The organism is Syntrophomonas curvata, from assembly GCF_052976825.1.
In genome coordinates this window covers 2,595,215-2,652,885 of record NZ_CM129641.1, presented here as the reverse complement: position 1 = coordinate 2,652,885, position 57,671 = coordinate 2,595,215, and the positions used below count along the sequence as shown (strand labels likewise).

Genomic DNA, 57,671 nt, shown 5'->3' with positions numbered 1-57,671 from the left:
GTGTCAAATGTATCCAAGCTGATCATCATTTCTATACCTGACCATAAGTTACGCTTTGCGGTAATAAGATTGCTTTCGCAAAGAGGATATCGTTTTATCTGTGCAAAGAACCTGCCTAGACTCTGTCATGAAATAACAAACCTTGAGGAAGAATGCCTGCTCATCATTGACATTTTTGCGTATTCTTCACCGATATTTAAGGTAATTAACGTATTAGGTGCGGACAAAAAACTGAAATCTGTTTTTTTAATGGATGAGGAAGGGATGCGTCACAGTCAGCGTTTTAGAAACGATGGAACGTGGTTTGGCGTAGAGAAGAAATACTTAAATGAGCAACTCTGGCTTGTTATGGATCAGATACATGGAAAGCAGACGGCACAAAAAGAAGAATCTCAGAACAATAAAAGGGAGGTTTATTCGATGCCCGAAAAAGGAGAGAATCTTTTCAGCAAGGCATTTGGCAGAAGAAGTTTTCTTAAAGGAACAGCAGCTGCTGCTGTGACCGGAGTTACGGTAGCCAATCCGGGAAACATGGTTATGAAGGCACTGGCAGTAGAAAGTGAGGAATCCTCAAAAGCAAGTGAAGATAAGCTTTTTTCGGGAGTTTGTCGCGGCAATTGTATCGGAGGATGTCGACTGAAAATCACTGTCAGAAATGGGAAAGTCGTGAAAACAACCCTGGGAGAAATGCCCGATCCTCGTTATAACAGGATTTGCCAAAAAGGTATTACCCATTTGCAGCGGATTTATAATGCGAACCGAATCAAATATCCGATGAAGCGTGTGGGTGAGCGCGGCAGCGGCCAGTGGCAGCAGCTGACCTGGGATGAAGCGATTGAAGAAATTTGCACGAACTGGAAAAATATCCAGCAGACACACGGCAAGAACGCAATTGCCTTCTCACAAGGCAGCGGCAATATCGGCCTATATCTGGATAATTATCCCGCAAAGCTGCAAAGACTCATGGGAGCGGCGAATATTGACCCATCCTATGATACGCATGGGCTGGTAAGTATCGCTCAAATGACGGGATCGTCCTTATGCACCAATGGCAATGAGCCTGCCGATTTGCTTAATGCCCGTTGCATTCTCATCTGGGGAGCGAATCCTTCCGAGGCTCAAGTCCAGTCATGGCATTTTATCGTGGAGGCCAAAAAGGCCGGTGCCAAGATCGTAGTCATAGACCCGAATTTTACGGTTGCAGCCGGTAAGGCGGATCTTCATCTTCCAATCCGGCCTGGGACCGATGCTGCTTTAGCCATGGGAATGATTAATATTGTACTGGAACAGGGCTGGGAAGACACCTCTTTTCTAAAAAAATCTACTGTTGCACCTTTCCTTGTGAAATCTTCAGACGGTAAGTTCTTGCGATCCAGTGACTTAGGCCCGTTGGCGGCAGATGCCCAGGATGGCTATATTGTCATGGATAAAAACGGTGCAGCAGGTTTGGAAGTTGACGTCGCCGACCCGGTCATCCACGGCTCCTTTACGGTCAACGGTGTGCAGGTTACTACGGCTTATGATTTATTGCTGGCAAGATGTGCCCAATGGACGCCGGAAAAAGTGGCGGAGCTTTGCAATATTTCGGTGGAGGATCTGAGGGAAGTTGTCCGCTTATATGCGAAGAACGCCCCCTCTACAATTTTTACTGCTTTTGGAATAGATCATTACACGAACGGACTCTTTGGGTATTATGGCTGCGCCGCTTTGGCAGCAGTGACCGGGAATATGGGGAAAGCCGGTGCATTTTGCGGTGCAACGATGCCTCAACCCGGCGTGATTATGAACTTTGCCGCTTTGGCCACGCCTGAAGCCGCGCCTGGGCCGACTATTCCAGCACCGATGCTGCTTGATGTTATGAACGAGAAGCAATATTTCGGTACTCCCATTGAGCTTAAGAGCTTATATGTTTTTGCACATAATCCGTTGGCCAATCAGACAGAAAGAAAGGCGTGGCTGGAGGCGCTCAGGAAGATGGATTTAGTCGTGGTTGCCGATATTCAGGAGACCGACACGACCCGCTATGCCGACATCATTTTGCCTGTGACGCACTGGTTTGAAACACAGTTCGTGTATGGAGCAAACTCACCTTATATGATATACCAGGAACAAGCCATTGATCCACTCTATGAAGCGAAGGATGATTACGCGATTGTAGATTTGCTGGCAAAAGGCATGGGATTGGAGTCTCACTTTACCGAGACCCGGGAGGAGCATTTTAAAACCATGCTGGATACAGACGGAGCGAGAGCTTTTGGAGTCACCTGGGAAAAGCTGAAACAAGAGAAAGTACTTCGCGGGATGCCTGAGGACTATGTCTATGGGGCAGATGGTATGTTTAATACGCCTTCCCGCCGCATCGAATTTTACCTTGAATCTCCGGCTCCCCTTAACGGCGTGGTCTGGGACGACAAGTTCGACATCGATAAAATCAGGATGGCCTATTTTGAGCCGCCTCATGAAGCCTGGCCGGAAACGGTTGCCGGATATGAGAAAAATTCTCTGGCAGACAAATACCCCCTGATTTACACCACCGAACGTAATAAGATGAAGGTTCACACCCAATTTGGCCATAATCCCTGGCTTTTGGAATTATATCCTGAACCCATTGTCAAAATAAACCCTCAGGATGCGGCAGTTCGTGGAGTTAGCGAAGGGGATTATGTCAGGGTTTATAACGATCGCGGCTATGTAGTGTTAAAAGCAGTGATTCATGCCGGCGCTCGCCCGGGAGTTTTGATTGTTCCGAAAGGCTGGGAATGGGATCAATTCAAAGATGGACATTATTCCGATTTAACATCAAGAGTCATGAATATGGCAATTCCCAACAACAGTTTTTTTGATTGTCTTGTTGAACTGAAAAAGGCGTAGGGGAGGATGGAACATGCGTTACGGAATGGCGATAGATTTAGAGAATTGTATGGGTTGTCATACCTGCTCAGTTGCCTGTAAACAGGCGAATAATCTGCCGAATAAGATCTGGTGGAACAAGGTAATGACAATAGGCGGAGAGAGCATGGATACTGCTTCAGGGACATATCCGAATAACAAAATGCAGCATTTGCCGATGAATTGCCAGCATTGTGAGAATCCGCCCTGCACCAAAGCTTGTCCGGTGGGTGCCACTTATAAAAGAGAAGAAGACGGAATCGTTATTCAGGACTACGATAAGTGCATCGGCTGCCGAATGTGTATGGTGGCTTGCCCCTATAACGCCCGAAGTTTTAATTGGAACAAGCCCGAATATTATGTGGACCATGCTGTCGGAGATATTGACGCGCCTGTCCATCAATATAATGTAGTGGAGAAATGCACTTTCTGTGTTAACCGGATTGCCAGAAATGAAAAGCCTGCCTGTATGGAGCTTTGTCCCGGTCGCGCCCGTTACTGGGGAGATTTGGATGATCCGAACAGTGAAGTGAGTCGGGCTATTAAAGGCCGCAACTATGTCAAAATGCTCGAAGAGAAGGGCACCAAACCTTCTATCTTCTATTTGACATAGGAAAGGGGTGGAATTATATGAGTGAAAAAGCACAAAAGCAAGTATTTACCCAACCAGCGTTTATTGTTTTCGCCCTGCTGACTGTGGTTGGCCTCGTCTGCTGGTTTCTGCAGCTCACCCAAGGCCTGCAGCTGACGAACCTCAATAACTATAACACCTGGGGACTCTACATTATCGGTTTTATGATCTTTACCGGCATCGCTGCCGGATCTCTGATCTTTGCTTCCTCAGCTTATCTCTTCCAAGCAATGGCGGATTATAAACCCTATACCAGGATCGTCGCCTTTGTCGGAGCCATCGGCAGTGTAGTCGCCGCAGGACTCTTCATCATCGTGGACATCGGTAACCCGGAAAGAGCCTGGTATATCATCACCAGAGCAAATATATCCTCACCAATGTTCTGGGACACTTTAATTCTTGGAGCCTACGTCATCATCGGAATTCTCTTCACACGTCAACTTATGGCGGTACATGCTGGGCAAAAAGAAGAGAAATCCTTACAGGTGATCTCGGTCGTATCTTTTGTTGCCGGACTCCTGGTGATGGTGACATCCTTTGTCTTCGCCCTGCAGGTAGCAAGACCCTTATGGAACAACCCGGTCGAACCTGTCTCCTTCCTGGCAGCTGCTTTGGTTGCTGCATTATCACTCTTAGTTATCATTTTTGCTGTGCTGAACAAAAGCGGATATATCCACATCAGCGCGGATAAACTCAGTAAGCTCGGTAAGCTGGCTGCTGTCTTTCTTTTCTTCGAATTATTCGTTGTCCCCGGAGAGGCTGCCATCGGGCTGTATGCCGGCAGTGGGGAAGAAGCGGAGATCATCAATTGGCTGGTTAGCGGAAAAGGAGCGCCATTCTTCTGGGTAGAGATAGTTGCTATCGTAGTGGGACTGGTCTTACTATTCAGCAAAAAGACAAGTGGTTTAGTCTTAGGTTCAGCGATATCCATTTTCGCTATCTTTATGATCAAATACAACCTTCTGCAGGCTCAGCTCTTAAATCCGCTGATTACTTATGCGGGACCTCCCGGATACAGTGGTGGCGAAGGAATATACTTACCATCCCTGATAGAGATTGGCGTAGCTGTAGGCATTATTTCTTTGGGTGCTCTGCTGGTGATGATCGGGTTGGATAAACTCAGTCTTGGGATAAAGTCCGGTCAAAACATCGGTGAGCAGAATAGCGGCTTTAGAGCAAAAGTTGAACAAGCGTAACATTAAATAATTCGGATACTTTCCAACCGGCAGGCCAGATTATGGTCTGTCGGTCGTATATTTATATAATTAAAATTTGAATTTGTCATGATTTTCCACGACAGAACCTTGACGGAATTAGTAGTATAATAATTTAAAACCGCAGATTAACAATTTTGGAGGAAACAATGCAAAATACGACTGAACAGAGAATTCAAACAGCAATCGCAGCATCGGACCTGTATCAGCTGTTGGCTATTTCGCTGCAGCTGCCGACCAGGGAAATTACTGCAGGTTTGCTGGATGGAAGTTTGGCCGAGGATGTTCTGGCCATTTTTGATGAGCTGGGATTTCCTGCTCACTTGCAGGAAGATTTGAAAACAGAATTTTCTCAAATTCAACAGGAGAGTAAAAACCAGGAAGAACTTTTGTCTGATTTACGGAAAGAGTATACTCGTTTGTTCACGCACCCTCAGAAATCCCAGATCGATATTTATGAATCGTTATTTCTTTTTAACCCACAAGAGTTAGGCGAAAAACCATTGCTATTTATTAGCCCTGCGGCCATGGATGCGGAACGCTGTTATAAAAAAGCAGGAGTGATTCGCTCCAAAGAAGTCAATGAGCCCGGCGACCATATGGCGACAGAGATGGAGTTTATGATGTTTCTTTATCTGCAGAAAGCCAAAGCGTTACAGGAAGGCAACCAGACTGGGGCAGAGCGAAGAGAGGAGGAAATAAGAGAGTTTTACGATGTACATTTGCAAAAATGGGCAATAGATTTTTTCGGTCGCTGCACCATTTTGAGCAAGCATCCGTTTTTTAGGGCCGTGGGTAAAACCGGAAGTATCTTTATGGAAGAAATGCTGCCGACTTATAAGTAAAATATTTTAACCTGAAGAGCAAAGCACTATAGCTGCCTACAATATAACCGTTGTTGGACGATGTTTCTTAGTCTGCCAACAGAAATGGCTACAAATGGACAAATCAAGGTGTTCTCAAGAATTTATCTGTAAAGACATGCCGATGAACTAATTTCATGACTTCAATTAAAATCCACAGACTTGAAGAGGAGGCAGGACATGATATTTTCTAAAGGCTCTTACGTAGAGATTGAAGAGAAGAGATGTTTAAACCTGATGCACCAAGGGGTTGAGTGCAGCCATTGTCTGGGACATTGTCCGGCGGCTGCCATTGTCTATCATAACGGTGGTATTTATTTGAATAAAGACAAATGCATCGGCTGCGGGTTATGTTTCAGTGATTGCCCTACCGAGGTCTTTCGCTCCAAACAGTGGGATGAAAGCACGATCATCCGGGATATTGAAGACGAAGAATGGAAAATTACCGAGTTTTTCTGTGGTAGGCATACCTCACCGTACAAAATGGATAAAAATAAGAACAGGGGAGCCGTCCAACTGCCCGCTTGCCTCAGCGCCGTTTCCAAAGGGGCCTGGTATGAAGCGGGCTTGAAAACTGAAATAGAAATTCATCTGGATCAATGTAAAGACTGTCCCATGGCCCAAACCATCCCGCGTCTGGAATACAATGTCAGTATAGCTGCAGAATGGCTGGACGCCTCAGGCCATAGCCCTTCCTTCAGCTATATCCATCAAAGCGGTCAGGGCAAAACCAAAAAAAGCCTGTTGGCTATCGAAACAGGCTTAAAAGTCACATCCCGGCGTGATTTGTTCGTATCGTTAATCAATAAAGGACAACAGCTGGGTAGTAAAGCTCCGGTCGGGACAAACGTATTCCCGGAGGAACCCGACAAAAAAATGCGTAATAGCTGTCTGCCGGGCTGGCAGCGGCGTTTTGGTGAAGTGTTTCAACAAAACACGAGCAGTAAAGACAGCGCCAATCCAGCCTACTGGCCGACCATCAAAATTAGTGATAAATGTGTGAACTGTGGGATGTGCAGTCGCTTCTGTCCTTCCGGAACCCTGCAGATCACAGTCAAAGAGGGAACCTGCAATCATCATTTTACCAGCGGGTTCTGCCTGGACTGCCGGATTTGTCAGTTGTTTTGTCCCCGGGAGGCCATAAGCAGGGACAGGGAAAAGGTAAGAAGACCCTTTGAAGTCTTGAACATTTACAATAACCCAACCACGACCTGTCAGACTTGTGGGTGTAACACGGCCCATCATAGCAAAAATTTATGTTACTGGTGCGAGCAGGCGGCAACAAGCGATCAGGAACTAAAGAATTCTTTCCGGAAAATATTCTTAAGGATGAACAATTAAGTGAGTAAAACTAAACAAACACAAAGAATCATCATAGCCATAGGATTCATGCTGCTTTTTGGTGCGTTTATTTATCAGCATGTTGCCGACAAGCAGGATACATTAAACCTTATCAAAAAGGGAGAGCCTTTGGCAGTCCAAGTAGAAAATTTAAGCGGGGACTACCCGAGTTATAAATTGTGGGATGCAGGGGGAAATTTCATAGGCTATGGGGTAATCGGCGATGCCTCAGGCTATGGCGGAAATATGAACGTGACCATTATTCAGGAAAACGGCCGGATCAAAAGTGTTAACATCATACAGCATTACGAAACACCCTTGTATATAAATAAAGTATTAGAGACAGGCATACTGGATACCATTGCCCAAAAAAACATCAGCGATGGTATAGCGGATGTTGACGCAGTCAGTGGAGCATCAATAACAAGAAAAGCGATTATTACTGCCGTGCAAAAGGGTACGGGCCCAGATAGGCAACGAACAACTGGGAATGACGATTCTGCTCCGTCATAATATTAATTTTAATTGGAAGGATATTGTAGTACTTGGTCTGGTTGCGTCAGCCATTTTTTGTGCAGCCCGTAATCTTAGAAAATTGCGTCCCTGGGTTCTTGTTTTATCCGTTTCGATAGCCTTTATATTTTATAATTATTCACTAACCTACAGTAACTTCGTCAATCTTCTGACAGGACAACTGCCGATATTTATTGAGCGGCCGATCTGGTATGTTCTGGTTCTCGGGATTGTCGTCATTACCTCGATTTGGGGAAGAAACTTTTACTGCAGTTGGTTATGCCCTTTCGGGGCAGTTCAGGAGGGAGCGTATAAAAGCCTGAATTTATATAATTTCTCTCCATCTCATGGAATCAGGAATAAAGCAGCTAAACTTCGTTGGCCCATGCTCTGGCTGGCTGCCATGCTGGCTTTAATTGCCAATAACGCTGGAATTACTGGTTATGAACCATTTTCTGTTTTCTTTGACGGTAATGGCAATAGAGCGCAATGGATCATTATGATTAGCGTGTTGGTGGTCTCTATGGCTCAGCTTCGTTTCTGGTGCAATTATTTTTGTCCGGTGGGAACAATTCTTAACTTCCTTGCTCAAATCAAGCGGAGGTTTAGAAAGAACCGGATTGAATCAAATCCCCAAGCATTATCAGGATACTCTTTATGTTTGACGCTATAAGGAGCGATGCTAAGCTAATAATCCTCGATGACCCAATATCTTCGTTCGACAGCAATAAGAAGTACGCTATCATAAACAGGCTCTTCAAAACCGGAGAACGTGGCAACAGCCTCTATGAGAGAACTGTCTTGATGCTTACGCATGACTTTGAGCCGGTTATCGACTATATCCAGACGAATTCTGGCAGACAAACCCCGACATCGGTCTGTGCCACCTATTTTGAAAACGTAGGTGGACAACTCCAATGCACACCAATTCAAAAAGGTGACGACTTGATGTCCTCCGTAGTTCTTTTCAAAGAATTGGCAATGGATGGCAATATCGATATTGCTGCAAGAATCGGTTGCCTGAGGAAGTTTATTGAGCATCAATTTAAGAATCCGCAAACGGAGTCAAACGCATATAACATCCTATCAAGTTTGATTCATGGTCGTAAGCAACCAACTTCAGATGCAGACGGTAACATCAAACTGATGGATGAACAAGTTAATGAGGGTGTCGAATACATCAAAGGCTTTATCACAGAATTTAACTATGCGACGGTGCTTGAACAATGCTCTGCTCAAAATCTGTTGAGCAGATACGGCAGGGAAGCATCAGCCTATATCAAAATGCTGATACTCCGCGCTTATACCGAGCAGAGCAAGGATGCAAGGGAGCGTTTGCGGAAAAAGAATGATGTCCTGCGAAATATATTGACGAGACATATCACATCGAGAACGATTATATCTATTTCCTTGATGTGAGGCGCTTCAACATTGTTCCCGAGAATTATATCACAGACGCAGATATGTTTGTTAGGGATGAACTAGCGCAAAGTGACTTCGCTGATACGAATTGAAATTTGGACTAGAAAGGAGACCAACTATGGAGTATCTTTTTGATAGCAAAGGTAATCATATCGCAAATTTAGTTAATGGGCATCTCCATGATCCGTCTGGGCAGAACATCGGACATTTCCTCTCAAACGAGAAGATTCTGATTGATATGCACGGACAGTATCTGGGAGAAATTGTCCAAGGCAATAGGCTCTTGTTCAACAAGACCTCGCCATATCTGAATGTAAATTTTGGATCATGCGGTAATTATGGCAACGTAGGCAATTACGGCAATCCGGGAAATTACGGCTCAATCGGAATTATAGGCGGCTATCGTGATGTTTCATTATAAAGCCGACCACCCTCCCTTAAGCTTGTGCTACCAACTGAATATAGAGAAGCTGTCTTTTAACAATCATATGGAGGATTGAACATGTCAAATTTGAATGCCGAGGAATATAAATCATTTGAAAGTATTAAGCACATTCGTGAAAACGGAACGGAATTTTGGTATGATCGTGAGCTTGCTGAAGTATTGCAGTATAGCAAATGGGAAAATTTCCAAAAGGTAATTGATCGCGCAATTCTGGCATGTAAGAACAGTGGATTTTCAGTCTCTGATCATTTTCCTGACGTCAGGAAAACGATAATGATGCCTAAAAATGCTAAAAAACAAATCGTCGATTTTAAACTCACAAGATATGCTTGTTATTGATTGTTCAAAGCGGCGGTCCGCGAAAAGAAATCATCGCTCTAGGTCAAACTTATTTTGCCATACAGACACGGCGCCAGGAGGTCCAAGATGCCTTTAATCAGCTTGACGAAAACAACAAGCGGTTAGTTGTTCGCGGCAATATAAAACAATGGAATCAGCTTCTTGCTGAAGCAGCGCATAATGCTGGAGTACTTACCGATGAGGAATTTGCAATCTTCCAAAATGCCGGATATATGGGACTGTACGGAGGCATGACTGTTTCAGACATTCATACGAAAAAAGGCTTGAAGAAAAACGATAAAATCCTTGATTATATGGGCAGCACAGAGCTGATTGCTAATCTGTTCAGAATTTCGCAGACCGAAGAAAAGCTGAAGCGGGATGAGGTTTCTATGGTGGAAGCTGCAAATAATACCCATTACGAGGTCGGTGAAAAAATTCGTAAAGCGATTATTGAAATGGGTGCCACACTTCCGGAAGATTTGCCTGTGCCCGAAAAAAGTATTCAGACTATTGAACGAGAGGAAATCCGCAAGCTCAGAAATTCAAAGAAGAAGCTGATGCTGGACGAATAGAGGTGTGCGAAAAACTCGGAATAGAGGAGTTTTTCTGATAGCATTTTGATAACAGAAAATCGGCAAGCGCCGGATAATATGGAAAAAAGGTGCATAAATCATAGGAAAAAACATGGAAAAACTAAACGAATATGTTTAGCAAAAGTTAAGGCTTGCTGAGTGGGAGTAAGAAACAAAAAACCTGTAACCTAGTATTCAATAGGGTTACAGATTTTCTGTTTCCAAAAGCGTACCAAGGACGTACCGTTTATTGAATTTAAAAAATTGTTATAGTAATTGGATAGATTGGCCGAACGGGAGCAGAAAGTAAAAGCCGGGAACCTGTAATCATACGGGGGCCCGGCTTTGGTATTTTTGAGTATTCTTGAGAGCCGTACCCCAAAATGATTTAAATGGAATAAATCAGGAAATATGCTGATAGATAATTGATACTTATTGCTACTGCTGGAGGAGCGTTATATGAATGCCTAAATTATTTACCGCTAATTTCTCTGCTATTCTATGCTGTATTTTGCGAAGTGAAGAGGGCTTAAATATTGCCAAGGCGCGGGAATTGCGGGTTTAAAATTATTTTGGTATCCTTTATTTAAAGGAACGGAGTGAAACGTCTGTGGAACGGATGTATACTATTGATGAAATTAAAAAAGTTGCGGGTGAAATTGCAGAGCGCCACGGCGTTGAGCGGATGTTCCTGTTCGGCTCCTATGCCAGAGGGGACGCGGGGCCGGGCAGCGATTTGGATTTTCGCATTGACAAGGGCCGTATTCGCGGACTGTTTGCCCTTGGCGGATTATATGCCGATTTGGAAGAAGCTTTCGAGGTGCCTATTGATTTGCTCACAACAGAGAGCCTTGATGAAGCTTTCCAGAGGGAAATAGCATCCGAGGAGGTGCAGATTTACGGAAAAGGCTGACAGAGACCTCGCATATCCTTGCGTACTGCCTTGAGATCGAACAGACGGTTGCCCGCTTTGGAAATACCTATGAAAATTTTGCATCGGACAAGATTTACCGCAACGCTGCCACGATGTGCATTCTGCAAATCGGAGGGTTGGCCGGTCGACTGTCGCAAGAGTTCATTGTGGAAATCGCCGGAATTTAAGGAGGCGGTCAGGCTGAGTTTTCAGATTATCAAAGGAGATATCACGACCTGGGCGGCGGATGCCATTGTGAACGCCGCCAACACCTCGCTGCTGGGCGGGGGCGGTGTGGACGGCGCCATCCACCGGGCGGCGGGACCGGAGCTGCTTAAGGAGTGCCGGACGCTGCACGGCTGTGAAACCGGCCGGGCGAAGATCACCGCCGGGTACAATCTGCCGGCCAGGCATGTGATTCACACGCCCGGCCCCATTTGGCGGGGCGGTCATCAGAACGAGCCTGCGCTGCTTGCCTCCTGCTACCGCAGCTGTCTGCGGCTGGCGGAGGAAAACCGCTGCCGCACCGTGGCCTTTCCCTCCATCAGCACCGGTGTGTATCGATTCCCGCTGGAGCGGGCCGCCGCCATTGCTGTGGAAGAAATACTGGCATTTCTGGAGCGTTCCAAGGTTGTCTGCGAGGTCACGATGGTCTGCTTTGATGATAAAACCAAGACGGCCTACGATGCCGCCCTGACGCGGAAGGAATCTTCACGAAGCCGGTAGTGCCGTCAGCTTTGAGGAACCGCAAAATAGTTAAGGATATTGTTTCGCGGAAAAGCCGTATGCTGCCGGGTAATGCCTGCAGCGGTTCCGGGCTGCAGATGCCAAAATCATGTATAACGCCGGGAGTGCAGAAAGCGCGCCTCAGGTAAACAAAGGAGTGTGGCTGCCATGCCAAGGACCGAGCTTCAAAATATCCCCGGCGTGGGCAAGAAGACGGAAAAGGATTTAATCCGGCTGGGATACCCTACCATAGCCTCTCTCAAAAATGCCGACCCGGAGGAAATGTATTTGCGCGATTGTTTGGAATGCGGTGTGAAGCTTGACCGGTGCGTACTCTATGTTTACCGCTGCGCTGTTTACTATGCTTCCAGCGAGCGTCACGACCCGGAAAAACTGAAATGGTGGAATTGGAAGGACTGATTGAGGAGGCGTAACTATGGGAGAACTGCAAAGCCTGCCGAACATCGGCCGCGAGCTGGAGCGTCAGCTCCATGAGGCCGGAATCGATACGGTGGAGGAACTGAAACAGGTCGGCAGCCGCGAGGCGTGGCTTCGTATCCTGGCCTTCGACCCCTCCGCCTGCCTCATGCGCCTGTCGGCGCTGGAAGGTGCGATTCGGGGTGTGCGCTGGCACAGCCTCGATCCGGAGGTGAAGGCCGGGCTCAAGGCGTTCTACCATCAGCATAGATAAGGAGGAAATCTCATGCTGTTCATCTGTTATCCGAAATGCGCCACCTGCCGGAAGGCGCAGGTATGGCTGGATCAAATCGGTGTCGCCTATACTTTCCGCGACATCAAGCTGGAAAACCCGTCAGAGGCGGAGCTGCGGCAGTGGCACGCAGCCAGCGGATTGCCGCTGAAGCGTTTCTTCAATACCAGCGGCCTGCAGTATAAGGCCCTGGCCCTCAAGGATAAACTCCCCGCCATGAGCGAGGACGAGCAGTTGGCCCTGCTTGCCACGGACGGCATGCTGGTCAAGCGACCTATCCTGGTGGGCGGCGGCTTCGTGCTGGTCGGCTTCAGGCAGGATGAGTGGGAAGCTAAGCTTCGCTAAATCATCGTCGGCAAAACTGCCGGGGGAAAGCTATTCATAGCGGCAAGGGCCTGAATATTTGAGAAGTTTATTGACGGAGGAACGTGAGGCCGAAATTATGGCCGACCATGCTAACCTTCGATTCTTTCCCATACCTTGTTTCTGCTGAAGATATCCAGCAGACCTCCGTCAAGCTGCCCGTCCCTGACCATGAACCCCAGGATTTTTAGCGCTTGTTCCAGAGGCATGGCCTTTTTGTAAGGGCGGTCATCGGCGGTCAGGGCATCGAAGACATCGACCAGGGCCAGTATGCGGCCCTCCACGGGAATCTCCCCTCCCTTAAGCCCTTTGGGATAGCCTTTCCCGTTCAGGTGCTCATGGTGGATGGAGGCAAAATAGGGGACATCTTTTAACTTACGGGTAAATGGTATTTTGTCCAGCATCCTGGCGGTTACCACTACATGGTCTTCCATAATGCGGCGTTCTGTATCAGTCAGGGTGCCTTTGGATACACTTAAGGCGGTTAGCTCCTCTTCCTTTAACCATGGTTTTTGCGCGCCGTCTCTATCAAGATAAGTTCGGGATGCTATTTCCTGTATTTTTTCTTTTAATTCGGAATCCACGAAAGTGGAGGGATTATCACACTTTAAGACCAGTTCCCGGGACTCCTTAAGATAATCCTGTTCCATTTGCCAGCACTTGTCCAACTGCTCCAGTTCTTCGGTTTTGTCCAACAGCAGCTTTTTTTCCAGATATTCTGCCTTCCGGGCGGCATAGATGTAGTCAAAGCGCTGCATAACCAGCTCTAACTGATGCTCAATGCGGGTGGCCTTATCCATAACTTCCAGCGGTGTAGCAATCTTGCCGATATCGTGCAGCCACCCGGCCATAACCAGTTGAGCAATCCGGTCTGCATCAAAGGAGGGGTGTTCGCCGCTATTTACCTGTTCCTGATTGATGGCTCGGGCCAGTTCTCCCGCCAGCAGGGCCACCCGTCGGGTGTGATTGGCGTTATAGGGTGTCCGCGAATCTATAGCCGTGGCCATAACCTCAACGAAGGAATTAAACAGATTCTCGATATCGTCTAATAATTGCATATTGGTAAGAAAGATAGCAGCCTGGGAGGCGAGTGAGCTGATAACATGTTCAAAGTATTTAGCAAAGGGGATCAGCTCCCCGTTTACATCGCGGGCATTTATGAGCTGGAGCACCCCAATTACCGTGCCTTCATGGTTTTCCAAGGGAATAACCAGCATGGAAAGGGTTTTATAACCGGTAGCCTCATCAAACTTGCGGGGACCGGAAAAATCAAATTCCTCAGCCTGATATACATTGGAGATATTTACGCTTTTTCTCGTAATGGCCACATAGGCGGAGACATTTTCCATCCTGATGGGAACCGGGGGAAGGTCAATCGGATCGCCCTGCCCGCCCCGAAAGGTATTCATGCTCTCATTCTGCATAATCTTAAAGCTGAGGCAATCGCCCTCACAGAGGTATAGGGTCCCGGCATCAGCATTGGTTATTCGCCGGGCTTCACTGACAATCATCTCTAAAAGTCGGTTCCTGTCTTTCTCCGCGGAAAGTGCAATTCCTATACTGATAATATCCTCTACCTGTTCCAGAATTTCCGGGGTGTAAATTTTCAAAGATCAATCACCATTCCTTCGCGTGCGGCAACACAGTTGCTCATACGGGCCTGGGCCTGTTTTTCAATCTCTTCCATTTCGCTGTCACTGCGGAAATTGGCATGATGGAAAAGTACCAGCCGCTTGGCGCCTGCAGCTTCGACCAGCTTTATTCCCTCCTGCCAGGTGGAGTGCCCCCAACCGACGTAACGGTGATATTCGTCATCAGTGAAATGGGTGTCATAGATAACCAGGTCAGAGTTATGCACAAACCGGCATAGCTCCTCATTAATCTCGGGATAATGCTCGGTGTCAGTGACATAACAGCAGGAGCGCCCCTGATAATCCAGACGATAGGATAGACCGCCGTTGGGGTGGTTATTAATTATGGTGTTAAGGCTGATTCCATCTCCCAGCTCAAGGTGAACACCGCTGTCAAGCTCGCGGAAGTCAAATTCAGCCCCCATTTGTTCGAGGCTTACGGGGAAATGCTGGTATGTCATTTGCCCGGCCATCAGTTCGGCGAAGGTGGTATCTATCTTGCTCTGACCATAAAGACGGAAATGGTTACCCTTGACAAAGGCCGGGGAAAAGAAGGGAAATCCCTGGATGTGATCCCAGTGGGTGTGGGTGATAAAAATATCGCCGCTAAGCTTTTGGCCGCTTTTGACCAACTCGCGTCCCAAACTGTATATCCCGCTGCCGGCATCAAAAATAAACAGGCGATTCCTAATCTGTACTTGAACACAGGAGGTATTGCCCCCGTATTTCAGGGTATCGTAACCAGGTACGGGAATCGATCCCCTTACTCCCCAGAATATAACCTGGAAATCAGTTTTTGTCATTAATCCACCTCTTCAAAATAAGGTTTAACGGATTAAGCTTCTCCATGGCTACTATATTCCCTTTATAAAATAAAAAATCCTCTATTATCCGCCAAAAATACAGGGGACCAAGCCGTTAGCCTGCTGCCTCATAGCCATAAGTGAACAGGTTAACGGCCTGGCCCATCAGCGTCTATTTCTTGATTATATCCTCATTTCTTTCCAGAGGTCCTGAAGTATCCAGGTGACCGGCCAGGGTTTCCACTTTCTTGCCTTCAATCAATAGCTGCACCTTGTCGATGGAATTAATTTCGGTCAAAGAATTTATAAGCGAATACATGGTCATGGTTTCTCCCGCACTTCCGCCCGGGTGTTTGCTTTTAATTTCGTCGCTGAAGTTTACGCTGGCAATCCCCTCACTAATCTTCAGGGATAAAAGTTTACTTTCAGCCGGAATCGTAGGCTGCAGGTCTTTGTTCTTGGGGCCGGCTATGAGTTCCTTGACTATATTGCCGGCCAGAAGCTCATCGCTGGCTCCTTCTTTAACGGTCAGGTTACGTTTCTCCGGCACCAGGTATTCAGCCTGATCGTCGCTGAAAAACAATGTTACTTCAACGGTGGCTGGCCGAGGCTGATTAGCCCCGGGGTCTTTATTAGTATTGGGGTCACCCTGGCTGGCAGTTTTACACCCGCCCAGTGCTGTTACTGCCAGCAACAGGCTCAGTATAAAGACCAGAAGGCTGCTCTTTACTTTCATCTCCTACCATCCTTTCACTAGCATTTTTTATAATTATAAGCGTTGTTCAACTATTATTACGCCATATCATAAAATTTACTATCACTGAATATATAGCAATTAGTATATAAAACGGGTATAAAATAACGTATTCCGGGCAAAAATCAGTGAAAACAACGCTTGGAGATATTTACCTGTGAGCATACCCAGTATAAGTTCGGCGCTTAACCGGTCATATAATCGGAATACCCTTATCAAGGGAATTAATTCCTATCTTCCTGACCGTAGAAAAAAAGGAGGAGAAGCGGTGGATGACCTGATCAAATACCTGGCTGATGATTTATTGGCCCAGTTGGATGAGCTGGAAAAAGAAACGAATTTTGAGTTCTTGACCTCTCTGGATGATGAAGAAATCCGTAATGAAGCTCAATTGCTGTTTGAAGAGCTTAACCGGCTGAAGTCCCGGTTACAAGAATTGTAGACCCCCTCCCGCCTTAGCGGGAGTTTTTTTATGGCTTGGGTAACAATATATGGATTGCTATAATTGAATTGATAGAACAGTCAAAAAAATGGGAGAAAAATCGATGCTTGATTTGATTGCTTCATATCCGGCTCTGGTCAATTTCATGAGCACTGCCGGCAATGATTTTTACCGGCGCTTGTCCCGGGACATGTTTTTGAATGTAGGGGTAAAGTATAAGGGGAGCAGCCGCTTCTGGGACCGGGTGGAACTGCAGCAGGTGACAAGCTTGAAGGGCAAGGATGAACCTCATTGTCCTCAGAATGAGCATCTGGATTTGGATATCGTCGACCGGTTTAATTCCGCTGCTCCCGCTGCGGATAAATACCTGCTGCATTGTGCACCGGGCTGGCAGAGCAACCAGCACCGGGTGCCGGCTCTGCTGGTGCCGGGAGCGGGCCTGGATGCCAATTCCTTTACCGACCTTTATGCCATGGGTTACGAGGGTTTACAGCAGCAATTGCTGGAACTGGGGTACCGGGTGTTTGCCGTCACCTTTTCTCACACGCACGGGGACAATTTTATCCAGGCGGAGCAGTTGGCTGCAGCCATTACCCGGATTAGGGAATTGACCGGAACCGAACAGGTTGACTTACTGGCCTATAGCAAGGGGGGGACAGCGGCCCGCATTTATCTTTCCGGTTTAAGCGAAACTCCCTACCGGGGTGACGTGCGCCGTTATCTGATGCTGGGCACCCCCAATATGGGCATTGATTTTCCCTTCCGTAATTCACTATGCAACTATCTCATATACATATCCGGCTCTAACGGGGTGCTGGCCTGGGATAAGGTTTTTTCCCTGGGCAGCATGGTGGATGTGAGCCGTCGCTCCATATACCGTGATGGCTCCTTCCCCGGACAGTGTCAGCTCCTTTACCGTTGGGATGATGTATATAAACTGGATATGCTGCAGCAGGATTGGTGGAGCACCTATTATGGCGGCTCCGGTTTGCTAAGCCATTCCCGGGGCATTGATCAGGCTATAGCTGACGGGGGCGGGCTGGTGGAGCGGCTGGATGCGGTTGGACTGCAGCCGGAGATAGATTTTTATGTTTTAGCCGGTAATAATAACTCCTTTAATATCTTCCCCGGAGATGAAAGCGGACCCGGCGATGGGCTGGTTTTTCTGGAGAGCGTGCTCTATACCGACGGGCTGGCTCGAAGGGGAGCGGCGTTAAAGGCCAAGGACACCCTGCCCATAAACCATCTGGAATTTCTCTACTCTCGCCAGGTTGCCCGCTGGGTGAATCGGCAGCTGGAAGAATAGAGGGAAGAATCTGTAAAAAAGCCCCTGCGCAAGTTGACACGCCAAGTAAGCTTTGTTAATATCATGATGTAATGATATATAGCAGAAACACGAAAGTGTGTCTAGGGTTCCGCATGCATGACATGGACTGGTCCAAGTGGCACAGGTGCTTTTAAGCACTACACCGTATAGGGATAAAAGCCCAGGCGGAGAGGTTTCGGTTAGGAAACCTTCCCGCCCGGGCTTTTAGTATTTCCTTTGCTTTTAAGCAATCCCTGGTATCCGGATACAAATTAAACGCCGGAAACGGGAATTATAAGAAAAGTAAATCAAGGAGGAGTTAAAATGCCTGCGGTAGGAATTATCATGGGTAGTGATTCTGACCTGAGTATTATGCAAGAAGCCGCTGATATGCTGGACAAATTCGGAGTGGATTGCGAAATGACTATCTGCTCTGCTCACCGCTTGCCGGAACAGACTGCCGGTTACGCAGCTACAGCGTTTGACCGGGGGATAAAAGTCATCATCGCCGGTGCCGGGGGAGCAGCCCACCTTCCCGGAGTCATTGCCGCCTATACCATTTTGCCGGTAATCGGGGTACCCATTAAAACCAGCACCCTTTCCGGAGTAGACTCGCTTTATTCCATAGTACAGATGCCCCGGGGCATTCCGGTGGCTACCGTGGCCATAAACGGCAGTGCCAACGCGGCTCTGCTGGCCCTGCAGATTCTGGGCCTCAGCGATGGGAGTTTGCAGTCGCGCATGCAGGAATACCGTTCCCGCATGGCGGACGAAGTTCTGGAAAAAGATAAAAAACTGAAAGAAATAGGCGGTAAAGCTTACCTTAAGGATAAGGAGGCCCGCTAATGATAGAACGCTACACCCTTCCCGCGATGGGCAGGATCTGGTCGGAGGAAACCAAACTAAACAACTGGCTTCGGATTGAGATTGCAGCCTGTGAGGGGTGGGCTCGTCTGGGGAAGATTCCGGCGGAGGCAGTTGCAATAATAAAAAGCAGAGCCCGTTTTGACCGGGAGCGCTGCCGGGAGATCGAGGCCGAGGTGCATCATGATGTTATAGCCTTTTTAACTGCGGTGGCTGAAAATGTGGGCAAAGAATCCAGGTACATTCACATGGGCATGACTTCATCGGATATTCTGGACACCGGCCTGGCATTGCAGATGCGGGACTCGGCCGGTATAATTCTTGACCGGCTTCAAATCCTGAGGGCAAAGGTGGGCGATAAAGCCAGGAAATACAAATATACTTTGAATATGGGACGGTCTCACGGGGTTCACGGGGAACCCACTACATTTGGGTTAAAAATGGCCTTGTGGTATGACGAGCTGGCCCGGGATACGGAAAGATTAAAACAAGCCCGGGAGGTGATAGCCTATGGCGCCATCTCCGGGGCGATGGGCAATTTTGCTCACCTTGATCCCCGGGTGGAAGAATACGTCTGCAGCCAATTGGGGCTCAGGTCCTGTCCGGTTTCCACCCAGATAATCCAGCGCGACCGCCACGCCCAGTTTATAACCACTCTGGCGGTAATAGCCGGTTCGCTGGAAAAGATGGCCACCGAGATTCGAAATCTGCAGCGTACTGAAATCCTGGAGGTGGAGGAACCCTTCCGCCAGGGACAGAAAGGCTCTTCCGCCATGCCCCATAAGCGCAATCCCATGATGAGTGAAAGGGTAGCCGGGCTGGCCCGGGTAATTCGGGGTAATGCGGTGGCGGCCCTGGAAGACGTAGCCCTCTGGCATGAGCGGGACCTTACCCATTCCTCGGTGGAGCGGGTCATTATAGCCGACAGTTGTATACTTTTGGACTACATGCTGGAAAAATTTACGGCTGTGGTATCCGGTCTATTGATATACGAAGACAACATGTTGGAGAATATTAACCGAACCCGGGGGCTGGTTTTTTCCCAGGAATTGATGCTGGCCCTGCTGGGCAAAGGCCTGTTGCGGGAGGAAGCCTACCGCCTGGTACAGCGTAATGCCATGCGCAGCTGGCGGGAGCGTCTCGATTTCAAGCAACTGATATTGGATGACTCGGAAATAATGCAGTTGATTACGCCGGATGAACTGGAACAGGTGTTTGATCTGGGCTTATACACCGCCAATGTGGACTACATATTCAGACGTTGCGGACTGGAAGAATAAAGACAGGAGGGGCTTGCATGCAGCGGGGTGAACTTCTCTATGAAGGGAAAGCCAAACAGGTATTTGCCACCGATAATCCTGAAGTGGTTCGTATGACCTATAAGGATGAAGCCACAGCTTTTGATGGGGCTAAACGCGCGGTTATCAAGGACAAGGGTATAATGAACAAGCGCATCGCCTGTCTCTTATACCGGATGCTGGAAAGCCATGGCATTAAGACCCATCTGGTGGAGGAAATTGATGAACGTCAGGTTCGGGTAAAAAAGCTGGCGATGATACCTCTGGAAGTAGTGGTGCGCAATCGTATAGCCGGGAGCATGGCGCAGCGCCTGGGGCGGGAAGAAGGCGAAGTACTTGAAAGTCCCATCATCGAGCTTTATTACAAGGACGATAGTCTGCACGATCCCATGGTGAATGATTTTTATGCCCGGGTTCTGGGCTGGGCCAGTTCCGAACAACTGGAAGATATTTATAGCCGGGCATTACAGATAAATACGGTTCTAAGCGAGCTTTTCGATAGGGCCGGGATCATCCTGGTCGATTTTAAGCTGGAGTTCGGTGTTTCCCAGGGGGAAATCCTCCTGGGGGATGAAATCTCACCCGATAGCTGCCGGCTATGGGATAAAGACAGCCTGGAGAAACTGGACAAGGACCGTTTCCGCCGCGACCTGGGCGGTGAAGGGGAAGCTTACCGGGAAGTGGTGAGAAGGCTGGAAAGGGTTTTACTCAAACAATAGCATGCCAGGGAGGAATTTAAAGTATGAAGGCCAGCATTTATGTCACCCTGAAAAAAGGGGTGCTTGATCCCCAGGGAGAGGCAGTCAAGAAGTCCCTCCATGTACTTGGCTACGATAATGTGGATGAGGTTCGTATGGGTAAATATATCGAAGTATGGCTGCAGAACTCAAATCCGGAAAATGCGGTCCGGGAACTGCAGGAGATGAGCGATAAGCTCCTGGCCAACCCGGTTATTGAAAACTTCCGGGTGGAACTGCTGGAGGGTGAATAGGACATGCAATTTGCTGTTGTCGTCTTCCCCGGGTCCAATTGTGATGCCGATTGTTACCATGTGGTAAAGAATGTGATGCGGCAGGAAGCGGACTATATATGGCATAAAGAGGAGAACCTCAAGGGCTGTGACGCTCTGATCCTGCCCGGGGGTTTTTCCTACGGTGATTACCTGCGGACCGGTGCTATAGCCCGGTTCTCCCCTATTATGCCGGCGGTGGTGGATTTTGCCCGCCAGGGTGGCCTGGTATTGGGGATCTGCAATGGTTTTCAGATTTTACTGGAAGCGGGACTGTTGCCCGGGGCCATGCTTAGGAATAAAAGCCTGCGCTTTATCTGTGACACCGTACACCTGAAGGTAAAACACAGCCACACCCCGTTTACCAATCAACTTCAGGAGGGTGAACTGATACGGGTGCCGGTGGCCCATGGCGAAGGCAATTATTTTTGTGATCCCCCAACCCTGGAGGAACTTAAACGCCATCACCAGATAGTATTCACTTACAGCGGCCCTGGAGGCGAAGAAAGCCAGGAGCATAATCCCAACGGCTCCCTGGCCAATATTGCCGGCATAATCAACCGGGAGGGCAACGTTCTGGGTATGATGCCCCATCCGGAAAGGTGTGCCGAGCATGTGCTGGGCGGGAGTGACGGCTACCGGATATTTGCTTCCATGATAGACTGGCTGAAGGGGGCGAGGGGCTGAATGAGGGAACTGAGCTACCAAGAGATGGGCCTTTTGGAAGAGGAGTACGAACAGATAAAAGCAATCATGGGCCGGGAACCCAACTATCTGGAACTGAGCATGTGGGCGGTCATGTGGTCCGAGCATTGCGGGTACAAGAATTCCCGCCCCTTGTTAAAGCATTTCCCCACCCAGGGGCCTCAGGTGATTCAGGGCCCGGGGGAAAACGCCGGTGTGGTAGATATAGGCGATGGTCAGGCCCTGGTTTTTAAAATAGAAAGCCATAACCATCCTTCGGCCATTGAGCCCTACCAGGGTGCGGCAACCGGGGTAGGAGGCATTGTCAGGGATATCTTCACCATGGGGGCGCGCCCCATTGCCTCTTTAAATTCCCTGCGATTCGGGGAACTGGACGACCCCCGGGTAAGGGAGCTCTTTTCCGGAGTAGTGGCAGGCATAGCCGGTTACGGCAACTGCCTGGGCATACCTACGGTTGCCGGAGAGGTATATTTTCATCCCTGTTATAAAGGGAATCCTCTGGTCAATGCCATGTGTGTGGGTTTGGTTAATATAGATGAAATAGCCCTGGCGGTAGCCGGTGAAGCCGGCAGCCCGATTATGATGGTAGGGGCGAAGACTGGCCGGGACGGCATCCACGGTGCTACCTTCGCCTCCGAAGAATTATCGGAAAGTTCCCAGGAGAAACGGCCATCCGTTCAGGTGGGGGACCCCTTTATGGAGAAGCTCTTGATTGAGGCTTGCCTGGAGCTTATCAAGGAAGACCTGGTAGCCGGGATGCAGGACCTGGGAGCAGCGGGGCTGACCAGTTCCATAGCTGAAACCGCCGGCAAAAAGGGTATGGGTGTGGAAGTTGACGTACTCAAGGTCCCGCGCCGGGAAAAAGGGATGACTCCTTATGAGGTCATGATCTCCGAGTCCCAGGAGAGAATGCTGATCGTGCCCCGGCAGGGTAAAGAACAGAGAATAAAGGAGATATTTGCTAAATGGGGACTGGATGCCGCCGTTATCGGGCAGGTAACCGACAGCGGCATGTTCAGGGTGTTGGAGGGAGAGCGGCTGGCAGGCGAGGTACCGGTAGAGGCCTTGACCGGGGGTTGCCCGGTGTATGTCCGGGAAGGTGAGGAACCGCCCTATTACCGGGAAGCCAGGAATTTTGATGCCAATTCGCTGCCATTATATAACTGCCAGGAGGCGCTGGAGCAACTGCTGGGCACGCCCAGCATAGCCAGCAAGAGATGGGTTTACACCCAGTACGATTACCAGGTAATGACCAATACCGCTGTAGTTCCAGGAGATGGCGATGCGGCGGTGCTGCGGGTGAAAGGTACTAGGAAGGGAGTGGCTATGACCACTGATGGCAACAGCCGCCTGGTTTATCTGGATCCTTATCAGGGGGGGATTTTAACCGTTTGTGAGGCAGCCCGCAATCTGGCCTGTGTGGGCGCCCGACCGCTGGCTCTGACCAACTGTTTAAACTTTGGCAGCCCGGAAAAACCGCATATCTACTGGCAGATGAAAAATGCTGTCCGAGGGATGGCAGAAGCAGCCAGGGTGCTGGATACGCCGGTGGTAAGCGGCAATGTCAGCCTGTACAATGAAACTGCCGCCGGGGCTATTTATCCCACTCCGGTAATAGGTATGGTAGGCCTCTTGAACGATATAGAGCATCGCTGTGACATGGGCTTCAAGCAGGAAGGCGACCTCATAGTAATGCTGGGCCGCTGGCGTGATGAACTGGGAGGCAGCGAGTACCTGTACAGTTGTCATGGAATAGAAAGCGGAGCCGTACCGGTTGCTGACTTGGATGAAGAGAAGCGGCTGATTGACCTTTTGCTGGAGCTTAATCAGGAGGGGATGCTGCATTCCTGCCATGACATATCCGATGGCGGGCTGGCCGTTGCCTTGGCTGAATCAGCCCTGAAAGGGAAGAAAGGTTTTGAGATGCGACTGGCTGTTAATGACCAACGCCTGGATGGAATACTATTTTCTGAGGCTCCGGGCAGAGCGGTTATAAGTTTTAAAGATGACCAGATGGAAGTTATAAAGGCGAAAGCCGGCAAACACGGCATCGGAATTCAGGTGCTGGGGAAAGTGAAGGGTGAAGACATGGTTTTTAAGCGCGCAGAAAACCAAGTAATCCGGCTGAATCTGCAGCAAGCCAGTAAAATATGGGGGGAGGCCATAGAATGCTACATGAAATAAAGGATAAATTCAAAGATGAATGTGGTGTGTTCGGTATCTTTTTAAACGACCCGGAGACCGATATCGACGCCGCCCGCACCACCTTTTACGGGCTGTATGCTCTGCAGCACCGGGGGCAGGAAAGTGCGGGGATAGCAGTTTCCGACGGCCACAGGATAAATCTGTACAAGGGTGTGGGGCTGGTATCAGAGGTAATCAGGGCCAAACACCTGGAAAGTTTGAAGGGGCACGTCGCCATTGGCCATGTACGTTATTCCACTACCGGAGAAAGCGGACTGGTAAACTCACAGCCGCTGGTTTTTCATTATCTTAATGGGATGGTTGCCTTGGCCCATAATGGCAATCTGGTAAACACGGTGGAATTAAAAAGACGCCTGGCCACTTATGGCTCGGTTTTTCAAACTACAACCGATACCGAAATAGTAGCCAATTTATTGGCCCGCTACTCCCAGGATAAGATGGAGGACGCCCTGGCCAAGTGCATGATAGACATGAAAGGAGCTTTTGCCCTGGTTATAATGACCGAGGATCGGTTAGTCGGCGTTCGTGACCAAATGGGGATAAGACCTATGTGTATCGGCAAATTGAATGGCAACTACGTTCTCTCTTCGGAATCGGCCGCTTTGGATACCATTGGGGCAGATTTTGTAAGAGATGTAAACCCAGGCGAGATTATCGTAATTGATAAGGAGGGTATGCGGTCGCAGCAGGTCATTAATTCCCCCCGCGAGGCCCACTGCGTTTTCGAATACATCTATTTTGCCCGCCCTGACAGCACCATTGATGGTATAAACGTTTACCAGGCCCGGCGCAGCGTGGGTCGTCAGCTGGCCCGGGAATGCGGAATCGATGCGGATTTGGTTATTTCTGTGCCTGACTCCGGAACCTCGGCAGCTCTGGGATATGCGGAAGAGTCCGGCTTGCCTTTTGAAGAGGGTCTGATGAAAAATCGTTATGTGGGGCGCACCTTTATTCAACCCACTCAGCAGATGCGGGAACTGGGGGTGCAATTAAAACTGAATGCCATTGAAGAAGTAGTGCGGGGCAAGCGGATAATCATGGTCGACGATTCCATAGTGCGGGGTACTACCAGCAAGCAAATAGTACAGATGCTGCGGAATGCAGGTGCCAGCGAAGTGCATATGGCGGTGGCTTCACCCCCTACCAAATACCCCTGCTATTACGGTATAGATACTTCCCGGCGGGAAGAGCTCATCGCCAACAATATGGATACTGATCAAATCCGTGAATTTATCGGGGCTGACAGCCTGAATTATGTCAGTCGGGAAGGGATGCGGGATGCTTTGCAAAAGAGCTATCCTTTCTTCTGCGATGCTTGTTTCAGCGGCAGTTATCCCATACCGGTAGAATCTGTGGAGGTTTGACATGATGAATAACAAAGGAATGAGCTACAAGGATGCGGGCGTCGATATCGACGCTGCCAACCGGTCGGTGGACATGATAAAAAAATGGGTAGGAATGACGAAAAGACCGGAAGTGCTGGCGGATATAGGCTCTTTTGGCGGCTTCTTTGCTCTGGATAATGGTAAATATAAAGAACCGATACTGGTTTCCGGCACCGATGGAGTGGGAACCAAGCTTAAAGTTGCCCAGATGATGGGAGTGCACGACAGTGTGGGTATAGATCTGGTGGCCATGTGTGTCAACGATATTCTGGCGCATGGCGCCGAGCCCTTGTTTTTTCTGGACTATATCGCCCTGGGTAAGCTGGAACCTGCTTTGGTGGAGGCACTGGTCAAAGGCGTCAGCCAGGGCTGCGTGCAGGCAGGCTGTGCCCTGATTGGCGGTGAAACGGCAGAAATGCCGGGTTTTTATCGGGAGGATGAATACGACCTGGCCGGTTTTGCGGTGGGAGTGGTAGAACGCTCCCGGCTTATAAACGGCAGTACCATAGAAGATGGCGACCTGTTGATAGGCCTGCCATCTTCCGGCCTGCACTCCAACGGGTATTCCCTGGCCCGGAAAGTGCTGCTGGAAGAGGCCGGCTTAAAGGCAGACAGCTTTGTTCGGCAACTGGATAAAAACTTGGGAGAAGTATTGCTTGCTCCTACCCGGATATATGTTAAAACGGTTTTGGCCCTGTTGGAGGAAGTGGAAGCAAGGGGCATGGCCCATATCACCGGTGGAGGCTTGGGGGAAAATCTGGCCCGGATACTGCCCGCAGGATTAGGTGCAGTAATTGACAGTACCGCTATCGAAACCCCGGCCATATTCAGCCTGATTGCCGAACTGGGCCAGGTGCCGCGGGGAGAGATGTTCAGAACTTTCAATATGGGTATCGGTTTTGTCCTGGCCGTTGCTCCGCATCACTGTGATAAAGCTTTAAAGTGCTTGCACAGTAAAGGAGAAAAGTCTATAGTAATAGGAAGGGTGAGCAGAGACCCGGAAGGGGTAGTAATAAAATGATGCAGGCTATAGCACCCGGGCGTTTACAACTGGCGATACTGGCTTCGGGCCGGGGGAGTAATTTCGATGCTCTTTGCCAGGCCATAGAGCGCGGTGAACTGGATGCAGATGTAAGGGTATTAATAAGTGATATAGAATCTGCGCCAGCGCTGGGAAAAGCGAAAAGTCGGAAAATAGATGCTGTTTTTATCAATCCCCGGGACTTTGGCAGCCGCGATGAGTATGAAGCCGAGCTGGTAGAGGTATTAAAATCCCACCAGGTTACCGTGGTGGTGTTGGCCGGTTACATGCGGCTGGTGGGAAGAATATTGCTGGATGCCTATAAACACCGGATAGTTAATATCCATCCGGCCTTACTGCCTTCATTTCCCGGCCTCCATGCCCAGCAGCAGGCGGTGGACTACGGGGTAAAATTCAGCGGCTGTACCGTACATATAGTAGATCAGGGTATGGATACCGGCCCCATAATCATGCAGGAGGTGGTACCGGTACTGCCGGACGATACCGGTGATACTCTGGCTGACCGGATACTGGCAAAAGAACACAAAACCTACTGGCGTTCCCTCCAATTACTGGCCCAAGGCCGGATATACATCGAAGGCAGAAAAGTATTCATTAAGGATTAAGCACAATAGGTATTAAAAATGAGTGTATTCAGTTTCTATTAAAACAAAGGAGGCTGCAGAAATGAAACGAGCCCTTATCAGCGTATCGAACAAAGAAGGGGTGGTAGAATTTGCCCGAGGTCTGGAAGAGCTGGGCTATGAAATAATCTCCACCGGGGGAACCTATCACACCCTGCAGGAAGCAGGAGTTGCGGTTAAACAGGTGGCTGATATCACTGGTTTTCCCGAAATAATGGATGGCCGGGTCAAGACCCTGCATCCGGGAATCCATGGGGGTATTCTGGCCCGGCGGGATGTACCCCGGCATATGGAGCAATTGCAGGAGAACCGGATTACCCCGATTGACATTGTGGCAGTAAACCTCTATCCCTTCCGGGAAACTATATCAAAGCCGGGAGTAACTATGGAGGAAGCCGTAGAGAATATCGATATCGGCGGTCCCAGTATGGTACGTTCGGCCGCCAAGAATCACCGGGATGTGATTATCGTAGTCAAACCTGAACACTATACAACGATACTGGAAGAACTGAAAAAGGGTGGGGTAAGCCGGGAAATGCGCCTCAAACTGGCATTGGAGGCGTTCAGCCACACCGCTGCCTATGATTCCATGATAGCCAGTTACCTGTCCCGTCTGAATGACAGCTATTTAAACGACAATTTTATTCTCGCCGGTGAAAAGGTTTATGAATTGCGTTACGGGGAGAACCCGCACCAAAAAGCCTGCTTTTACCGCAATATGAATCCGGGCAGCGGCCTGGCTGATGCCAGGGTATTGAACGGCAAGGAATTATCCTACAATAACATAATCGATACCGAGGCGGCCTGGGAACTGGTGAAAGAATTCAGCGACCCCGCCTGTGTGATTATAAAACATACCAATCCCTGCGGAACGGCTATAGCCGACACTCTGGAGGAGGCCTTTACCAGTGCGTTTGCTGCCGACCCGGTATCCGCCTTTGGCGGTATCATTGCCTTTAACCGCAGGGTCGACCTGGCAACCGCCCGCAAGGCCGGGGAACCTTTTATGGAAGTTGTTATTGCCCCGGCATATGATGATGAAGCCTTAAAGGTGCTGCAGAACAAAAAAAATCTGCGGGTGCTGGAGCTGCCGCTGCAGAAAAACGAAGAGCTGATGGTGAAAACCGTGAGCGGCGGTTTCGTCATTCAGGAGAAAGACCTTGATGAAATGGAGCCCGATAATCTGCAGGTAGTAACCGAGGTTGCTCCCACCCCGGAACAGCTTAAGGAACTGGCTTTTGCCTGGAAAATAGTAAAGCATGTAAAATCCAATGCCATAGTAGTTGCCAGAGATGGTATGAGCATAGGGGTTGGTGCCGGGCAGATGAACCGGGTAGGCTCGGCCAATATTGCCCTGGAACAAGCCGGAGACAAAGCCCGGGGTGCAGTAATGGCTTCCGATGCCTTCTTCCCCTTCAAGGACACGGTGGAAATGGCAGCTCAATATGGTATCACCGCCATAATCCAGCCAGGCGGTTCCGTCCGCGATGCCGAGAGCATTGAAGAGTGCAATCGCCACGGTATTGCCATGGTCTTCACCGGGGTAAGACACTTTAGACACTAAGGCTCACCCGATGGGACCAAGGACTATCAGTAAGCTGATAATAACCATAGATTCCCCCATGGCTGCAGGTCGGACCTGTGCCCTGGGGGCATATCCCCAAGCCGTAGGCAGCCAGATTTGACCAATAAATGACTTTGACGCGGAATATTAAGAAATCGTTAGGAATAACACGGAAAGAATTTTAAAAAAATCTGCCGTTGATCATAATAAATCCGCGCCTATTCTTAATCCGGAGGTAGGATGCTAATGGGCAAAAAGGTACTGATTATAGGTCAGGGAGGGCGGGAACACGCCCTGGTTTGGAAACTGGCCCAGAGTCCGCAGATAGACAAGATTTACGCCGCCCCCGGCAATCCGGGGATGGCCCAATTGGCCGAATGTATAGATATTCCAGCCGATGATATGGAAAAGTTGCTCAGCTTTGCCGGCAGTGTGGGTATAGATCTGACGGTAGTGGGGCCGGAAGTTCCCCTTATGGCAGGAATAGTCGATAGTTTCCAGGCCGAGGGCTTAAAAATATTCGGACCGACGTCTGCTGCCGCGCGCCTGGAAGGCAGCAAGGTTTTCACCAAAGAGCTGATGAAAAAATACCATATACCTACCGCCCGGTTCGATGTATATCGGGATATAGAAAAAGCCCGTTCCTGTATCCGGATATATACCGACCAGGGTAAAGCGGTGGTAATAAAAGCAGACGGCCTGGCGGCGGGCAAAGGGGTAGTTGTGGCCCGAAGTGAGCAAGAGGCTGATCAGGCTCTGGAAAGTATTATGTTGGAACGCAGCTTGGGGGAAGCCGGAGACCAGGTGGTCATTGAGGAGTGTCTTTATGGGGAGGAGGTCAGCCTGTTTGTTGTAAGTGATGGCCGGGATTTTGTATCTCTCATTTCGGCTCAGGATCATAAACAGGTTTTTGATAACGACCAGGGGCCCAACACCGGTGGTATGGGGGCCTATGTCAACCCTCCCATCTATACCCCTGAACTGCATCAAGAAGTCGAGAAAACTATTGTCCGGCCGGTTCTTCGGGCTATGGCTGCAGAAGGCTGCCCTTACCAGGGGGTACTGTATGTAGGTTTGATGATTACAGCCGACGGGCCCAAAGTGCTGGAGTTCAATGCCCGCTTCGGCGATCCCGAGACCCAGGCAATCATGCCTATGATTAAGGGGGATATATTGCCCCTGTTTGAGGCAGCAGTCGCGGGCCAGTTGGCGAATTATCAGGTAGTTCTGGAAAAGGGGAGCTGTGTCTGTGTAGTTCTGGCATCAGCAGGTTACCCGGGACCTTATGAAAAAGGTAAGTTGATCACCGGACTGGATGAAATAGGTGCTGAGACCATCGTTTTTCATGCTGGCACCACCGTCAGAGATGGGCAGTTTTTCACCCGCGGAGGACGGGTGCTGGCCGTAGTCAGCCGGGGAGCCAACACGGATGAGGCTATAAAGCGCGTTTATTCCGAATTGGGTAAGATATCATTTGAAGGGATGCATTATCGCAATGATATAGGGCGGAAGGCTTTACAAAGGAGGATATAAGTTTGGGTTTGAAATCTCCCTTTGTCAGACTGGGCATTGCGGCGGCCGTCGTTTTGATGATTTTCAGTATACCTGCCCGGGAAGCCGGCCGTATTTTAAAAGAGCTTGCGGAGTAACTTCCGGGGGGAGGAAATACAGTGGTAACATTGGATATGGTGAAGTCTAATCCCGTAGTCAGGCAGTACATGCAAATTGGAAACGACTATATTGGGAATATCGGAGCGATAGAACATAATACCCACCATGCCGATTTAACTTCGCGGTTATGTCATCATCTGCTTACTACGCTGGGGTATTCGGAAAGGGAAGCGGAGCTGGGGGCTATCGCCGGTTTCCTGCATGATATCGGTAATTTGGTCAATCGCTACGGGCACGGTATGTCAGGGGCGTTACTGGCCTTTAATATTTTACTGGAAATGGATATGGAACCGGGGGAGATAGCCACTATTATTGGAGCTATAGGCAATCATGAGGAACAGGCCCGGGGTAACAGTGTCAATAATGTAGCCGCTGCCCTGATTCTGGCTGACAAATCCGACGTCCACCGTTCCCGGGTACGTAAACGGGATATGGCGGTTTTTACTCCCCGGGATCGAGTTAATTATGCCGTTACTAGTTCGGAGCTGGCAGTGGATGCCAAAAAGCGAGTCATAAGCATGAAAATGGAGATAGATACCAATGTCTGCTCGGTAATGGAGTATTTTGAGATATTTTTAACCAAAATGCTAATGTCCCGCCGGGCGGCTCAATATTTACAGTGTGAATTTGAACTGGTGATCAACGGGTATAAGCTGTTATAGCTTGCAAGGGAGGAATGCTCTTGACTTTTAAACCAAATTGGCAAGACGATAACACCGATATACTGGTAAAGGCCTTACTGACCCTGAGGAGTGAGGAGGATGCCTACCGTATGCTGGATGACCTATGTACTATAAGTGAAATCAAGGCCATGGCTCAGCGCTTGCAGGTAGCCCGGCTTCTTTCCCGGGATATCACCTACAATACCATTGCCAGCAGTACGGGAGCCAGTACGGCCACAATCAGCAGGGTCAAGCGTTGCCTGAATTATGGTGCGGATGGTTATAGAAGGGTATTGGAGAATATGGACGAGGAGAAAGACCATGAGAAATAGGGAAATACCCAAAGGGTTAAGGGATTTACTTCCGACCGAAGTTAAGATGATGCGCAGTATTGAGAAAAAAGCAGCCCGGCTCTTCCACAGTTATGGGTATGAAGAAGTCATAACCCCTACCTTCGAATATCTGGAAGTAGTAGAAAACGGAGCCGGGGGGAACATACGCCAGGAATTGTTTTTGTTTATGGACCGGGAAGGAGGAATACTATCCCTGCGCCCGGAAATAACTGTGTCCATTGCCCGCCTGGCTGCGACTCACATGCAGGATGCACGCTTTCCCCAGCGCCTGTTTTATCAGGCCAATGTTTTCCGCCATGTAGAGCCTCATCTGGCCCAGTACCGGGAATTCTGGCAGCTGGGGGTGGAACTTTTGGGGGCTTCCGGGGTATGGGCGGATTCTGAAATAATCACGATTGCGGTGCGGGTGTTGCAGGACATCGGACTCGATAATTTTAAGCTTAGCCTCAACCAGATAGGGATATTCAACAGCCTGCTGGATGACAGCGGCATGGATTTCGAAGACAGGTTGTTAATCCGAGGCCTGGTGGAAAGCAAAGACCTGGTGGAGTTATCCCGGGTGCTGGAAGAGATGGCTATTGACGACGGGCTGAAAGATACCATCGCTGCCCTGCCGGTACTGCACGGGGGACTGGAGGTCTTAAACAAAATTCCCCGGGTGGAGAAGAATCGTAAGGCTGCGACGGCAGTAAATGAACTTGTTCGAACCTATGATGCCCTGAAGATATGCGGGGTTAAGGATAAGATTGTTCTGGACATGGGTGTATTAAGAGGTCTGGACTATTATACCGGTATTGTTTTCGAGGGATACTCGCCGGACCTGGGCTATGGCTTGCTGGGTGGAGGCCGTTATGATAATCTTATGGGCAAATTCGGATTCCCGCGGCCTGCTACCGGCTTCTCTCTGGGAATGGATCGTCTGGCTCTGGTTTTGAAAAACCGTGACAGCGAACCGCAGCGTTATTTGCTGGGAGGCCGCGATTTCCAGGCCTTGATAGATAAGGCGGGGAAGCTGAGAGAAGAGGGTTATGTAGTTGAAATGGATATTGAAGGCAACAGCAGGGAAGCTTTGGAGCAGATAGCGAAGGGAAGAGAAAATTGCAAACTGCTTTATCTGGAATAGCCGGTAAATTATGCCGGTTGTTCGGAAAGAGCGGGCAAGCATGATGCTTTGTCCCGCCGTCAGCCGGTCTAACGTTATGGTGATGAAGCCGGTTGGGGAAAAAAGATAGTGGGTAAGTACTTAATAGCGCATCTGGTTTACCCTCGCCTTTCCCTCCTGGCTTGGACAAAACATCATGCTTGCCCTGGGGGATGAATCAACATTACTTTTTGGAGGAGAATGCTGTGCAACAGGATTGTTTGACCATAGCCCTGTCCAAAGGGACATTGCTCAAACCTACGGTAAAGCTACTGCAAAAGGTGGCCCTGCCGGTGGAGGGCATGGACCCGGACAGCCGCAACATGGTATTCAGCTATGAGGAGGCCGCCATCAAATACATCATGTGCCGGCCCACGGATGTGCCCACCTATGTGGAACAGGGTGCAGCCGACCTGGGCATTGTGGGTAAGGATGTTATTGTTGAGCAGGCCCGGGATGTCTTTGAAATGGTTGACCTGAAATATGGATACTGCCGTTTTGTGGTGGCAGTGCCCGCAGAAATGAAAGGTATTAGCCTGAAAGATTTGAACTATAAGCGGGTGGCGACCAAGTTCCCAGCGGTGGCGGAACGATTTTTCCGCAGCCAGGGGCTGCAGGTGGAGATAATCAAGCTGCATGGCAATGTGGAACTGGCGCCGATAATGGGGATATCCGATACCATAGTGGATATTGTATCAACCGGGCAAACCCTGCGGGAGAACAACCTGGCGGAGCTGGTCAAGATTATGGATTCCACCACCCGGCTGATTGCCAATCGGGTAAGCTATAGAACCAGGTATGAACGTATCCAGCCCTTGATAGAAACCATGCAGAAAATCGTTAAGGAGGGTTATTAACGGTGAAAATCAGGAGATTTCAAGCCGGAAGCGAAGAATTACACAGCTTTCTTGACTCTGCCCATGCCGGCGCGCAGGAATATGAAGCCAGGGTGGCTGAGATCGGTCGACAGGTCAGGGAACAAGGCGATCGGGGGGTATTTGCCTGCACCCTGAAATTTGACGGAGCCAGTATCAACCGGGAGAATTTCCTGGTCAGTGATGAAGAAATCGCAGAGGCCTATGACCAAGTTGACGATGACTATATGTTTGCTTTGCAGGCGGCCATTGACAATATAGAAAGTTTCCATTCCCGGCAATTGAGAAATTCCTGGATGGAACCGGATGAGCGCGGCAATATACTGGGACAGCTATTCCGCCCCCTGCAGCGGGTAGGCGTCTATGTCCCCGGAGGAACGGCTGCTTATCCCTCCTCGGTGCTGATGAATGCTATTCCCGCCCAGGTGGCGGGGGTGGAGGAAATTGTTATGGTCAGCCCGCCTGACCGGAATGGGGCTATGAATCCCTATACCCTGGTGGCAGCAGCAGAACTGGGCATCAGCGAAATCTACAAGGTGGGCGGAGCCCAGGCGGTTTTTGCCCTGGCTCTGGGTACGGAGACCATAAAAAAGGTCGATTTGATCAGCGGACCGGGCAATATTTATGTTACCCTGGCCAAAAAAATGGTTTACGGCGATGTCAATATCGATATGCTGGCCGGACCCAGCGAGATATTGATTGTAGCGGACGGACAGGCCGACCCGGTCTACCTGGCTGCCGATATGATGTCCCAGGCCGAGCACGACGTACTGGCGCGCAGTATACTGGTAACCGACAGTGCTGATTTAATTGATAAAGTGGAAGCGGAAATTGAGCGCCAGATAAAAAGTCTATCCCGGCGCGATATTATCGAGAAATCGCTTATGGACCTCGGGGCTTTTATTCTGGCTCCTAGTATTGATGAAGCCTGTAATATAGCCAACCAGGTGGCCCCGGAGCACCTGGAGCTGATGGTGGATAATCCTTTTGCCATCCTGTCCCGAATCCATAATGCGGGTGCTATTTTTATGGGACATAATACCCCGGAGCCGGTGGGGGATTATTTTGCCGGGCCCAACCATATTCTTCCCACCGGAGGTACAGCCCGTTTCTACTCTCCGGTGACGGTGGATACGTTTATGAAAGCTTCCAGCATCATTTATTATTCTGAAGAAGGTATCCGGGAGGACGCCGATGACATAATAAAATTGGCCTCGGTAGAGGGCTTGACTGCCCACGCCAATTCGGTCAGAGTGCGAAAGGGGAAGTAAGTAATGAGAGACTTGAGCAGGATAGGCGAAGTCCAGAGGAACACCGGGGAGACTGAAGTGCTGGTGCAGGTGGAACTGGACGGTACCGGCCGCCAGCAGATAGACACGGAAATTCCTTTTCTGAGTCATATGTTGACCCTGCTGACGGTGCATAGTTTGTGCAATATCAGGGTCACCGCCCGGGGGGATATAGCGGTGGACGACCACCACACGGTCGAGGATATCGGCATATGCCTGGGTGAAGCCATAAAGATTGCTTTACAGGACAAGCGGGGGATAAACCGCTACGGTGAGGCCTCCATACCTATGGATGAAGCGCTGGCCCGGGTAGTGATCGATCTCTCCGGCCGCTCCTGCCTGGTTTACAATGTAGTGATTGGCCGGGAAAAAGTGGGCGATTTGTCTACGGAGAATGTACGCGAATTTTTCCAGGCGGTGGCTAATTCGGCCGGTATGAATATTCATATAGATTTAATCCGCGGGGACAACGCACACCATATTATAGAGTCTATTTTTAAAGCCTTTGCCCGCGCTCTGAAAATGGCGGTTGCCATCGAACCCCGGGTGGAAGGGGTATGGTCGTCCAAAGGCAACTTGTAGTGCCGGCGAGGCGGGCAAGCATGATGCTCGGTCATGCCGGCAGCCGGTCTAGGGTTATCGTAAGGAAGCCTGTTGGGAAAAAAGTCGCGGTTTGATATTGAGCAGTGGCTCCGGTTTGCCCCCGCCTTTTCCTCCTTGCCTGGACCAAGCATCACGCTTGCCCTGGGGCAGGGAAAAGGCAAAGTGTTTTTGTGAAGGGAGACCAAGTTTGATTACTATTATAGATTACGGTATGGGTAATCTGGCCAGTGTAAAGAATGCCTTCGCCAAGCTGGGGTATGAGGCTTGTGTCAGCAACCGCCCCGGGGATATACTGGCTGCCGACAAGGTGATTTTGCCTGGTGTAGGTGCTTTTGCCGATGCCGTCAATAACCTGCGGCGTGACGGTATGGATGATATTATAAGTGAAATAGTTAAAAAACAAACCCCTTTGCTGGGTATATGCCTGGGTTTACAACTACTCTTCAGCGAAAGTGAAGAAAACGGTGTCTACCAGGGGCTGGGCATTATCGGTGGTGAGGTGTTGAAGTTTGACCTGCCGCAGGGGTACAAGGTGCCCCACATGGGATGGAACCAGGTTCAGCCGGCAGCAGACAGCCGGTTGTTTAAGGGGATTAAAGCGGGTAGTTATTTCTATTTTGTGCATTCTTATTATGTTGTCCCCGAGGATGAGTCGTATATTGCTGCCACCAGTGACTATGGTCAGGATTTTGTCTGCGCGGTGGAGCGGGGAAATGTCTTTGCTACTCAATTTCACCCGGAAAAATCGGGTGAACTGGGATTACGGGTATTGCATAATTTTGCCGTTCTCGAATAACTGGGGGAGAAGGTGAGAAAATGATTATTTTTCCGGCTATAGATTTAAAGGACGGGCAATGCGTGCGTCTGGTCCAGGGGCGGGCGGAGAATAAGACGGTTTATTCCGATACCCCGGCAGAGGTGGCGAGAGTTTTTCAGGAACAGGGGGCCCGGTGGCTGCATATAGTTGACCTGGATGGAGCTTTTAGCGGTGCACCCCGCAACAATAAAGTAATAAAGGCCATAGCCGATACAATCACCATTCCCTTCCAGGTTGGCGGCGGGCTGCGCCGGTTGGAAGATGTGGAGAGCATGCTTGATGCCGGTGCCCGGCGGGTTATCATTGGCAGCCGGGCGGTAAGCAGCCCCGACTTCGTAAAAATCCTGATAGATAGGTTTGGTGCAGAACGCATTGTCTTGGGGCTGGATGCCCGGGATGGCATGGTTGCCGTGGAAGGCTGGGTACAGACATCATCACTCTCCGCTCCGGATTTCGGGAGGCGGATGAAGGCTCTGGGGGTTGAAACAGCAGTATTTACAGATGTTTCACGGGATGGCCTGCTGCAAGGTCCCAACTTGGCCTCAATAGAGGCTATGGCCCGGGATACCGGCCTTGAAATAATTGCTTCCGGAGGGATTTCCAGCCTGCAGGATATTCGCAGCTTAAAGGCTCTGGAAGAACTGGGGGTTAGTGGAGCTATCATCGGTAAGGCTCTGTATGACGGCAAAATCACTCTGGCCGATGTCCTGCAGGAGGCAAACGATCAGTAACGACCAGTGTTAAGTATTTGCAACTATAATTCATAATTTAAAATTATAGTTATGGGGTGGGATTATGTTGGCTAAAAGGATTATACCCTGTCTGGATGTTCATGGAGGCAGGGTGGTAAAGGGTATTAATTTTGAAAACCTGCGGGATGCAGGCGACCCGGTGGAACTGGCGGCTTATTATGACCATGAAGGGGCCGATGAATTGGTGTTTCTGGATATCAGTGCTTCCCTGCAAGGACGCAAAACCATGGTGGATGTAGTCAAAAGCACGGCTCGGGAGGTGTTTATCCCCTTCGCCGTGGGCGGAGGAATCAGTACTATTGACGATATCCGCAGCATACTGAATGCTGGGGCGGACAAGGTTTCTATTAATTCAGCTGCGGTAAATGACCCTGACCTGATCAGTGAAGGAGCCAGAAAATTTGGCAGCCAGTGCATGGTTGTGGCTATAGATGCCCGAGCCAGGGAAAACGGTGGCTGGGAAGTCTATATCAATGGAGGCAAAACGGCTACGGGAATGGATGCTCTGGATTGGGCCAAGGAAGCCGAAAAACGGGGAGCAGGCGAAATACTGCTTACCAGTATGGATAAGGATGGCACCAAAGATGGTTACGATATAGAGCTGACTGCTGCCATCAGTGATACGGTGCGCATTCCTGTCATTGCTTCCGGAGGAGCAGGCAATTTGGAACACCTTTACGAAGCAGTAACAGCGGGAAGGGCAGATGCGGTTTTGTGCGCCTCTATTTTTCATTATCGGGAGTATACTATCAAACAGGCCAAAGACTATTTAGCCAGTAAAGGAGTAGCGGTAAGACTATGATAGACAGCATAAAATTCGATGACAAAGGCTTAATACCGGCTATAATACAGGACTACCAGAGCGGCCAGGTTTTAATGATGGCCTACATGAACCAGGAGTCTCTGCAAAAAACTCTGGATACAGGGAAGACCTGGTTTTACTCCCGCAGTCGGCAAAAGTTATGGATGAAAGGTGAAGAATCGGGTCATGTTCAGGAGGTAAAGGAAATACTGTATGACTGTGACGAAGATACCCTGCTGATTAAGGTTATACAAACCGGGGTTGCTTGTCATACCGGACACTATTCCTGTTTCTATCACGATATGGACGGTAATGAAATCGAAAAGGCCCCGGCAAGTGATTTGGGGAAGGTTTATTCCTCCAGGCAGGGTCCGGGAATTCTTTATGAGTTATATGATATTATTACCGACCGCCGGGATAAAATGCCCGAAGGTTCATATACCGCCTATCTGTTTGACAAAGGGCTGGACAAAATCTTGAAAAAGGTAGGCGAAGAGAACGCCGAAGTTATAATTGCGGCCAAGAATCGAGAAAAAACAGAGGTAGTGTATGAAGTGTCTGACCTTATCTACCACCTGCTGGTTTTGCTGGTGGAACAGGGTGTGAAACTGGAGGATATTTTCGCCGAACTAAAGTCCCGACGCTAGAAGGTTAGGCGGTAGTTAATAAAAGGACGGGGTGTCCTCGTCCTTTTAATTATTTTTTTGAGTCGTTCTGCGCAGGCGGATGAGGTCGATGCGCATACCATCCATTCTTACTACCCGCAAATTAACGTGGCCTGCTGTTATTTCATCGCCTTCCTGGGGGCTTTTACCCAGTTTGCCCAGTAGATAACCGGCAAGGGTATTGTACTGATCGTCCTCATCCAGCGGCAACTTAAACCGCTCGACAGCGTCATCGATAAACATTTTTCCGCTGGCAAGTATACTGCCGTCTTCTTCAACCAGGTAATCCGGTTCTTCATGGTCATACTCATCCTGGATATCACCTACCAGTTCCTCCAGGACGTCTTCCAGGCTCACTATGCCTGCCGTACCCCCATACTCGTCAATGACTATAACCAGATGCTGGCGCCGTTTCTGAAACTCTGCCAGCAGTTTATCCAGGGGCATGCTTTCCGGGATAAATACGGCGTCACGTTTGATCTCGCTCAGGTTTTCTATCTTATCCTTGCGGTACATGAAATCTTTAACATTTATTACCCCAATAACCCGGTCCGGGTTACCGTCGATCAAAGGGAACCGAGTATGCCCGGAGTTAAGGGCTAGTTCCATATTATTGTCAAGGCTTAGTCCATTATCCAGGAATACTACATCTGGTCGGGGCACCATTATTTCTTCCGCTACTTTCTCTTCAAATATGAATACGTTTTCCAACAGCTCCTGCTCAGTGGCGTTAATTTGCCCGCTTTTATAACTTTCACCGATAAGCATGCGCAGTTCTTCTTCACTGTGAGCTACAGCACTTTCGCTGGGGGGTTCGAAGCCCATCCGGGCTATAATCCAGTTGGCACTGCCATTAAGCAGGACTACCGCCGGGTAAAAAATGCGATAAAAAAACTGCATCGGCCGGGCCAGCCAGAGGGCGATGTTATCGGCTTTTTGAATAGCCAGGGATTTGGGTGCCAGCTCACCAAATACAACATGCAGAAAAGTAATCAGGGAGAAGGCAATAATGAATGAGATCGATTTAAGCACAGCTGGTGAACCTAATCCCCATGCAGACAGCAGAGGTGAGAGCAAAGATGCCACAGCTGGTTCGCCTAACCAACCCAGCCCGAGGCTGGACAGCGTGATACCCAACTGGCTAACTGATAAATAGGCGTCCAAATGTTTTACGCATTTACCGGCTGCCTCAGCTTTATTATTTCCTTCTGCATTTAGCTGGGCGATGCGGGTGGGACGAACCCTGACAAAAGCGAATTCGGCGGCCACAAAAAGCCCGTTGAGCAAAACCAATCCCAGCGCGGCCAAAATCTTCAGGATACTCAAAGTTATATCGAATGCGATTGTTTCCATGTCATTTTCCCCTTTATCGGTAGTCACTGGTTAACCTTTTATCGCCTGCCACATGCGACCAGTTTACGCCAGGGTTATATCGATCTGAATGAGACGAAAAGTTTCATTTTTGTCAGCTTCCGGCCATAAAATAAAGAGAGCCCCTTGAACAACAATATAATGGGGATTACTCATAGTATGCCCTATAAATTAGAAGTCCCAATATAGCAAAGAGGTACAAATAGGTACAAAATATTGATACAATTAGGGACTTTGAAATTAATTACATTTATGGTAAACTCATCATCTAGAGTCAAGGTAAGGTTATGGGAGGGGATAACTTGCTATTCTCGATTAGAAATAAAGTTATGTTTGTAGCTACCATCATATTGATTGTCTTTGGGACGGCTTCTTTCTTTTTCACCTTAAAGACAGTAAACGACATGGCAATTCAGGATATCGCAGAGAAGCTTAAAAGCGACTCTCAACTGGGATATTCATTTTTGGAGCTCAGCTATCCCGGGGAGTGGGAGACCAGGAATGGAAAACTTTATAAAGGTGAGCATCTGATTAATGATGATACGGTTCTGGTAGATGAAATCAAGCAACAAACCGGGTCTCTGGCTACTATATTCCTTGGCAACGCCAGGGTAGCTACCAACGTTTTAAAAGAAGGCAAACGGGCGGTAGGCACCCAATGCGCAGCGGAAGTTGAACAGGCAGTTCTAAAACAGGGGGGAGAGTACAGCGGTGAAGCCGAGGTGGTGGGTAAAATCTATGAAACCCTGTATAAACCTATTCATAACGCCAGTGGGCAGGTGATCGGCATGTTGTTCGTCGGGGTAGAGAAAACCCGCCTGCTGGAACTCACCCGGGATATTTACTGGCAATCAGCCCTCATGTCCTGCTTGATACTATTGTTAGGTTTTGCTTTGATGTACTATCTTTCCCGGAATTTTTCCAGGGAGGCCCAAGAACTTCAGGCCGTACTAAATGAAGTGTCACGGGGAAATCTAAAGGCCCAATTTGCCAGCCGGGGGAAAGATGAGTTTGCACAAATAGCCGAAAATCTTGATATAACTTTAAAGAAGACCGGTCACACCCTAAGTGAAATAAAAGAAAAGTTTTCCCGGGTGCAATACCTGGGAGAACAGCTAGCGACAGACAGCCGCAAAATAGATGCCAATGCCCGGGAGGCATCTCTGGCGACTCGTGAAATTGCCTCCGGAACCGAAGAAATTTCCGCTGCCATTGAAGAAATAAACGCCTCGGGGCAGGAGATAGATTCCATGTTGAATGAACTGGCCCGGCAATCGGAAGAAGGGCAATTACAGGGTCGGGAAACAGAGGAAAGAGCATTGGAAGTTCAGCAAAAAGCCCAGGTGGCCCTAGAAAAGACCGCTAAACTGTACGACAAAATACAGAGCGATATATTGCAGTCTATAGAGGAGGCCAAGGTAGCTGAACAGATCAATTATTTGGCTCAAAGAATAGCCGGTATCGCGGAACAAACTAACCTGCTGGCACTCAATGCGGCTATAGAAGCAGCCCGAGCCGGGGAGCACGGCAAGGGATTTGCGGTAGTAGCCAACGAAGTGCGCAAATTAGCTGAAGACTCAGCCCAGACGGTTAATGATATAAAAATTCTGACTTCACAACTGCAGGCATCAATTACCAGTTTGATTAACAATGCCAACGGATTGCTGGGTTTTATCGATAAGATTGTCATCAGGGATTATGGCATTATGAATAAGATAGGAGAGCAATATTTTACCGATTCGCGTATATTCCACAACCTGACCCGGAGCTTTCAGGAGAATATAGAGATGCTGGTTAAAGCCATGGCGGAAATAAACTCTTCCATCGAATCAACTTCTGCCATTGTGATCGAAGCCTCTCATGGAGCCCAGTCAATTGCTGATAATGCTGCCCAGATTGCTGCGCTTACGCCGGAGCTGAAAAGGGTTTCCGAGGAGCTTGAGGATAACATGCAATCTGTGGAGAGATTGATTACGCGCTTTAACGTATAGATGGCACAATATGGTGCTAATAATTGGCAGACGAGTAAAAAATAATAAATTATTGTTAACCGCAAGACAAAGGGATAATATTATGGCATAGTAGATACAGAGTATATGTTCAAAGGGAGACAATCGTGGGTTTTCATGGAAAATTTCAACGAAGCGTTAGAGAAGAATGCTGAAGCCGGATCTCAGTTTGCGGGAGCTCCCGGGAAATCGCACAGTTCCCCGGATAATTGCTGTGAAAGCAATGATGCTACAACCCTGCCCGTAAACAATGATTGTGAAAAAGCCGGTCCTTTTATTGACCATGAAGATACCGGTGATGCTTTTGCGGATGGAGATAAAAACTATAGCGTAGCGGAACAGCAGGCCAGTTATATAACCATGAAAATAGTAGCCTTCCTCAATGCCCGGCACTATATGGTTTTTGCCGACAAGAAGGGAAAAACTCACGGGCATTCCTGGCAGTTACAGGCTGAAGCCAGAGTACCGGTCAAATATGATTCATTTGTAAAATTCGAAGATCTGGACAAACTACTCAATAAGCTTTTGGCGCCTTACCAAAGAAATATACTCAATGAAGTATCCCCTTTCGATATCATTGAACCTCTCACCGAAAACATCAGTGTCTATTTTTTTAACTCCCTTAGCGACGCCCTGGAAAATCTCGATGTCAATTTGGTCAGACTTACCGTGTGGGAGAACCCGACCAAAGGGATTGAGATTGCGGAAAGGCTGCCTCAGTTTTTTTCCAGTCAAGAAAAAAAGCCAGTACCGGCTGCAATACCAAAAGAGGCTTTGAACGAGGCGGCGGTGAGCCTGGATAAGGAAGCTCCCGCCCCGGAAAACCAACCTGATTCAGGACAGTCTACTGACCAGGTTGTTAACCCAATTGCAAGTGAGAAAGAAGACAAAACAGAAGGCACAGGCAATATAACACCTGCCAGTAATAACCTTATCGACGAACCTGATGGTAATCATAGCGGGTTAGCACAGGGGGAAGATTATCCAGGTGCGGGTCAGCCCCAAGGCTTGCTAACCAGTTTAAGACTACGCCTAAAATCTCAGGATATTTCAATTGAAGAAGAGGCGAAAAGGCCCAGTTATCCCCTGTGGAAAATAATCGTTGCTATAATGGTTATTTCAGGAGTAGCAATCTGGGCGTATTGGCCGCTATTAAATGCCCCTCTTTATAAAATATACCCCTGGGGTTCGGATACCTGGGGACATTTATTCAAGGCCGAGTTTTTGTATCGGCAAATAGTGAACGGCAATTACTATCCCCAATTCATGCCGGATTGGTATAACGGCTGCCAACCTTTCAGATACTGGCCGCCGCTTTCATATTATATATTAGTTTTAATAAAACAATTTACGTCTAATATATTTGTTGCCAACAACTGTTACATATTTCTTTGCGCACTGCTGGGAGGGATATCTTGCCTGGCTCTAACCCGCAAAATCGGTTTTTATCCTGCACTTTTGATGGGTATAATCTGGGTCATATGGCCGGACAATGTACGGATTGCTCTGTCCGAAGGCAACCTGCCCAGGATATTGGCAACTGCCTTACTACCGTTGCTGTTTGTGTTTTTCATGAACACAGTAAAAAACAAAAAGCAGATACGGGCACTTATCGGTACTATCTTAATTATTCATTTAGTTGTTCTATCCCATGTAATGATTAGTGCAGTTTACTGTATTTGCCTTGTTATGTTTGCAGTTTTATGGTGGCTTTTTGGGGGATGCACTTTTTACGGTGTGATCAGGGGGATAGGAGCGTTACTAGTAGGAATCCTAAGTTCTGCCTGGTGGCTGCTGCCCAGTCTTCAGGGAGGCATAACCGGCATGGATGCAGCTGCCTCCGCCGGTGGTATCCAATATACTTCTGCATGGCTTTATTTTAATCCCATCTTTCGGTTACATAACAAGGAAATTTTTTACTGGGGCATAGCCTTGCTCCTAGTAACGGTAGTTTCATTGATAAAATGGCGTTCAAAACCAGCCTGGGCTAAAAGTCTGATTATAGTTGGAATTTTCTTGGTTCTGTTAACTTTTCCTTCGTTTTCCTGGCTCCATCAGCTATTGCCTTTAAATCACATTTTATGGCCGTTAAGGTTTTCCACATTTTTTGCTTTTGCTCTGATAAGTGCCGGATTGGCGTTTGACGAAACTTTCCTGAAGGTTATTAATCCAGGTGAACGAATAATGCGCTCGCTTCTGATGGGGTTATTATTTATAGTTCTTCTAACGGATTCATTTTTATCACTACCTTTACTGATAGGAGGCAGAGAAGAACCTCAAACTATTATACAATGTGCCAATAATATTCACGGCAATGAAGGCTGGAGAGAGGCGACCATGGATCTTAGCTCCTTAGGCTCGGCTCCGGCTTACTTTTTCTCCGAATATGGCAAGCGGGATCAGGTTTTTGGTTGGGCCTGGCAGGGAGCAACAACCGCACCCCAAATTATGCTCTTAAACACCGCCATTAATAAAAGTTATTACCCTTATTTATTTAAAAGGTTGGTTTATCTGGGTGCTACTGACATTGTTGTAAAAGACAATTCGATATCTTCAGTTGCCGATTTTGAGAAACTGGCAAACCAGGCTGGTTATCAGCGGGTAAGCTCCTCCAAGGGTTTAACTTACTGGAATAGAGCTGTAGGACCTTATATGGTCAGAAAGAATCATAAATGTTTAGCCATAGGCAAGCATGCAAGTATATATGCTTTACAATTCCCTTCCATAGAAGTAGGGTCATCAACCAGAATCGATGATTATGACCTTTCATTCTTAAAAAAATATCCCATCATTATTCTAAGTGGTGCAAACTGGCACCTGCAAAGAAATGCTGAAAAGCTGGTTTTGGATTATGCCCGCAGGGGAGGGCGAGTAATAGTAGACCTTACCAGTTTCCCAAAGGATGTTTTATCACGTCAATCAAAATTCCTCGAGGTTTATGCCGAACCGGTTGAATTGCACCAAAGGCTAATGCTTGAAACCAGGGGTGGCATGATTAATCTAGAGCCTTTTGACAATACCTCACCAGGTTGGAAAACCCATTCGCCACAGGGGCTGGATGGGATTGAAATGTCGTTTAATCATATGGGAAATAAATCGGCGCTATATGGGTTTAAGGAAATAGATGGAAGCAAGGTGTGGTTTTTGGGAGCTAATCTTGCCTATCATGGGTTTTTAACCAAAGATATGCAAGCCCAAAATATTTTAAAAAATATAATTAATATATCTGAACTATATGAGGAATCAAATATTATTCCATTTAAAGAATATAAGGTAAATTCTACAGGATACCATCTTGAGTACAACATTCAACATGCAGAAGATATAATTCTGCCGATTGCCGCCCTGGATACATTTAAAGTCAAGATTAATGGAATCCCCGTAAAGACTTTTGTTTTTGAAAATCTAATTGGATTGAACCTGCCGGGGGGGGACAATCTTATAGACCTGGAAATAAAGCCGACAAGCGTCTATCTTTGGGGAAAATTATTTTCCGTTCTATCAGTTGGATTCCTTGCTCTATATCTAACATTTGTTTTCAAAAGTAGAGAAAGGGAGGAGAAAGTAGATGTTCAAGCGGTTGACGAATAGAATAATTAATATCGTTTGCCTAATGCGGGTTAATCAGTGGATAAAAAATTTCTTTGTTTATGTTGCTTTGATATTCTCGTTAAATCTAACCGATTGGTTGCTGCTAGGGAAAGCCACAATTGCTTTTCTAGCCTTCTGTCTACTCAGTAGCGGAGTTTACATTTTTAACGACATCAACGATTTGAACCAGGATCGCAATCACCCGAAAAAGAAAAACCGTCCGCTGGCCGCAGGCCGAATTAATATAAAACCGGCTGTTTTCCTATGTATCTTGTTAATAATACTCGGCTTATATATTGGCTGGAAATTATCATTAATCTTTTTAGTGGTGATACTTGTTTACCTTGTAAATAATATTCTATACACATTACTCCTAAAAAAAATAGTTATATTAGATGTGATGTCTATCGCATTAGGTTTTTTCTTAAGGGTTTACGCAGGGGCAGTTGTAATAGATGTAAAAGCTTCAAACTGGCTCCTGATTGCTGCTGCCTTGCTTGCTCTTTTTCTGGCATTGGGAAAAAGACGTTATGAATTACTGTCTTTGAGCCCTTCTTCCCGCAGGGTGCTGGAGCAATATGATGTAAAATTTATTGACCAGATGATTGCTGCTATCACTGCTACAATCCTGCTATCATATGCTCTTTATACTGTTTCTCCCGAAACTGTTAGTCGCTTTGGAACAGATAGTCTGCTTTTTACTTTACCCTGGGTCATATACGGTATTTTCAGGTATTTGTATCTTCTCCACCTTCAGGAAGAAGGAGGCGATCCAACTGAACTTTTATATAAAGATAAACCCTTGCTTATTTGTGTTCTTTCCTGGGTTCTATTTGTTATTATTTTGATATACAGGTGATAGAATTGTTTTCCCTCATTAATCGTAAAATGTGTTTGTTATTAACTTTATATCGTCTGGCGCAAGGGCAGGAAAAGGGCTCTGTTACTTTGATTGGGCAGCCAGGTTTAAGCCAAAAATTGTGGCAGCAAGCAGCGATCAAAAATGAAGCTATACCTGAAGTAATTTCTTCCTTAAATAGCACAGGGACGATCGAGGCGCAACTGCAAAAGGCTTTTCCGGGTATGGCATTCAGTTTTGTGGCTCGAGCATCTATAGGAGCAGTATATTGCCTGGAACTGGAGCAAAAACTGTGCGCGGTAAAAGTTCAGCATCCAGGGATAAAAGACCACCTTCTGAGCGATATACGTTTTGTGCAACGGTTGTTCAATATTATAGGCGCCCGGTTACCTGCTCAAATAAAAAAGAATTTTCAAAACCTTGCCACGGCAGTGGCTGACCAAATTACCTCAGAAACCGATTATATAAAAGAAGAGCGGTCACAAAAGATTTTCTGTGAAATATTCAAACAATCGAAGGAAATAAAAATCCCACAGTTGGTGCCTGGGTATACAAATGAAAAGATAATCATTAGCGAGTTTTCAGATGGACAAAATCTGCACCAATTCCTAAATGACGCTACGTTAGCCGAAAAGGAATGGTTCTTAAGCGTTTATCACCGCTTTATATTAAAAAGCATCTTGCATTGGGGCCAACTGCATGCAGACCCTCATCCGGGAAATTTCCTGATTGAAAAAGGCGATGGATTAAGGCTGGTAGTCCTGGATTTTGGGTGTGTGGCGAAGATTCCGGACTCTGCACGTAAAGCCCTGGGCAGTATTATAAGCAAAGCCGGCAGATATCATGAAGAATCTGAATCGGGGGCGCTTATAAAAAATCTTACAGATATGGGGTTTGCCCCGGAGATTATAAGCTATTATGAACCAGTATTGGAACCTCTGATTGACAGCATAGTTGAACCTTATACCTGGAATAAAACCACGTTTCCGGCAGAATGGAACTGGCGATATAAGGTAAGCACTATCCTGGCCTCCAGGCCATGGGAAGAACCAATGTTGCCTCCAGATTATCTTGTTTTTATTTTTAGAGTCTACGATGCCCTGCTGGCTTACTGGAAGAAATGCAATGTGGGTATGAATTGGAACCAGGATTTAATGAGCGTAATTGGAGGATAAAAAATGGCTGCCAGTAAGGTTTGCATATTGAGAACCTGTCCGGAGACAGTATTAGAGGATTACCAGAAGCTACTGCAAATCGCTCAAATTAATAAACAACTCGATTCTAATACTACAACTATTTTAAAAGATAATATATCATGGCATTTTCCTTATTTAAGTGCCAATACGACACCATGGCAGTTGGAAGGCACCATATTGGGTTTACGTGCTATGGGGTACACTGATCTTACCTGTGTTCAAAATGAAACAGTTGTTACCAATGCCTACAAAGGCGAAAAGCTTAATAAATACAAACCCATTTTCAATAAATACGGTATTCCTGTGTTATATAATTTTAAGGACTCCGATATGAAATGGATTAAATACCAACCGAAAGCAAAAATGCTGGCTTTGGGCAGTGTTTTCCCCGAAGGAATTCGGATACCGGACTATTTTTTGGGGAAAAACATAGTTCATTTGCCTACTATGAAGTGCCATATTTATACTACGACTACGGGGGCAATGAAAAATGCATTTGGTGGATTACTGAACACCAGGAGGCATTATACCCACAGTGTTATTCATGAAACCCTGGTGGATCTGTTGAGTATCCAAAAAGAAATTCACAGCGGATTATTTGCTGTTATGGATGGCACGGTTTGTGGCAATGGACCTGGTCCGCGAACTATGGTTCCGATTGAGAAAGACTATATCATGGCCAGTGCCGACCAAGTGGCTATAGATGCTGTAGCAGCAAAAATAATGGGATTTGACCCGATGTCAATTGATTATATACGTCTGGCCCATGAGCGTGGACTCGGATGTGGCAGGATAAGTGAGATTGAGATCGTGGGGGAGGATATTAAAGGATTGAATTTTGGATTTTCGGTGGGTGACAATATGGCCAGCCTTGTAGGTGATTTGTTATGGTTTAGCCCTCTCAAAAAAATCCAGAATATTTTCTTCCGTTCTCCGCTGGTCAATCTTTTTATTTTTGGCTCCTATTTTTATCATGATTTTCTCTGGTGGCCGATAAAAGGAAAAAAGAGAATGGCTTATGTAAAAAAGAATTTCCAATGGGGCCGTTTATTTGATGAATATGATGAATAGGAGGCTCAACGGTGACTGAATATCTGGTTTTGCTATTAGCAATTCTATCTAATGCTTGTGCTAATATACTAATAAAAGCTGGGATGCTACATAATACCTCAAAAGCAGAAACCGTCGCATCGCATTTTATACATATGGCAGGCAACGTACGTATACTAACCGGAATAGCTCTTTTTGCTCTGGCTCTGGTAGCTTATAGCTGGGTATTAGGTAAAATGAAGCTCAGTGTTGCCTATCCAGTAATGACCAGTATGGGTTTTTTAATTGTAATCACATTTTCCTGGCTGGTATTTAAAGAACAGCTTACCGCAGTGCAGATTGCAGGCGCCTGTTTGATTATTATAGGGGTGTGGATGATGGCTTTCCAGATTGGTTGATGCTTCAGTTGTTTGATACACAGGGGGGGAGAGCAAAGTGGAAGAATCAAGAATTCGATGGTTAACCGGACTAACTGTCTTGTGCGTGTTTTTATTCATTTTACCATCCGGTGTGTTTGCAAGTAGTACCATCACCCTCGATGGTCAGTTCGATGACTGGGAGGGGCAGGCATCTATAGCGGACCCGGCTTATGATTCTAATCCCAGCGGGGATATTTTAAAGTTTTACTGGGCTACCAATGACGATGACAGTAATCTTTATTTCATGATTGAGCGGCGGGGATGGGGAAATATTGACGACCCCTTGCCTACAGTATATCGCTTAAACCTGGATCTAAGTGATAATGGAATATATCATAACGGTAACGACCGCTACCTACTGATTCACTACCATCCCTTTCTGGATGGTTTGGTAAGTATAGACCTTTACAAAGGCAATGGAAAGTATATGAAGAGCTATTCGGGCGAATGGGGGGAGTGCACTCCCCGGGGAGGACGAAAATGTGAGTTCGGCGTATCCATGGACGATTTGCATATGTTTCCGGCCCAGTCCATAAGAATGTATGTGCAGAGCTACAACTTGATCAATGATCGTTGCCCGGATAACGGCGATATTCAGTGGTCTCCGATACCTATTATGCCGCTTTGGGCTTTAATTGCGATTTTCACGGCAGTCTTATTGGCGGGTACGTATATCATCAGGAAAAGAATGAAGGCATGATTTACTGGATTTTTGGAACTCTAGTCTGGGCTTTGATCGGGTACTATTTACATAAACATCGGATATGGATTTTTTACTATATCTGGACGGCGGTGGGCCTGACTATTCTTGCTATTCTGGCTGTAAGGAGTTCGGCTGTAGAATATGCGGTGGAGCAGTGGACGGGCCTGCTGCTCCATCATGGGTTGTCTTTCCTGGGGATCCAAACCTGTGTTTTTGATAAGGCCCCGGGAACGGTACTGGTACTATTGGCACTGGAAAACAGCTGGACCTGTATTGATATCGACATAGAATGCTCCGGCCTGCTTGAGTCCTGTGTTTTACTGGGCCTGCTCTGGTTTTTCCCCGCTTTTGATTACCGGCAAAGAATCGGTTATACCCTGAGTGGACTTCTGGCCCTGTTTATTATTAATCTAATACGCTTGTTTACTATTGTACTGGTAATAAATTATGGAGGTAGAGAGACTTTATATATAGCCCACACCCTTATCGGCAGGCTGGTTTTCTTCCTATTGGTAATCATAGTCTACTGGTATCTCTTTACCCGCCCATCTTTACAACGTATCCGGAGGAAAGAAGATAATGTTTGATATCTTCTGGGAAAGAAGTTTAGCCTTTCTTCTGTTCTGGGGAATCTGGATGCTGGCTCCGCTGGCGATAGATACGGTTATGGCTCTGGTTTATATGGTAATGGTGTATCTATTTCCGGAACGAAAAGAAAGAGAAAGTATCCCGGATCTCGCTTATTTACCCTATGTTTCGGTAGTGGTGCCGGTACATAACTCAGCAGGTACCCTTTTTAAATGCCTGCGTTCCATTATCGAGCAACAATATCCGCTGGAGAAAATCCAGATCATCTGTGTCAATAACGGCAGTACCGACAGCAGCTTTCAAATCTACAGCCAGTTCCAGAATCAATACCCTCTTACCAATATGAATTGGGTCAGCATGGAGTCGGCAGGTAAATCTATAGCCCTGAATGCAGGAATATACGTAATCAAGGGTGATTATATTATAAATGTGGATTCTGACGCAAGGCTGGATGAGCATGCTATTTTGCATATGGTGGAGAGCTTCGAACATGACCCTACCCTGGTGGCGGCTACAGGGGCAATACATATTGACAAAGAACTGGGACAACAAACCCGTTTTATTGATATTATTCACTATTGCGAGGAGATTGAGTACCTGGTAGCTTTTAATGTTGGCCGCAGATACCAGAGCCTGACCAATAATTTATTTACTCTGGCCGGGGCTTTTTCGGCTTTCCGACGGGACGTGATTTTAAAATCCTTTATGTATTCCGAACGTACCGTATCGGAAGATACAGATCTGACCTTTCATCTGCGCCAGTATCAGTTAAAGGGAAAAGCCAGGATGGCTTGCATTTCATCAGCCATAGCCTATGTAGAACCGATTTCTTCCTGGAGCAAGCTCTATTCCCAAAGGGTGCGCTGGCAGAGAGGCCAGATTGAGGTGAGTGCGCTTTATGCTGATGAAAAGGGAGGTTTCGGCCGGGGTATGAGCCAGTTTGCCGGGCGTATGCTGATAGTGGATCATACCCTGGCTTTTTCCCGGATGACCTGGACTTTTCTGGTACCCTTTTTGTATTTTTTGGGTTATCCTTTGCGGTTGGTTCTTGCTGCCTTTGCTGGTCTTTATGTATGTTATCTGATACTGGATTTTCTCTATTTCCTGGTTGCGCTCAGGGAGGCACTACCCGATTACCGGAAAAGGGTGAAAAAAATCTGGTGGGTAGTGTTTTTCCTGCCCGTTTTTCGGTTCTTTACTTACTGGTTCAGGCTGTCGGGAATCCTGCTGAGCATGACCGAACTAGCTGTCTGGAGAACGGAAAATCCGGTGCGGCAACTGCAGGATGCGCTAAAAGAAACAAGGAGCAACCTGATAAGCAAATTGAAGAATATAACCGGTAATGCTTCTCCTTGATTATACTTCGGAAAAGGCCGGCGGCAGATTGCGCCGGCCTTTTTATGCTATAAGTCTCTGGGTGCAGGGGACAGTCCGTCTACGATTCCCCACCCCTCAGACCATTACAGCTTCAGGCTGGATATGGGTTTCAGGTCGGCTATGGACTGAGCCTTAATTTGGCCGGGGGAAACGGTGTAAAGGACATTACCTATATATAGTACCCGCTTGATGTTGTTGTCGCTGTCGTACCAGTAATCTCCTGCCCGCTGGTAGTCATCAGATTCCAGGTGACTGATGCGGCCTTTGTACTGCAAGCCATTTTTCAAATCAATATTGTAGATATAGGCTCCCTGGAAGGTGAAAGAGCCATAGGCCGGAGCCCCGTCTACCTTCTTCGTATTATTTGCTCCCAGCTCCATCAAGGTTACCGGAAAGGCTAACAGGTTCTTCTCCTTGGAAAAGAGCAGGGCTTTGTGATTATTAAGAAGCTCGGAATCGGTTCCCCGGTCACCGATTACCGCCCGGGACATTTCTACCGGCTGATCGACCCGGGTAACATCAAAGACGGCTATCTTCAAACCCTGGTAGAAGGCCTGCGATTCCCCGTTCCAGCCCTTCATTTCCACCGTATCCTTGCCAAAGCCGATAATATGATTCTCATCATACGGGTGGAGATAATCGCTGTAGCCGGGTATCTTTAACTTACCCAGAATCTGAGGCTTTTGCGGATTTTTAAGGTCAATCACGAAGAAGGGGTCTACATTTCTGAATGTCACCATATAAGCCCGGTCTCCCATAAAACGGGTGGAATATATTTTTTCGCCGGGGGCGATGTTTTCCAGTTTGCCTGCCGGTTTAAGCTCCTTATCCAGGACATAAATATGATTCTTGGAAGTATTATCACCACGGTTCCACATATCACCGCTGGTTGTTGCTATGCGCAGAAATCCCTGATGCTCGTCCATGGAAAATTGATTGAGTATGGCGCCGGGGACCGTTCCTTTACCCGTGCAAACGGTGCTGGCTCCCTGCAGGGCGAAACGATAGACTTCAGTTTCAACCTCGGCCTGTTTTTCAGGGAAAGCACTGTCCTTAAGCAGGGGTTGTACCCGGGGATAGCTGTTTACTGCTATATACAGATTGGAGGGGGAGGCATAGATGTTATCTCCATTCCCCAGGTAGGTTTTAATATCAACCTTCTGATCCAGGTTGTCGGTGTTAATTGCCACAACCATAACATAGGCGTTGTAGAGGCAGTCGGGAAAATAATTAATCCGGTCACACGACAGATGTTGGAAATCCTTGCCTGTGGCCGAGTCGCGGTAAGAAGGAAGTATCACCGGGTCACCAGGACGGTAGTAATCGATATTGCGGTTGGCTACCAGGTAGAGGGAGGAGCCGACCTTGCGGGTAGAAAGACAATAACCCTCCAGCTCTATTTCCCGGTTTTTAGCAGGATTGGTTTTATCATTGAGATTGTAAATCACAGCTTTGCAGGTCTGAGAACTGTACTGGGGCGGACCGGGATATATCATCCTTTTTTCCTGGGAAAGGGGTTGAGGATTATTCCGATAAGCATCGCCGATTACAATCAGGTGTTTGGCATCTACATAAAGATCGCGGGGATTAAAGTTATTATTATCATACTTGATTTTGGCAACGAGCTGCATTTTATCCGCTGGTATAGCTCTTACGATACTTAGCTGGCGCTGATTGAGCATGTAGATGTAATTGCCGTCAGTCTTTACTATATCAGCTTCATCCACACCCTGAACCTGGACATTGGTTCCCGAATAGTCGGCTTTGCCATTAGCAACTGGAGCTTCCGCAGGTGCTGCAGCCTCATCTACGGAAACATTTGCCATACTTTTTTCCTTCATCATATCACGGCGTGGCCCATACAGACTATCCTGCAGGGCAGCGGACTGAGTCAGCAGTTCCTGCAGCTTTCCCACCGTACCTACCACTGGTATCTCCATTGTCTTTACCGGTGGCTCGACTTCAGGCTTTGCCGATGTTTGACCACTGTTGATAGCGTAAACCACACTGCAGATGCCCAGTATCATCACAAGTAATAATAGCCCGGATAAGGCCCACGGCTTTTTTCGTCGTAAAATGTGCATTACCTTCCTCTCCTTCCACTTTTATTTTACCTTACGAATGTATATGGGAAAACTTTCATGGCAGGACTTAACGCCATACTTGCCGCAGCTGACAATTGGATAAAGGATTTAGGGATTGTGAGGAGAATATTAATGCTTTATTAGATTCCCGGATTCAGGAGGTTTTATAGTTGCATAAGAAGCTATGGGTTTTAACAGTCGCGGTGTTACTTTTTTTGGCAATTATAGGAGGGTGTGCCTCCGATAGTGATTCCAAGGTAAACGAAGAAAAGGCAATCTCCCTCGATACCCGGTCAAAGGAAATTAGTGATGGTAAACTCGAAGTGTTCTTTATTGACTGCGGACAGGGGGATGCAATTTTAGCTCGATCTCCACAGGGGCAATATATGCTCATTGATGGGGGGATGCGCGAGGAAGGTGAGAATGTCGCCAGCTTTCTGCGCGACCAGGGAGTAAAGCAACTGGCGGTTGTGGTAGGCACTCATCCCCATTCTGACCATATCGGCGGCCTGGCCGGGATTATCGATGCATTTCCGGTAGAAAAAGTCTATCTGCCCCAGGTTACCCACAATACTGAGGCCTTTGCCGCCCTGCTTGATGCGGTAAAAGGACAAGATCTTAAAATCAGTACTGCCCGTCAGGGGGTAGAAATTCCCCTGGAAGGGGTTAAGGTCAGTTTCCTTGCACCGGTCGGAGATAGCTATGATGAACTCAATAACTACAGTGCAGTATTACGAGTCGAGTATGGAAGAAACTCATTTATTTTCACTGGCGATGCCGAGGAGCTATCGGAATCGGAAATGCTTGCCAGCAACCAACAACTTGAGGCCGATGTGCTTAAAGTGGGGCATCATGGAAGCTCGAGCAGTACCGGCTCCAAATTCTTACGGGCGGTTGCACCGCAGTATGCGGTAATTATGTGCGGAGCGGGCAATGATTATGGGCACCCCCATCAGGAGACTTTGACTGCTCTGGGTGATGCCGGGGCAGAAGTCTACCGTACTGATTTAAATGGAACCATTATCATGACCAGTGATGGCCGCAGTATAAATGTCGAGAGCGTTGGGAAAAAACAGGATAGCGGTAAGTCCGTGGCGGCAGTTCAGCCTGAAACTGCAATACGGTATATTGGAAACAAGAAATCATTAAAATTCCATCGCCCTGACTGCAAAAGCCAGCCGGCAGAGAAAAACCGGATTTATTTCAACAGCCGGGATAAAGCCCTTAGTCAGGGATTTTCCCCTTGCACTAATTGTCAGCCATAAGGAGGGTGTACGATGAAAGTGATTATTGACCGTTTTGAAGGTGAATTTGCCATTCTGGAGGGGGACGATGAATTTAAAACAATACCCCGGGCTATGCTGCCTGCCCAGGCACGGGAAGGAGATGTGCTGGTATCTGATAAAGGAGAGTGGTTGCTGGATTCGGAAGCTGCCAAAAGACGGCGGGAGAAGGCTGAAAAATTAGCCGGAGAACTCTGGCGGGATTAATTGAAATACCAGATGCAAAAACTTGAAGTATGCCATATTATGGTATTAGCAATGCCGTAAGATATTGTTAGAGGAGGGATTGAAGTGCAGATGCAATGGGCGTCGTCTCCCAATTACCGCCGTGGCCGTCAGGGGCGCGATATAATAGCCATTGTCAATCATATTACTGCCGGGCTTATGCCGGGTACGCTTAGCTGGTTGCGCAACCCGGCTGCAAGAGCCAGTGCTCATTACCTGGTGACCAAGTCAGGGGTGGTTTATCAGCTGGTAAAGGATGAAGATACTGCCTGGCATGCTGGAATAGTCAACCGGCCTGATTGGGTACTTTACGATGGGAGCAACCCTAACTGTTATACCCTGGGAATTGAGCATGAAGCGCTGGCCGGGGAAGTATTAAGCGAGGCCCAGTATAAAGCCAGCCTGGAATTGCACCGCCAGTTGGTTCAGAAACATAATATTCCGGTGGATCACGCCCATATCATCGGCCACTGCAACCTGGATAGTGTAAATCGTAAAAACGACCCCGGCCCTGGCTTTCCCTGGGATAGGCTTTTTAATGAGCTGACTGGTTCAGATGTATCGGCAAGCTCTTCAGAAATTGATATTGTAGCTGGGGATAAAAGTATAAAGGGATTTTTACAAACGGATAAAGCCTATGGCCCGGCCAGGGAAATCGCAATGGCTTTGGGATGGCAGGTGGAATGGCTCAGTCAGGCCAGAAGGGTTGTACTTATTCCGCCATCAAAAGGAAGAGGGCCCGACAACCAAGATGTTAGTATTATAGTTGCTGGCACGGGTATAGTAGCCGTTATGCGGGGTGACACCGCCTATGCCCCCTTAAGGCAGATGGCTGAATCCATGGGTTGCCAACTGAGTTGGGATGAAAAAACCCGTACCGTAAAAATAAGAGAAGCTTAAAGCCGCCTGCGCTTTAAAAGGAAAAAGCAGGCTTGCGAAGCCGGTTTGCCAAATCCCTGATTACGAAGTTAATTTATTATATTCCTCTGTACATGAGATGGCCTGGCTGGGACAACTATCCTGGCAAAGGGCACAGCTTATGCAGAGGTCGGGAATTATTTTGTATTCACCAATGGGACTAATGGCCCCGGTTGGGCAGACATCGGCACAGAGACCGCAGGCGGAACATACTTCTTTATTGATGGCATACATTGTCATATCCTCATAAACGGTATCATAATAAAGAAACGATGATATTACGCTGAATATTATTAGTCCCTTCAATAGTCGACAAAGCCATGGCATCTCTTAATAACTGGCCAATGTAAGAGCCCTTTTCGAAGGCCCGGGCTGCCAGGATATCTGCAGCCATACGGGTAACTTCCTGGGCTATTACACTGGCAGACAGTTTGGCCATGGCTGAAGCTACCGTATAATCATCCCCCCGGTCTATTAACCAGCAGGCTTTCCAGGTAAGCAGGCGAGCCATTTCAATTTTGGTTGCCATTTCCACCAGAGCATAAGAGACAGACTGATGGTCTTTTATTTTTCTGCCAAATTGTATCCTTTGATCGGCGAACTCATAGGCCAGCTCATAAGCGGCCCGGGCAATACCCACTGATGTGGCGCCTACCAGTGCGCGTCCGATATCAAAGGTTTGGTTCATCAGCAAATAGCCGCTCAGAGGCTCCTTGACCTTTATGACGAAATCGGAATCGAGTACGGCATTGTCAAATATCAGTTCTCCCAGGCGGGCATAATCAAGCACCTGCATTGCTCTGGTTTTTCCTATCTTTACTCCCGGTGTATCGCGGGGGATCACAAAGTAGCGCATCGATGCCTTCTTTTTTCGCAGGTTAGTCATAGCGAATAAAGAAATAAAACTGGCTTCGGGCGTGTTAAGAATATAATCCTTTTTACCGTCGATAATAAATTGCTGTCCGTTCTTTTCAGCAAAAGTATGCATGGCATTAAGGTCAGAACCTCCACTCGGTTCGGTCAAGGCGAAAGCCGCCAGATGAGCCTCTCTACCGGTAAGCAGGGGCAGGAACCTGGTTTTTTGTTCCTCGCTTCCCGCCAATAACAGCGGCTGCACTGCATGCAAATTGGTATCTATAACTGCCGCCAATCCGGGGCAAGCGCAGGCAATCTCCTCGACAATGAGGGCGGTGGTAAAGATATCGAGACCCAATCCCCCGTATTCCCGGGGGATGGTGGGACAGACCAGATTGTGCTTTCCCAGCTGGCGAACTAGATACCAGTCAAACCCCTCGTTACGGGTAAAATCATGACTCTGAGCATATGGCCTTATCTCCTCCCGGGCAAGTTGCTGCACCAGATTTACCAGGTGGGATTGCTGCCTATTTAAGGAAAGGTCCATCTTTTTCTCCTCCTCTACTCCTCAGCCATTTTAAATACTGAATAAACTTGTCTACCTGCGCAACTTCATCGTTTGTAAGGTGGTACAGATTGTTAATAATCTCCAACAGGCGGTAATCCTTGGGGCCTGTTGCAGAAGGATGGTCGGTAGAGCTTTCCACAAAATAATCCAACGGCTTATCTAGTACCTCTGACAGCCTTTCTAATTGCGAGAGATAAATACGTCTCTTCCCCTTTTCATAATTTGAAATAGCAGATTGGGAGCAGCCAATAGCAATAGCAAGTTGTTCCTGGCTCATTTTCTGTTCTTCCCGGGCGATCTGAATTTTTTTACCGAGCTCGTTAAGCTTCATATCTTTCTCCTCGAATATTACTGTGTATTGATTAAAGTAT

General features: G+C 47.8%; 59 protein-coding genes. 51 read left to right on the top strand and 8 right to left on the bottom strand.

The window, feature by feature from the left end; translation table 11 throughout:
• The 16 genes from ACU70B_RS12090 to ACU70B_RS12015 all read left to right on the top strand — a co-directional run bounded on the left by ACU70B_RS12090 (window position 1) and on the right by ACU70B_RS12015 (window position 12,925).
• Entirely contained in the window at window positions 1-2,871 is a 2,871-nt protein-coding gene (locus tag ACU70B_RS12090; RefSeq protein WP_447183775.1) for a molybdopterin-containing oxidoreductase family protein, read from the top strand.
• A 13-nt stretch (window positions 2,872-2,884) separates the two neighbouring features.
• Window positions 2,885-3,502 carry a 4Fe-4S dicluster domain-containing protein gene (locus ACU70B_RS12085; RefSeq protein WP_447183774.1) on the top strand — a complete coding sequence of 206 codons (618 nt, stop codon included), beginning with the start codon at window positions 2,885-2,887 and terminating at the stop codon, window positions 3,500-3,502.
• A gap of 17 nt (window positions 3,503-3,519) precedes the next feature.
• Window positions 3,520-4,716 (top strand): NrfD/PsrC family molybdoenzyme membrane anchor subunit, encoded by a 1,197-nt coding sequence (nrfD, locus tag ACU70B_RS12080; protein WP_447183773.1) that lies wholly within the window; start codon window positions 3,520-3,522, stop codon window positions 4,714-4,716.
• Between the two features lie 155 nt (window positions 4,717-4,871).
• On the top strand, window positions 4,872-5,579 hold the full coding sequence (locus ACU70B_RS12075; RefSeq protein ID WP_447183772.1) for a TorD/DmsD family molecular chaperone: 708 nt from the start codon (window positions 4,872-4,874) through the stop codon (window positions 5,577-5,579).
• A gap of 198 nt (window positions 5,580-5,777) precedes the next feature.
• Window positions 5,778-6,938 (top strand): 4Fe-4S binding protein, encoded by a 1,161-nt coding sequence (locus ACU70B_RS12070; protein WP_447183771.1) that lies wholly within the window; start codon window positions 5,778-5,780, stop codon window positions 6,936-6,938.
• Window positions 6,939-7,451, top strand: coding sequence for an FMN-binding protein (locus ACU70B_RS12065; RefSeq protein WP_447183770.1), 513 nt, complete (start codon window positions 6,939-6,941; stop codon window positions 7,449-7,451).
• Window positions 7,429-8,124, top strand: coding sequence for a 4Fe-4S binding protein (locus ACU70B_RS12060; RefSeq protein WP_447183769.1), 696 nt, complete (start codon window positions 7,429-7,431; stop codon window positions 8,122-8,124). The genes ACU70B_RS12065 and ACU70B_RS12060 overlap by 23 nt, the downstream gene beginning before the upstream one ends.
• Window positions 8,109-8,870: a P-loop NTPase family protein gene (locus ACU70B_RS12055; RefSeq protein WP_447183768.1), complete on the top strand. Its 762-nt coding sequence runs from the start codon at window positions 8,109-8,111 to the stop codon at window positions 8,868-8,870. Before ACU70B_RS12060 ends, ACU70B_RS12055 begins: the two co-directional genes overlap by 16 nt.
• Window positions 8,871-8,991: 121 nt before the next feature.
• Window positions 8,992-9,294, top strand: coding sequence for a hypothetical protein (locus tag ACU70B_RS12050; RefSeq protein ID WP_447183767.1), 303 nt, complete (start codon window positions 8,992-8,994; stop codon window positions 9,292-9,294).
• 81 nt (window positions 9,295-9,375) lie between these two features.
• Window positions 9,376-9,657 carry a BRO family protein gene (locus ACU70B_RS12045; RefSeq protein ID WP_447183766.1) on the top strand — a complete coding sequence of 94 codons (282 nt, stop codon included), beginning with the start codon at window positions 9,376-9,378 and terminating at the stop codon, window positions 9,655-9,657.
• Window positions 9,654-10,232, top strand: a complete 579-nt coding sequence (gene dinD, locus ACU70B_RS12040; RefSeq protein WP_447183765.1) for a DNA damage-inducible protein D — start codon at window positions 9,654-9,656, stop codon at window positions 10,230-10,232. Before ACU70B_RS12045 ends, dinD begins: the two co-directional genes overlap by 4 nt.
• Before the next feature lie 619 nt (window positions 10,233-10,851).
• Window positions 10,852-11,145 (top strand): nucleotidyltransferase family protein, encoded by a 294-nt coding sequence (locus ACU70B_RS12035; protein WP_447185770.1) that lies wholly within the window; start codon window positions 10,852-10,854, stop codon window positions 11,143-11,145.
• Window positions 11,146-11,346: 201 nt separating this feature from the next.
• Window positions 11,347-11,871 (top strand): O-acetyl-ADP-ribose deacetylase, encoded by a 525-nt coding sequence (locus tag ACU70B_RS12030; RefSeq protein WP_447185769.1) that lies wholly within the window; start codon window positions 11,347-11,349, stop codon window positions 11,869-11,871.
• 168 nt (window positions 11,872-12,039) lie between these two features.
• On the top strand, window positions 12,040-12,291 hold the full coding sequence (locus ACU70B_RS12025; protein ID WP_447183764.1) for a helix-hairpin-helix domain-containing protein: 252 nt from the start codon (window positions 12,040-12,042) through the stop codon (window positions 12,289-12,291).
• A 16-nt stretch (window positions 12,292-12,307) separates the two neighbouring features.
• Window positions 12,308-12,562: a TfoX/Sxy family protein gene (locus tag ACU70B_RS12020; protein ID WP_447183763.1), complete on the top strand. Its 255-nt coding sequence runs from the start codon at window positions 12,308-12,310 to the stop codon at window positions 12,560-12,562.
• Window positions 12,563-12,574: 12 nt separating this feature from the next.
• On the top strand, window positions 12,575-12,925 hold the full coding sequence (locus ACU70B_RS12015; RefSeq protein ID WP_447183762.1) for an arsenate reductase family protein: 351 nt from the start codon (window positions 12,575-12,577) through the stop codon (window positions 12,923-12,925).
• Between the two features lie 110 nt (window positions 12,926-13,035).
• Here the strand turns inward: ACU70B_RS12015 and ACU70B_RS12010 are convergent, their stop codons facing one another.
• The 3 genes from ACU70B_RS12010 to ACU70B_RS12000 form a co-directional block, all read right to left on the bottom strand.
• Window positions 13,036-14,553: an HD domain-containing phosphohydrolase gene (locus ACU70B_RS12010; RefSeq protein ID WP_447183761.1), complete on the bottom strand. Its 1,518-nt coding sequence runs from the start codon at window positions 14,551-14,553 to the stop codon at window positions 13,036-13,038.
• Window positions 14,550-15,377: an MBL fold metallo-hydrolase gene (locus ACU70B_RS12005; RefSeq protein ID WP_447183760.1), complete on the bottom strand. Its 828-nt coding sequence runs from the start codon at window positions 15,375-15,377 to the stop codon at window positions 14,550-14,552. The genes ACU70B_RS12010 and ACU70B_RS12005 overlap by 4 nt, the downstream gene beginning before the upstream one ends.
• Window positions 15,378-15,549: 172 nt before the next feature.
• On the bottom strand, window positions 15,550-16,113 hold the full coding sequence (locus tag ACU70B_RS12000; RefSeq protein WP_447183759.1) for a GerMN domain-containing protein: 564 nt from the start codon (window positions 16,111-16,113) through the stop codon (window positions 15,550-15,552).
• A gap of 175 nt (window positions 16,114-16,288) precedes the next feature.
• Between ACU70B_RS12000 and ACU70B_RS11995 the strand changes: the two genes are divergently transcribed.
• The 23 genes from ACU70B_RS11995 (at window position 16,289) to hisIE (ending at window position 38,186) form a co-directional block, all read left to right on the top strand.
• Window positions 16,289-16,573: a hypothetical protein gene (locus ACU70B_RS11995; RefSeq protein WP_447183758.1), complete on the top strand. Its 285-nt coding sequence runs from the start codon at window positions 16,289-16,291 to the stop codon at window positions 16,571-16,573.
• A 103-nt stretch (window positions 16,574-16,676) separates the two neighbouring features.
• Window positions 16,677-17,879, top strand: a complete 1,203-nt coding sequence (locus ACU70B_RS11990) for an esterase/lipase family protein (RefSeq protein WP_447183757.1) — start codon at window positions 16,677-16,679, stop codon at window positions 17,877-17,879.
• A 324-nt stretch (window positions 17,880-18,203) separates the two neighbouring features.
• Window positions 18,204-18,725: a 5-(carboxyamino)imidazole ribonucleotide mutase gene (gene purE / locus ACU70B_RS11985; RefSeq protein WP_447183756.1), complete on the top strand. Its 522-nt coding sequence runs from the start codon at window positions 18,204-18,206 to the stop codon at window positions 18,723-18,725.
• Window positions 18,725-20,023 (top strand): adenylosuccinate lyase, encoded by a 1,299-nt coding sequence (gene purB, locus ACU70B_RS11980; RefSeq protein WP_447183755.1) that lies wholly within the window; start codon window positions 18,725-18,727, stop codon window positions 20,021-20,023. Before purE ends, purB begins: the two co-directional genes overlap by 1 nt.
• Before the next feature lie 17 nt (window positions 20,024-20,040).
• A complete protein-coding gene (purC, locus tag ACU70B_RS11975) occupies window positions 20,041-20,760 on the top strand; it encodes a phosphoribosylaminoimidazolesuccinocarboxamide synthase (protein ID WP_447183754.1) in 720 nt (239 codons plus the stop codon).
• Between the two features lie 23 nt (window positions 20,761-20,783).
• Window positions 20,784-21,032 (top strand): phosphoribosylformylglycinamidine synthase subunit PurS, encoded by a 249-nt coding sequence (gene purS / locus ACU70B_RS11970; RefSeq protein ID WP_447183753.1) that lies wholly within the window; start codon window positions 20,784-20,786, stop codon window positions 21,030-21,032.
• Between the two features lie 3 nt (window positions 21,033-21,035).
• A complete protein-coding gene (purQ, locus tag ACU70B_RS11965) occupies window positions 21,036-21,737 on the top strand; it encodes a phosphoribosylformylglycinamidine synthase subunit PurQ (RefSeq protein ID WP_447183752.1) in 702 nt (233 codons plus the stop codon).
• On the top strand, window positions 21,738-23,939 hold the full coding sequence (gene purL / locus ACU70B_RS11960; RefSeq protein ID WP_447183751.1) for a phosphoribosylformylglycinamidine synthase subunit PurL: 2,202 nt from the start codon (window positions 21,738-21,740) through the stop codon (window positions 23,937-23,939). It begins immediately after the preceding gene.
• Window positions 23,924-25,324 (top strand): amidophosphoribosyltransferase, encoded by a 1,401-nt coding sequence (gene purF, locus ACU70B_RS11955; RefSeq protein ID WP_447183750.1) that lies wholly within the window; start codon window positions 23,924-23,926, stop codon window positions 25,322-25,324. Before purL ends, purF begins: the two co-directional genes overlap by 16 nt.
• Before the next feature lie 4 nt (window positions 25,325-25,328).
• Complete coding sequence (purM, locus tag ACU70B_RS11950; protein ID WP_447185768.1) at window positions 25,329-26,366, top strand: phosphoribosylformylglycinamidine cyclo-ligase; 1,038 nt, start codon at window positions 25,329-25,331, stop codon at window positions 26,364-26,366.
• Window positions 26,363-26,992: a phosphoribosylglycinamide formyltransferase gene (gene purN, locus ACU70B_RS11945; RefSeq protein WP_447183749.1), complete on the top strand. Its 630-nt coding sequence runs from the start codon at window positions 26,363-26,365 to the stop codon at window positions 26,990-26,992. The genes purM and purN overlap by 4 nt, the downstream gene beginning before the upstream one ends.
• A gap of 61 nt (window positions 26,993-27,053) precedes the next feature.
• Window positions 27,054-28,574, top strand: a complete 1,521-nt coding sequence (gene purH, locus ACU70B_RS11940; RefSeq protein WP_447183748.1) for a bifunctional phosphoribosylaminoimidazolecarboxamide formyltransferase/IMP cyclohydrolase — start codon at window positions 27,054-27,056, stop codon at window positions 28,572-28,574.
• Window positions 28,575-28,820: 246 nt separating this feature from the next.
• On the top strand, window positions 28,821-30,107 hold the full coding sequence (gene purD, locus ACU70B_RS11935) for a phosphoribosylamine--glycine ligase (protein WP_447183747.1): 1,287 nt from the start codon (window positions 28,821-28,823) through the stop codon (window positions 30,105-30,107).
• A 137-nt stretch (window positions 30,108-30,244) separates the two neighbouring features.
• Window positions 30,245-30,907, top strand: coding sequence for a phosphohydrolase (locus ACU70B_RS11930; RefSeq protein ID WP_447183746.1), 663 nt, complete (start codon window positions 30,245-30,247; stop codon window positions 30,905-30,907).
• 20 nt (window positions 30,908-30,927) lie between these two features.
• The gene (locus ACU70B_RS11925) at window positions 30,928-31,239 is read left to right on the top strand and encodes a YerC/YecD family TrpR-related protein (protein ID WP_447183745.1); all 312 of its coding nucleotides are present in this window, start codon (window positions 30,928-30,930) and stop codon (window positions 31,237-31,239) included.
• Entirely contained in the window at window positions 31,229-32,383 is a 1,155-nt protein-coding gene (gene hisZ, locus ACU70B_RS11920; protein WP_447183744.1) for an ATP phosphoribosyltransferase regulatory subunit, read from the top strand. Before ACU70B_RS11925 ends, hisZ begins: the two co-directional genes overlap by 11 nt.
• Window positions 32,384-32,607: 224 nt before the next feature.
• Window positions 32,608-33,258 (top strand): ATP phosphoribosyltransferase, encoded by a 651-nt coding sequence (gene hisG / locus ACU70B_RS11915; RefSeq protein ID WP_447183743.1) that lies wholly within the window; start codon window positions 32,608-32,610, stop codon window positions 33,256-33,258.
• Between the two features lie 2 nt (window positions 33,259-33,260).
• Entirely contained in the window at window positions 33,261-34,547 is a 1,287-nt protein-coding gene (gene hisD / locus ACU70B_RS11910; RefSeq protein ID WP_447183742.1) for a histidinol dehydrogenase, read from the top strand.
• Between the two features lie 3 nt (window positions 34,548-34,550).
• On the top strand, window positions 34,551-35,147 hold the full coding sequence (gene hisB / locus ACU70B_RS11905) for an imidazoleglycerol-phosphate dehydratase HisB (RefSeq protein ID WP_447183741.1): 597 nt from the start codon (window positions 34,551-34,553) through the stop codon (window positions 35,145-35,147).
• A gap of 208 nt (window positions 35,148-35,355) precedes the next feature.
• Entirely contained in the window at window positions 35,356-35,964 is a 609-nt protein-coding gene (gene hisH / locus ACU70B_RS11900) for an imidazole glycerol phosphate synthase subunit HisH (RefSeq protein WP_447183740.1), read from the top strand.
• Window positions 35,965-35,984: 20 nt separating this feature from the next.
• Entirely contained in the window at window positions 35,985-36,716 is a 732-nt protein-coding gene (gene hisA, locus ACU70B_RS11895) for a 1-(5-phosphoribosyl)-5-[(5-phosphoribosylamino)methylideneamino]imidazole-4-carboxamide isomerase (RefSeq protein ID WP_447183739.1), read from the top strand.
• Window positions 36,717-36,777: 61 nt separating this feature from the next.
• On the top strand, window positions 36,778-37,539 hold the full coding sequence (gene hisF, locus ACU70B_RS11890) for an imidazole glycerol phosphate synthase subunit HisF (protein WP_447185767.1): 762 nt from the start codon (window positions 36,778-36,780) through the stop codon (window positions 37,537-37,539).
• A complete protein-coding gene (hisIE, locus tag ACU70B_RS11885; RefSeq protein ID WP_447183738.1) occupies window positions 37,536-38,186 on the top strand; it encodes a bifunctional phosphoribosyl-AMP cyclohydrolase/phosphoribosyl-ATP diphosphatase HisIE in 651 nt (216 codons plus the stop codon). The genes hisF and hisIE overlap by 4 nt, the downstream gene beginning before the upstream one ends.
• 45 nt (window positions 38,187-38,231) lie before the next feature.
• On the opposite strand, the gene ACU70B_RS11880 is transcribed toward hisIE, so the two are convergent.
• Complete coding sequence (locus ACU70B_RS11880; RefSeq protein WP_447183737.1) at window positions 38,232-39,557, bottom strand: hemolysin family protein; 1,326 nt, start codon at window positions 39,555-39,557, stop codon at window positions 38,232-38,234.
• 320 nt (window positions 39,558-39,877) lie between these two features.
• On the opposite strand from ACU70B_RS11880, the gene ACU70B_RS11875 reads away from it, so the two are divergent.
• From ACU70B_RS11875 to ACU70B_RS11835, 9 genes are all read left to right on the top strand, one after another.
• Window positions 39,878-41,566, top strand: a complete 1,689-nt coding sequence (locus ACU70B_RS11875) for a methyl-accepting chemotaxis protein (protein ID WP_447183736.1) — start codon at window positions 39,878-39,880, stop codon at window positions 41,564-41,566.
• A gap of 135 nt (window positions 41,567-41,701) precedes the next feature.
• Complete coding sequence (locus ACU70B_RS11870; RefSeq protein WP_447183735.1) at window positions 41,702-45,175, top strand: 6-pyruvoyl-tetrahydropterin synthase-related protein; 3,474 nt, start codon at window positions 41,702-41,704, stop codon at window positions 45,173-45,175.
• Window positions 45,153-46,034: a decaprenyl-phosphate phosphoribosyltransferase gene (locus ACU70B_RS11865; RefSeq protein WP_447183734.1), complete on the top strand. Its 882-nt coding sequence runs from the start codon at window positions 45,153-45,155 to the stop codon at window positions 46,032-46,034. Before ACU70B_RS11870 ends, ACU70B_RS11865 begins: the two co-directional genes overlap by 23 nt.
• Before the next feature lie 89 nt (window positions 46,035-46,123).
• Window positions 46,124-47,209 carry an AarF/UbiB family protein gene (locus ACU70B_RS11860; RefSeq protein ID WP_447183733.1) on the top strand — a complete coding sequence of 362 codons (1,086 nt, stop codon included), beginning with the start codon at window positions 46,124-46,126 and terminating at the stop codon, window positions 47,207-47,209.
• A 3-nt stretch (window positions 47,210-47,212) separates the two neighbouring features.
• Window positions 47,213-48,301, top strand: a complete 1,089-nt coding sequence (locus ACU70B_RS11855) for a DUF362 domain-containing protein (RefSeq protein WP_447183732.1) — start codon at window positions 47,213-47,215, stop codon at window positions 48,299-48,301.
• Window positions 48,302-48,312: 11 nt separating this feature from the next.
• The gene (locus tag ACU70B_RS11850) at window positions 48,313-48,678 is read left to right on the top strand and encodes a DMT family transporter (protein ID WP_447183731.1); all 366 of its coding nucleotides are present in this window, start codon (window positions 48,313-48,315) and stop codon (window positions 48,676-48,678) included.
• A 37-nt stretch (window positions 48,679-48,715) separates the two neighbouring features.
• Window positions 48,716-49,399 (top strand): DOMON domain-containing protein, encoded by a 684-nt coding sequence (locus tag ACU70B_RS11845; RefSeq protein ID WP_447183730.1) that lies wholly within the window; start codon window positions 48,716-48,718, stop codon window positions 49,397-49,399.
• A complete protein-coding gene (gene xrtG / locus ACU70B_RS11840) occupies window positions 49,396-49,989 on the top strand; it encodes an exosortase XrtG (protein ID WP_447183729.1) in 594 nt (197 codons plus the stop codon). The genes ACU70B_RS11845 and xrtG overlap by 4 nt, the downstream gene beginning before the upstream one ends.
• Complete coding sequence (locus tag ACU70B_RS11835; RefSeq protein WP_447183728.1) at window positions 49,982-51,346, top strand: TIGR03111 family XrtG-associated glycosyltransferase; 1,365 nt, start codon at window positions 49,982-49,984, stop codon at window positions 51,344-51,346. Before xrtG ends, ACU70B_RS11835 begins: the two co-directional genes overlap by 8 nt.
• Window positions 51,347-51,450: 104 nt before the next feature.
• On the opposite strand, the gene ACU70B_RS11830 is transcribed toward ACU70B_RS11835, so the two are convergent.
• Window positions 51,451-53,451 carry a beta-propeller domain-containing protein gene (locus ACU70B_RS11830; protein ID WP_447183727.1) on the bottom strand — a complete coding sequence of 667 codons (2,001 nt, stop codon included), beginning with the start codon at window positions 53,449-53,451 and terminating at the stop codon, window positions 51,451-51,453.
• Between the two features lie 170 nt (window positions 53,452-53,621).
• On the opposite strand from ACU70B_RS11830, the gene ACU70B_RS11825 reads away from it, so the two are divergent.
• From ACU70B_RS11825 to ACU70B_RS11815, 3 genes are all read left to right on the top strand, one after another.
• The gene (locus tag ACU70B_RS11825) at window positions 53,622-54,716 is read left to right on the top strand and encodes a ComEC/Rec2 family competence protein (protein WP_447183726.1); all 1,095 of its coding nucleotides are present in this window, start codon (window positions 53,622-53,624) and stop codon (window positions 54,714-54,716) included.
• Window positions 54,717-54,728: 12 nt separating this feature from the next.
• Window positions 54,729-54,941 carry a DUF3006 domain-containing protein gene (locus ACU70B_RS11820; protein ID WP_447183725.1) on the top strand — a complete coding sequence of 71 codons (213 nt, stop codon included), beginning with the start codon at window positions 54,729-54,731 and terminating at the stop codon, window positions 54,939-54,941.
• Between the two features lie 90 nt (window positions 54,942-55,031).
• The gene (locus tag ACU70B_RS11815; RefSeq protein ID WP_447185766.1) at window positions 55,032-55,859 is read left to right on the top strand and encodes an N-acetylmuramoyl-L-alanine amidase; all 828 of its coding nucleotides are present in this window, start codon (window positions 55,032-55,034) and stop codon (window positions 55,857-55,859) included.
• Between the two features lie 60 nt (window positions 55,860-55,919).
• Here the strand turns inward: ACU70B_RS11815 and ACU70B_RS11810 are convergent, their stop codons facing one another.
• Genes ACU70B_RS11810 through relB form a run of 3 tightly spaced genes read right to left on the bottom strand, consistent with a single transcriptional unit; the run spans window position 55,920 to window position 57,631 of the window.
• Window positions 55,920-56,111, bottom strand: coding sequence for a 4Fe-4S binding protein (locus ACU70B_RS11810; RefSeq protein WP_447183724.1), 192 nt, complete (start codon window positions 56,109-56,111; stop codon window positions 55,920-55,922).
• Between the two features lie 22 nt (window positions 56,112-56,133).
• Window positions 56,134-57,279 (bottom strand): acyl-CoA dehydrogenase family protein, encoded by a 1,146-nt coding sequence (locus ACU70B_RS11805; protein WP_447183723.1) that lies wholly within the window; start codon window positions 57,277-57,279, stop codon window positions 56,134-56,136.
• A complete protein-coding gene (relB, locus tag ACU70B_RS11800; RefSeq protein ID WP_447183722.1) occupies window positions 57,260-57,631 on the bottom strand; it encodes a type II toxin-antitoxin system RelB family anti-toxin in 372 nt (123 codons plus the stop codon). The genes ACU70B_RS11805 and relB overlap by 20 nt, the downstream gene beginning before the upstream one ends.
• Window positions 57,632-57,671: the final 40 nt, after the last annotated feature.

What these genes read in the sequence shown, in the direction of transcription:
- ACU70B_RS12085 (WP_447183774.1), top strand. Translation starts at nt 2,885, where the DNA reads ATGCGTTACGGAATGGCGATAGATTTAGAGAATTGTATGGGTTGTCAT.
- nrfD (WP_447183773.1), top strand. Translation starts at nt 3,520, where the DNA reads ATGAGTGAAAAAGCACAAAAGCAAGTATTTACCCAACCAGCGTTTATT.
- ACU70B_RS12070 (WP_447183771.1), top strand. Translation starts at nt 5,778, where the DNA reads ATGATATTTTCTAAAGGCTCTTACGTAGAGATTGAAGAGAAGAGATGT.
- ACU70B_RS12060 (WP_447183769.1), top strand. Translation starts at nt 7,429, where the DNA reads ATGACGATTCTGCTCCGTCATAATATTAATTTTAATTGGAAGGATATT.
- ACU70B_RS12055 (WP_447183768.1), top strand. Translation starts at nt 8,109, where the DNA reads ATGTTTGACGCTATAAGGAGCGATGCTAAGCTAATAATCCTCGATGAC.
- ACU70B_RS12050 (WP_447183767.1), top strand. Translation starts at nt 8,992, where the DNA reads ATGGAGTATCTTTTTGATAGCAAAGGTAATCATATCGCAAATTTAGTT.
- ACU70B_RS12045 (WP_447183766.1), top strand. Translation starts at nt 9,376, where the DNA reads ATGTCAAATTTGAATGCCGAGGAATATAAATCATTTGAAAGTATTAAG.
- ACU70B_RS12035 (WP_447185770.1), top strand. Translation starts at nt 10,852, where the DNA reads ATGTATACTATTGATGAAATTAAAAAAGTTGCGGGTGAAATTGCAGAG.
- ACU70B_RS12025 (WP_447183764.1), top strand. Translation starts at nt 12,040, where the DNA reads ATGCCAAGGACCGAGCTTCAAAATATCCCCGGCGTGGGCAAGAAGACG.
- ACU70B_RS12020 (WP_447183763.1), top strand. Translation starts at nt 12,308, where the DNA reads ATGGGAGAACTGCAAAGCCTGCCGAACATCGGCCGCGAGCTGGAGCGT.
- ACU70B_RS12015 (WP_447183762.1), top strand. Translation starts at nt 12,575, where the DNA reads ATGCTGTTCATCTGTTATCCGAAATGCGCCACCTGCCGGAAGGCGCAG.
- ACU70B_RS12005 (WP_447183760.1), bottom strand. Translation starts at nt 15,377, where the DNA reads ATGACAAAAACTGATTTCCAGGTTATATTCTGGGGAGTAAGGGGATCG.
- ACU70B_RS12000 (WP_447183759.1), bottom strand. Translation starts at nt 16,113, where the DNA reads ATGAAAGTAAAGAGCAGCCTTCTGGTCTTTATACTGAGCCTGTTGCTG.
- ACU70B_RS11990 (WP_447183757.1), top strand. Translation starts at nt 16,677, where the DNA reads ATGCTTGATTTGATTGCTTCATATCCGGCTCTGGTCAATTTCATGAGC.
- purE (WP_447183756.1), top strand. Translation starts at nt 18,204, where the DNA reads ATGCCTGCGGTAGGAATTATCATGGGTAGTGATTCTGACCTGAGTATT.
- purB (WP_447183755.1), top strand. Translation starts at nt 18,725, where the DNA reads ATGATAGAACGCTACACCCTTCCCGCGATGGGCAGGATCTGGTCGGAG.
- purC (WP_447183754.1), top strand. Translation starts at nt 20,041, where the DNA reads ATGCAGCGGGGTGAACTTCTCTATGAAGGGAAAGCCAAACAGGTATTT.
- purS (WP_447183753.1), top strand. Translation starts at nt 20,784, where the DNA reads ATGAAGGCCAGCATTTATGTCACCCTGAAAAAAGGGGTGCTTGATCCC.
- purQ (WP_447183752.1), top strand. Translation starts at nt 21,036, where the DNA reads ATGCAATTTGCTGTTGTCGTCTTCCCCGGGTCCAATTGTGATGCCGAT.
- purL (WP_447183751.1), top strand. Translation starts at nt 21,738, where the DNA reads ATGAGGGAACTGAGCTACCAAGAGATGGGCCTTTTGGAAGAGGAGTAC.
- purF (WP_447183750.1), top strand. Translation starts at nt 23,924, where the DNA reads ATGCTACATGAAATAAAGGATAAATTCAAAGATGAATGTGGTGTGTTC.
- purM (WP_447185768.1), top strand. Translation starts at nt 25,329, where the DNA reads ATGAATAACAAAGGAATGAGCTACAAGGATGCGGGCGTCGATATCGAC.
- purN (WP_447183749.1), top strand. Translation starts at nt 26,363, where the DNA reads ATGATGCAGGCTATAGCACCCGGGCGTTTACAACTGGCGATACTGGCT.
- purH (WP_447183748.1), top strand. Translation starts at nt 27,054, where the DNA reads ATGAAACGAGCCCTTATCAGCGTATCGAACAAAGAAGGGGTGGTAGAA.
- purD (WP_447183747.1), top strand. Translation starts at nt 28,821, where the DNA reads ATGGGCAAAAAGGTACTGATTATAGGTCAGGGAGGGCGGGAACACGCC.
- hisZ (WP_447183744.1), top strand. Translation starts at nt 31,229, where the DNA reads ATGAGAAATAGGGAAATACCCAAAGGGTTAAGGGATTTACTTCCGACC.
- hisB (WP_447183741.1), top strand. Translation starts at nt 34,551, where the DNA reads ATGAGAGACTTGAGCAGGATAGGCGAAGTCCAGAGGAACACCGGGGAG.
- hisA (WP_447183739.1), top strand. Translation starts at nt 35,985, where the DNA reads ATGATTATTTTTCCGGCTATAGATTTAAAGGACGGGCAATGCGTGCGT.
- hisIE (WP_447183738.1), top strand. Translation starts at nt 37,536, where the DNA reads ATGATAGACAGCATAAAATTCGATGACAAAGGCTTAATACCGGCTATA.
- ACU70B_RS11880 (WP_447183737.1), bottom strand. Translation starts at nt 39,557, where the DNA reads ATGGAAACAATCGCATTCGATATAACTTTGAGTATCCTGAAGATTTTG.
- ACU70B_RS11870 (WP_447183735.1), top strand. Translation starts at nt 41,702, where the DNA reads ATGGAAAATTTCAACGAAGCGTTAGAGAAGAATGCTGAAGCCGGATCT.
- ACU70B_RS11865 (WP_447183734.1), top strand. Translation starts at nt 45,153, where the DNA reads ATGTTCAAGCGGTTGACGAATAGAATAATTAATATCGTTTGCCTAATG.
- ACU70B_RS11855 (WP_447183732.1), top strand. Translation starts at nt 47,213, where the DNA reads ATGGCTGCCAGTAAGGTTTGCATATTGAGAACCTGTCCGGAGACAGTA.
- xrtG (WP_447183729.1), top strand. Translation starts at nt 49,396, where the DNA reads ATGATTTACTGGATTTTTGGAACTCTAGTCTGGGCTTTGATCGGGTAC.
- ACU70B_RS11835 (WP_447183728.1), top strand. Translation starts at nt 49,982, where the DNA reads ATGTTTGATATCTTCTGGGAAAGAAGTTTAGCCTTTCTTCTGTTCTGG.
- ACU70B_RS11830 (WP_447183727.1), bottom strand. Translation starts at nt 53,451, where the DNA reads ATGCACATTTTACGACGAAAAAAGCCGTGGGCCTTATCCGGGCTATTA.
- ACU70B_RS11820 (WP_447183725.1), top strand. Translation starts at nt 54,729, where the DNA reads ATGAAAGTGATTATTGACCGTTTTGAAGGTGAATTTGCCATTCTGGAG.
- ACU70B_RS11815 (WP_447185766.1), top strand. Translation starts at nt 55,032, where the DNA reads ATGCAATGGGCGTCGTCTCCCAATTACCGCCGTGGCCGTCAGGGGCGC.
- ACU70B_RS11810 (WP_447183724.1), bottom strand. Translation starts at nt 56,111, where the DNA reads ATGTATGCCATCAATAAAGAAGTATGTTCCGCCTGCGGTCTCTGTGCC.
- ACU70B_RS11805 (WP_447183723.1), bottom strand. Translation starts at nt 57,279, where the DNA reads ATGGACCTTTCCTTAAATAGGCAGCAATCCCACCTGGTAAATCTGGTG.
- relB (WP_447183722.1), bottom strand. Translation starts at nt 57,631, where the DNA reads ATGAAGCTTAACGAGCTCGGTAAAAAAATTCAGATCGCCCGGGAAGAA.